Source organism: Dietzia sp. 179-F 9C3 NHS, from assembly GCF_045369825.1.
Lineage (GTDB): Bacteria > Actinomycetota > Actinomycetes > Mycobacteriales > Mycobacteriaceae > Dietzia.
Genome location: NZ_JBIQES010000001.1, coordinates 338,544 through 391,868 on the forward strand (window position 1 = coordinate 338,544; position 53,325 = coordinate 391,868).

General features: G+C 72.6%; 66 protein-coding genes and 1 pseudogene (1 of these 67 cut by a window edge). 51 read left to right on the plus strand and 16 right to left on the minus strand.

The window, feature by feature from the left end; translation table 11 throughout:
* The 26 genes from rpsS to rplQ all read left to right on the plus strand — a co-directional run.
* Positions 1-60, plus strand: partial view of a 30S ribosomal protein S19 gene (rpsS, locus tag ACH0BZ_RS01605; RefSeq protein ID WP_017838195.1) — the final stretch only. It extends 222 nt beyond the left edge of the window; 60 of the gene's 282 nt are visible here — the last part of the coding sequence; its start codon lies off the left edge, out of view; the stop codon is at positions 58-60.
* Positions 57-488, plus strand: a complete 432-nt coding sequence (gene rplV / locus ACH0BZ_RS01610; RefSeq protein WP_406896132.1) for a 50S ribosomal protein L22 — start codon at positions 57-59, stop codon at positions 486-488. The genes rpsS and rplV overlap by 4 nt, the downstream gene beginning before the upstream one ends.
* Positions 489-1,304 carry a 30S ribosomal protein S3 gene (gene rpsC, locus ACH0BZ_RS01615; protein WP_406896133.1) on the plus strand — a complete coding sequence of 272 codons (816 nt, stop codon included), beginning with the start codon at positions 489-491 and terminating at the stop codon, positions 1,302-1,304. It abuts the gene before it with no gap.
* Between the two features lie 2 nt (positions 1,305-1,306).
* The gene (gene rplP / locus ACH0BZ_RS01620; RefSeq protein ID WP_406896134.1) at positions 1,307-1,723 is read left to right on the plus strand and encodes a 50S ribosomal protein L16; all 417 of its coding nucleotides are present in this window, start codon (positions 1,307-1,309) and stop codon (positions 1,721-1,723) included.
* Positions 1,723-1,953 carry a 50S ribosomal protein L29 gene (gene rpmC, locus ACH0BZ_RS01625; protein ID WP_406896136.1) on the plus strand — a complete coding sequence of 77 codons (231 nt, stop codon included), beginning with the start codon at positions 1,723-1,725 and terminating at the stop codon, positions 1,951-1,953. Before rplP ends, rpmC begins: the two co-directional genes overlap by 1 nt.
* Positions 1,954-1,970: 17 nt before the next feature.
* A complete protein-coding gene (rpsQ, locus tag ACH0BZ_RS01630; RefSeq protein ID WP_406896138.1) occupies positions 1,971-2,246 on the plus strand; it encodes a 30S ribosomal protein S17 in 276 nt (91 codons plus the stop codon).
* A 219-nt stretch (positions 2,247-2,465) separates the two neighbouring features.
* Positions 2,466-3,884 carry an alpha/beta hydrolase-fold protein gene (locus tag ACH0BZ_RS01635; protein ID WP_406896139.1) on the plus strand — a complete coding sequence of 473 codons (1,419 nt, stop codon included), beginning with the start codon at positions 2,466-2,468 and terminating at the stop codon, positions 3,882-3,884.
* Between the two features lie 18 nt (positions 3,885-3,902).
* Positions 3,903-4,499, plus strand: coding sequence for a TetR/AcrR family transcriptional regulator (locus tag ACH0BZ_RS01640; RefSeq protein ID WP_406896140.1), 597 nt, complete (start codon positions 3,903-3,905; stop codon positions 4,497-4,499).
* A gap of 147 nt (positions 4,500-4,646) precedes the next feature.
* Positions 4,647-5,015 carry a 50S ribosomal protein L14 gene (gene rplN, locus ACH0BZ_RS01645; protein WP_406896141.1) on the plus strand — a complete coding sequence of 123 codons (369 nt, stop codon included), beginning with the start codon at positions 4,647-4,649 and terminating at the stop codon, positions 5,013-5,015.
* Between the two features lies 1 nt (position 5,016).
* Entirely contained in the window at positions 5,017-5,331 is a 315-nt protein-coding gene (rplX, locus tag ACH0BZ_RS01650) for a 50S ribosomal protein L24 (protein ID WP_406896142.1), read from the plus strand.
* 3 nt (positions 5,332-5,334) lie between these two features.
* Positions 5,335-5,907 carry a 50S ribosomal protein L5 gene (gene rplE / locus ACH0BZ_RS01655; RefSeq protein ID WP_406896143.1) on the plus strand — a complete coding sequence of 191 codons (573 nt, stop codon included), beginning with the start codon at positions 5,335-5,337 and terminating at the stop codon, positions 5,905-5,907.
* Between the two features lie 270 nt (positions 5,908-6,177).
* Positions 6,178-6,576, plus strand: a complete 399-nt coding sequence (rpsH, locus tag ACH0BZ_RS01660) for a 30S ribosomal protein S8 (RefSeq protein WP_406896144.1) — start codon at positions 6,178-6,180, stop codon at positions 6,574-6,576.
* A gap of 11 nt (positions 6,577-6,587) precedes the next feature.
* Positions 6,588-7,124, plus strand: a complete 537-nt coding sequence (gene rplF, locus ACH0BZ_RS01665) for a 50S ribosomal protein L6 (protein WP_406896146.1) — start codon at positions 6,588-6,590, stop codon at positions 7,122-7,124.
* 2 nt (positions 7,125-7,126) lie between these two features.
* The gene (gene rplR / locus ACH0BZ_RS01670) at positions 7,127-7,522 is read left to right on the plus strand and encodes a 50S ribosomal protein L18 (protein ID WP_406896147.1); all 396 of its coding nucleotides are present in this window, start codon (positions 7,127-7,129) and stop codon (positions 7,520-7,522) included.
* 43 nt (positions 7,523-7,565) lie between these two features.
* Entirely contained in the window at positions 7,566-8,225 is a 660-nt protein-coding gene (gene rpsE, locus ACH0BZ_RS01675) for a 30S ribosomal protein S5 (RefSeq protein WP_406896148.1), read from the plus strand.
* Positions 8,226-8,228: 3 nt separating this feature from the next.
* Positions 8,229-8,411 (plus strand): 50S ribosomal protein L30, encoded by a 183-nt coding sequence (rpmD, locus tag ACH0BZ_RS01680; protein ID WP_406896149.1) that lies wholly within the window; start codon positions 8,229-8,231, stop codon positions 8,409-8,411.
* 4 nt (positions 8,412-8,415) lie between these two features.
* Complete coding sequence (gene rplO, locus ACH0BZ_RS01685; protein ID WP_406896150.1) at positions 8,416-8,865, plus strand: 50S ribosomal protein L15; 450 nt, start codon at positions 8,416-8,418, stop codon at positions 8,863-8,865.
* A 194-nt stretch (positions 8,866-9,059) separates the two neighbouring features.
* Positions 9,060-10,382, plus strand: coding sequence for a preprotein translocase subunit SecY (gene secY, locus ACH0BZ_RS01690; RefSeq protein ID WP_406896151.1), 1,323 nt, complete (start codon positions 9,060-9,062; stop codon positions 10,380-10,382).
* Positions 10,383-10,402: 20 nt separating this feature from the next.
* A complete protein-coding gene (locus ACH0BZ_RS01695) occupies positions 10,403-10,948 on the plus strand; it encodes an adenylate kinase (RefSeq protein WP_406896152.1) in 546 nt (181 codons plus the stop codon).
* A gap of 11 nt (positions 10,949-10,959) precedes the next feature.
* Entirely contained in the window at positions 10,960-11,757 is a 798-nt protein-coding gene (gene map, locus ACH0BZ_RS01700) for a type I methionyl aminopeptidase (protein WP_406896154.1), read from the plus strand.
* Between the two features lie 148 nt (positions 11,758-11,905).
* The gene (gene infA, locus ACH0BZ_RS01705; protein WP_005140011.1) at positions 11,906-12,127 is read left to right on the plus strand and encodes a translation initiation factor IF-1; all 222 of its coding nucleotides are present in this window, start codon (positions 11,906-11,908) and stop codon (positions 12,125-12,127) included.
* Between the two features lie 166 nt (positions 12,128-12,293).
* Positions 12,294-12,662 (plus strand): 30S ribosomal protein S13, encoded by a 369-nt coding sequence (rpsM, locus tag ACH0BZ_RS01710; RefSeq protein ID WP_406896156.1) that lies wholly within the window; start codon positions 12,294-12,296, stop codon positions 12,660-12,662.
* Positions 12,662-13,069: a 30S ribosomal protein S11 gene (rpsK, locus tag ACH0BZ_RS01715; protein WP_406896157.1), complete on the plus strand. Its 408-nt coding sequence runs from the start codon at positions 12,662-12,664 to the stop codon at positions 13,067-13,069. The genes rpsM and rpsK overlap by 1 nt, the downstream gene beginning before the upstream one ends.
* A gap of 21 nt (positions 13,070-13,090) precedes the next feature.
* Complete coding sequence (rpsD, locus tag ACH0BZ_RS01720; protein WP_406896159.1) at positions 13,091-13,696, plus strand: 30S ribosomal protein S4; 606 nt, start codon at positions 13,091-13,093, stop codon at positions 13,694-13,696.
* Between the two features lie 106 nt (positions 13,697-13,802).
* Positions 13,803-14,840, plus strand: a complete 1,038-nt coding sequence (locus ACH0BZ_RS01725) for a DNA-directed RNA polymerase subunit alpha (protein ID WP_406896161.1) — start codon at positions 13,803-13,805, stop codon at positions 14,838-14,840.
* A 34-nt stretch (positions 14,841-14,874) separates the two neighbouring features.
* A complete protein-coding gene (gene rplQ, locus ACH0BZ_RS01730) occupies positions 14,875-15,489 on the plus strand; it encodes a 50S ribosomal protein L17 (RefSeq protein ID WP_406896162.1) in 615 nt (204 codons plus the stop codon).
* 243 nt (positions 15,490-15,732) lie between these two features.
* On the opposite strand, the gene ACH0BZ_RS01735 is transcribed toward rplQ, so the two are convergent.
* The gene (locus ACH0BZ_RS01735; protein ID WP_406896163.1) at positions 15,733-16,668 is read right to left on the minus strand and encodes an SGNH/GDSL hydrolase family protein; all 936 of its coding nucleotides are present in this window, start codon (positions 16,666-16,668) and stop codon (positions 15,733-15,735) included.
* Between the two features lie 72 nt (positions 16,669-16,740).
* Here ACH0BZ_RS01735 and truA point away from each other — a divergent pair, with 72 nt between their 5' ends.
* Positions 16,741-17,628, plus strand: a complete 888-nt coding sequence (gene truA / locus ACH0BZ_RS01740; protein ID WP_406896164.1) for a tRNA pseudouridine(38-40) synthase TruA — start codon at positions 16,741-16,743, stop codon at positions 17,626-17,628.
* Positions 17,629-17,638: 10 nt separating this feature from the next.
* Here the strand turns inward: truA and ACH0BZ_RS01745 are convergent, their stop codons facing one another.
* From ACH0BZ_RS01745 to ACH0BZ_RS01770, 6 genes and pseudogenes are all read right to left on the minus strand, one after another.
* Complete coding sequence (locus ACH0BZ_RS01745; protein WP_406896165.1) at positions 17,639-18,352, minus strand: type II CAAX prenyl endopeptidase Rce1 family protein; 714 nt, start codon at positions 18,350-18,352, stop codon at positions 17,639-17,641.
* A complete protein-coding gene (locus ACH0BZ_RS01750) occupies positions 18,349-18,681 on the minus strand; it encodes a hypothetical protein (protein ID WP_406896345.1) in 333 nt (110 codons plus the stop codon). The genes ACH0BZ_RS01745 and ACH0BZ_RS01750 overlap by 4 nt, the downstream gene beginning before the upstream one ends.
* 55 nt (positions 18,682-18,736) lie before the next feature.
* A pseudogene (locus tag ACH0BZ_RS01755) lies at positions 18,737-19,108 on the minus strand (NAD(P)H-binding protein); the annotation flags it as partial.
* Entirely contained in the window at positions 18,997-20,043 is a 1,047-nt protein-coding gene (locus ACH0BZ_RS01760; protein WP_406896166.1) for an NAD(P)H-binding protein, read from the minus strand. The gene ACH0BZ_RS01760 and the pseudogene ACH0BZ_RS01755, both read right to left, overlap by 112 nt.
* Before the next feature lie 4 nt (positions 20,044-20,047).
* Positions 20,048-20,536 (minus strand): pyridoxamine 5'-phosphate oxidase family protein, encoded by a 489-nt coding sequence (locus ACH0BZ_RS01765; RefSeq protein ID WP_406896167.1) that lies wholly within the window; start codon positions 20,534-20,536, stop codon positions 20,048-20,050.
* 36 nt (positions 20,537-20,572) lie between these two features.
* On the minus strand, positions 20,573-20,740 hold the full coding sequence (locus ACH0BZ_RS01770) for a hypothetical protein (RefSeq protein ID WP_406896168.1): 168 nt from the start codon (positions 20,738-20,740) through the stop codon (positions 20,573-20,575).
* 270 nt (positions 20,741-21,010) lie between these two features.
* Between ACH0BZ_RS01770 and ACH0BZ_RS01775 the strand changes: the two genes are divergently transcribed.
* Both ACH0BZ_RS01775 and ACH0BZ_RS01780 read left to right on the plus strand, forming a co-directional pair.
* The gene (locus tag ACH0BZ_RS01775) at positions 21,011-21,181 is read left to right on the plus strand and encodes a hypothetical protein (RefSeq protein WP_406896332.1); all 171 of its coding nucleotides are present in this window, start codon (positions 21,011-21,013) and stop codon (positions 21,179-21,181) included.
* A 71-nt stretch (positions 21,182-21,252) separates the two neighbouring features.
* Positions 21,253-22,338: a DUF695 domain-containing protein gene (locus ACH0BZ_RS01780; protein WP_406896170.1), complete on the plus strand. Its 1,086-nt coding sequence runs from the start codon at positions 21,253-21,255 to the stop codon at positions 22,336-22,338.
* On the opposite strand, the gene ACH0BZ_RS01785 is transcribed toward ACH0BZ_RS01780, so the two are convergent.
* Positions 22,292-23,890 carry a type VII secretion protein EccE gene (locus ACH0BZ_RS01785; protein WP_406896171.1) on the minus strand — a complete coding sequence of 533 codons (1,599 nt, stop codon included), beginning with the start codon at positions 23,888-23,890 and terminating at the stop codon, positions 22,292-22,294. The genes ACH0BZ_RS01780 and ACH0BZ_RS01785 overlap by 47 nt on opposite strands.
* Positions 23,891-24,026: 136 nt before the next feature.
* Between ACH0BZ_RS01785 and eccB the strand changes: the two genes are divergently transcribed.
* Positions 24,027-25,472 carry a type VII secretion protein EccB gene (gene eccB / locus ACH0BZ_RS01790; RefSeq protein ID WP_406896174.1) on the plus strand — a complete coding sequence of 482 codons (1,446 nt, stop codon included), beginning with the start codon at positions 24,027-24,029 and terminating at the stop codon, positions 25,470-25,472.
* On the opposite strand, the gene mycP is transcribed toward eccB, so the two are convergent.
* Positions 25,417-26,814 carry a type VII secretion-associated serine protease mycosin gene (gene mycP / locus ACH0BZ_RS01795; RefSeq protein ID WP_406896175.1) on the minus strand — a complete coding sequence of 466 codons (1,398 nt, stop codon included), beginning with the start codon at positions 26,812-26,814 and terminating at the stop codon, positions 25,417-25,419. The genes eccB and mycP overlap by 56 nt on opposite strands.
* Complete coding sequence (gene eccD / locus ACH0BZ_RS01800; RefSeq protein WP_406896177.1) at positions 26,811-28,388, minus strand: type VII secretion integral membrane protein EccD; 1,578 nt, start codon at positions 28,386-28,388, stop codon at positions 26,811-26,813. The genes mycP and eccD overlap by 4 nt, the downstream gene beginning before the upstream one ends.
* A gap of 151 nt (positions 28,389-28,539) precedes the next feature.
* Between eccD and eccCa the strand changes: the two genes are divergently transcribed.
* The 4 genes from eccCa to ACH0BZ_RS01820 all read left to right on the plus strand — a co-directional run bounded on the left by eccCa (position 28,540) and on the right by ACH0BZ_RS01820 (position 34,190).
* The gene (gene eccCa / locus ACH0BZ_RS01805) at positions 28,540-32,532 is read left to right on the plus strand and encodes a type VII secretion protein EccCa (protein WP_406896179.1); all 3,993 of its coding nucleotides are present in this window, start codon (positions 28,540-28,542) and stop codon (positions 32,530-32,532) included.
* Positions 32,529-33,362: a hypothetical protein gene (locus ACH0BZ_RS01810; RefSeq protein WP_406896181.1), complete on the plus strand. Its 834-nt coding sequence runs from the start codon at positions 32,529-32,531 to the stop codon at positions 33,360-33,362. Before eccCa ends, ACH0BZ_RS01810 begins: the two co-directional genes overlap by 4 nt.
* Positions 33,363-33,514: 152 nt before the next feature.
* Positions 33,515-33,859 carry a WXG100 family type VII secretion target gene (locus tag ACH0BZ_RS01815; RefSeq protein ID WP_406896183.1) on the plus strand — a complete coding sequence of 115 codons (345 nt, stop codon included), beginning with the start codon at positions 33,515-33,517 and terminating at the stop codon, positions 33,857-33,859.
* 40 nt (positions 33,860-33,899) lie between these two features.
* Positions 33,900-34,190 carry a WXG100 family type VII secretion target gene (locus ACH0BZ_RS01820; protein ID WP_406896185.1) on the plus strand — a complete coding sequence of 97 codons (291 nt, stop codon included), beginning with the start codon at positions 33,900-33,902 and terminating at the stop codon, positions 34,188-34,190.
* A 64-nt stretch (positions 34,191-34,254) separates the two neighbouring features.
* Here the strand turns inward: ACH0BZ_RS01820 and ACH0BZ_RS01825 are convergent, their stop codons facing one another.
* Positions 34,255-35,076 carry an HpcH/HpaI aldolase/citrate lyase family protein gene (locus tag ACH0BZ_RS01825; RefSeq protein WP_406896333.1) on the minus strand — a complete coding sequence of 274 codons (822 nt, stop codon included), beginning with the start codon at positions 35,074-35,076 and terminating at the stop codon, positions 34,255-34,257.
* A gap of 32 nt (positions 35,077-35,108) precedes the next feature.
* Positions 35,109-35,306, minus strand: coding sequence for a VOC family protein (locus ACH0BZ_RS01830; RefSeq protein WP_406896186.1), 198 nt, complete (start codon positions 35,304-35,306; stop codon positions 35,109-35,111).
* 38 nt (positions 35,307-35,344) lie between these two features.
* On the opposite strand from ACH0BZ_RS01830, the gene cobF reads away from it, so the two are divergent.
* The 5 genes from cobF (at position 35,345) to ACH0BZ_RS01855 (ending at position 38,912) form a co-directional block, all read left to right on the plus strand.
* Entirely contained in the window at positions 35,345-36,124 is a 780-nt protein-coding gene (gene cobF, locus ACH0BZ_RS01835; RefSeq protein ID WP_406896187.1) for a precorrin-6A synthase (deacetylating), read from the plus strand.
* 82 nt (positions 36,125-36,206) lie between these two features.
* Positions 36,207-37,190: an ATP-binding cassette domain-containing protein gene (locus ACH0BZ_RS01840; RefSeq protein ID WP_406896188.1), complete on the plus strand. Its 984-nt coding sequence runs from the start codon at positions 36,207-36,209 to the stop codon at positions 37,188-37,190.
* Positions 37,187-38,044: an ABC transporter permease gene (locus tag ACH0BZ_RS01845; protein ID WP_406896189.1), complete on the plus strand. Its 858-nt coding sequence runs from the start codon at positions 37,187-37,189 to the stop codon at positions 38,042-38,044. Before ACH0BZ_RS01840 ends, ACH0BZ_RS01845 begins: the two co-directional genes overlap by 4 nt.
* A 105-nt stretch (positions 38,045-38,149) precedes the next feature.
* Positions 38,150-38,668: a flavin reductase family protein gene (locus ACH0BZ_RS01850; RefSeq protein WP_406896190.1), complete on the plus strand. Its 519-nt coding sequence runs from the start codon at positions 38,150-38,152 to the stop codon at positions 38,666-38,668.
* 109 nt (positions 38,669-38,777) lie between these two features.
* Positions 38,778-38,912 carry an SHOCT domain-containing protein gene (locus tag ACH0BZ_RS01855; RefSeq protein WP_406896192.1) on the plus strand — a complete coding sequence of 45 codons (135 nt, stop codon included), beginning with the start codon at positions 38,778-38,780 and terminating at the stop codon, positions 38,910-38,912.
* A 40-nt stretch (positions 38,913-38,952) separates the two neighbouring features.
* On the opposite strand, the gene ACH0BZ_RS01860 is transcribed toward ACH0BZ_RS01855, so the two are convergent.
* Together ACH0BZ_RS01860 and ACH0BZ_RS01865 are read right to left on the minus strand one after the other, a co-directional pair.
* The gene (locus ACH0BZ_RS01860) at positions 38,953-39,453 is read right to left on the minus strand and encodes a hotdog fold domain-containing protein (protein ID WP_406896193.1); all 501 of its coding nucleotides are present in this window, start codon (positions 39,451-39,453) and stop codon (positions 38,953-38,955) included.
* Between the two features lie 56 nt (positions 39,454-39,509).
* Positions 39,510-40,673, minus strand: coding sequence for an acyl-CoA dehydrogenase family protein (locus ACH0BZ_RS01865; protein ID WP_406896194.1), 1,164 nt, complete (start codon positions 40,671-40,673; stop codon positions 39,510-39,512).
* A 105-nt stretch (positions 40,674-40,778) separates the two neighbouring features.
* On the opposite strand from ACH0BZ_RS01865, the gene ACH0BZ_RS01870 reads away from it, so the two are divergent.
* Positions 40,779-41,297: a DUF1992 domain-containing protein gene (locus ACH0BZ_RS01870; protein ID WP_406896195.1), complete on the plus strand. Its 519-nt coding sequence runs from the start codon at positions 40,779-40,781 to the stop codon at positions 41,295-41,297.
* A 10-nt stretch (positions 41,298-41,307) separates the two neighbouring features.
* Here ACH0BZ_RS01870 and mftR read toward each other — a convergent pair whose 3' ends face one another.
* Complete coding sequence (gene mftR, locus ACH0BZ_RS01875) at positions 41,308-41,904, minus strand: mycofactocin system transcriptional regulator (RefSeq protein WP_406896196.1); 597 nt, start codon at positions 41,902-41,904, stop codon at positions 41,308-41,310.
* Between the two features lie 76 nt (positions 41,905-41,980).
* On the opposite strand from mftR, the gene mftA reads away from it, so the two are divergent.
* The 11 genes from mftA (at position 41,981) to ACH0BZ_RS01930 (ending at position 52,395) form a co-directional block, all read left to right on the plus strand.
* Positions 41,981-42,106: a mycofactocin precursor MftA gene (gene mftA / locus ACH0BZ_RS01880; RefSeq protein WP_406896198.1), complete on the plus strand. Its 126-nt coding sequence runs from the start codon at positions 41,981-41,983 to the stop codon at positions 42,104-42,106.
* 1 nt (position 42,107) lies between these two features.
* Positions 42,108-42,470 (plus strand): mycofactocin biosynthesis chaperone MftB, encoded by a 363-nt coding sequence (gene mftB, locus ACH0BZ_RS01885; protein WP_406896200.1) that lies wholly within the window; start codon positions 42,108-42,110, stop codon positions 42,468-42,470.
* The gene (mftC, locus tag ACH0BZ_RS01890) at positions 42,467-43,699 is read left to right on the plus strand and encodes a mycofactocin radical SAM maturase (RefSeq protein ID WP_406896201.1); all 1,233 of its coding nucleotides are present in this window, start codon (positions 42,467-42,469) and stop codon (positions 43,697-43,699) included. Before mftB ends, mftC begins: the two co-directional genes overlap by 4 nt.
* 17 nt (positions 43,700-43,716) lie before the next feature.
* On the plus strand, positions 43,717-44,940 hold the full coding sequence (gene mftD, locus ACH0BZ_RS01895; RefSeq protein WP_406896202.1) for a pre-mycofactocin synthase MftD: 1,224 nt from the start codon (positions 43,717-43,719) through the stop codon (positions 44,938-44,940).
* Between the two features lie 35 nt (positions 44,941-44,975).
* Complete coding sequence (locus ACH0BZ_RS01900) at positions 44,976-45,791, plus strand: mycofactocin-coupled SDR family oxidoreductase (protein ID WP_406896204.1); 816 nt, start codon at positions 44,976-44,978, stop codon at positions 45,789-45,791.
* Positions 45,752-46,486, plus strand: coding sequence for a mycofactocin biosynthesis peptidyl-dipeptidase MftE (mftE, locus tag ACH0BZ_RS01905; RefSeq protein ID WP_406896334.1), 735 nt, complete (start codon positions 45,752-45,754; stop codon positions 46,484-46,486). Before ACH0BZ_RS01900 ends, mftE begins: the two co-directional genes overlap by 40 nt.
* Complete coding sequence (mftF, locus tag ACH0BZ_RS01910) at positions 46,483-47,943, plus strand: mycofactocin biosynthesis glycosyltransferase MftF (protein WP_406896205.1); 1,461 nt, start codon at positions 46,483-46,485, stop codon at positions 47,941-47,943. Before mftE ends, mftF begins: the two co-directional genes overlap by 4 nt.
* Positions 47,940-49,256: a mycofactocin system GMC family oxidoreductase MftG gene (gene mftG, locus ACH0BZ_RS01915; RefSeq protein WP_406896207.1), complete on the plus strand. Its 1,317-nt coding sequence runs from the start codon at positions 47,940-47,942 to the stop codon at positions 49,254-49,256. Before mftF ends, mftG begins: the two co-directional genes overlap by 4 nt.
* Before the next feature lie 60 nt (positions 49,257-49,316).
* A complete protein-coding gene (locus ACH0BZ_RS01920) occupies positions 49,317-50,234 on the plus strand; it encodes an alpha/beta fold hydrolase (protein WP_406896209.1) in 918 nt (305 codons plus the stop codon).
* 111 nt (positions 50,235-50,345) lie between these two features.
* Positions 50,346-50,729 (plus strand): thioredoxin, encoded by a 384-nt coding sequence (trxA, locus tag ACH0BZ_RS01925; protein ID WP_406896211.1) that lies wholly within the window; start codon positions 50,346-50,348, stop codon positions 50,727-50,729.
* Between the two features lie 49 nt (positions 50,730-50,778).
* Entirely contained in the window at positions 50,779-52,395 is a 1,617-nt protein-coding gene (locus ACH0BZ_RS01930; RefSeq protein ID WP_406896213.1) for an FAD-dependent oxidoreductase, read from the plus strand.
* Positions 52,396-52,417: 22 nt separating this feature from the next.
* Here the strand turns inward: ACH0BZ_RS01930 and ACH0BZ_RS01935 are convergent, their stop codons facing one another.
* The gene (locus ACH0BZ_RS01935; protein ID WP_406896215.1) at positions 52,418-53,305 is read right to left on the minus strand and encodes a mycofactocin-coupled SDR family oxidoreductase; all 888 of its coding nucleotides are present in this window, start codon (positions 53,303-53,305) and stop codon (positions 52,418-52,420) included.
* Positions 53,306-53,325: the final 20 nt, after the last annotated feature.

Below are 53,325 nucleotides of genomic sequence, written 5' to 3' on the forward strand. Positions count from 1 at the left end.
GCGCCGACGCGCACGTTCAAGGGTCACATCAAGGACGACCGGAAGAGTAAGCGTCGATGAGCACTGATACCCAGAAGAACGCATCGCAGGCCGAGCAGCAGCTCAGCGCCCGCGCCACCGCCAAGTTCGTCCGTGTCACGCCCATGAAGGCGCGGCGCGTGATCGACCTCATCCGCGGCAAGGACGCCGCGGCCGCGCTGGACATCCTGCGGTTCGCCCCGCAGTCCGCCAGCGAGCCGGTCGCCAAGGTCCTGGCCTCCGCGATGGCCAACGCCGAGAACAACCTCGACCTGGATCCGCGGACCCTCGTCGTGTCGGCGGCCTACGCGGACGAGGGCCCGACCCTCAAGCGGTTCCGTCCGCGTGCGCAGGGCCGCGCCTTCCGCGTGCGCAAGCGCACCAGCCACATCACCGTCGAGGTCACCAGCGTGCCCGAGAAGGCCGGGAACGCCGGCCGGGGCCGTCGCAACCAGGGAGGTGCCCGCTAAATGGGACAGAAGATCCAGCCGCACGGCTTCCGTCTCGGCATCACCTCGGACTGGACGTCCAAGTGGTACGCCGACAAGCAGTACGCGGACTACGTCGCCGAGGACATCAAGATCCGTGAGCTCCTGTCCACGGGCATGGAGCGCGCCGGGATCTCCGGCGTGGACATCTCGCGGACTCGGGACCGGGTCCACGTGGACATCCACACCGCCCGTCCCGGCATCGTGATCGGTCGCCGGGGTGCTGAGGCCGACCGCCTGCGCCTCGAGCTCGAGAAGCTCACCGGTAAGCAGGTCCACCTCAACATCCTCGAGATCAAGAACACCGAGGCCGACGCCCAGCTTGTGGCCCAGGGCATCGCGGAGCAGCTCAGCAACCGCGTGGCATTCCGCCGCGCGATGCGCAAGGGCATCCAGTCCGCTATGCGCCAGCCGCAGGTCAAGGGCATCAAGGTGGTCTGCTCGGGCCGTCTCGGCGGTGCCGAGATGTCCCGCTCGGAGCGCTACCACGAGGGTCGCGTCCCGCTCCACACGCTGCGTGCCGAGATCGACTACGGCACCTACGAGGCCAAGACGACCTTCGGTCGCATCGGCGTCAAGGTGTGGATCTACAAGGGCGACGTCGTCGGCGGCCGTCGCGAGTCCGACCAGTACGCCCAGTCCAGCAACCGCGGTGGCGGGGACCGTGGCCCGCGCCGCGAGCGTGGCGCCGGCCGTCCGCGCCGCTCCGGCGCGCAGGGCACCACGGCCACCAGCACCGAGACCGGTCGCGCCGGCTCGGGTACGGCCGAGGCGCCCGCAGAGAACAAGGAGGCCTGACGATGCTGATCCCCAAGCGCGTCAAGCACCGCAAGCAGCACCACCCCAGCCGCAAGGGCGGCGCCAAGGGTGGCACCAAGGTGACCTTCGGTGACTACGGCATCCAGGCCCTCGAGCCCGCCTACGTCACCAACCGGCAGATCGAGTCCGCGCGTATCGCCATCAACCGCCATATCAAGCGTGGTGGCAAGGTGTGGATCAACATCTACCCGGACCGTCCCCTCACCAAGAAGCCGGCCGAGGTCCGCATGGGCTCCGGTAAGGGCTCCGTCGAGTGGTGGGTCGCCAACGTCAAGCCGGGTCGCATCCTCTTCGAGATGTCGTACCCCAACGAGGAGACCGCACGTGAGGCCCTACGCCGCGCGCAGCACAAGCTCCCGTGCAAGACCCGCATCGTCACCCGGGAGGAGCAGTTCTGATGGCCAGTGGAACCACCGCCCCCGAGCTGCGTGAGCTCGATGCCGAGGCTCTGACCTCGCGCCTGCGTGAGGCCAAGGAGGAGCTGTTCAACCTGCGCTTCCAGATGGCCACGGGTCAGCTGACCAACAACCGTCGCCTGCGGGTCGTGCGTCACGACATCGCGCGCATTTACACCGTCATGCGCGAGCGCGAGCTCGGGCTGTCGGTCGCGCCGGGTGATGCCAAGTGAGTGAGAAGGATGTCGCAGTGACCGAGGCTGCCGAGAACACCGAGCGCAACAGCCGCAAGGTGCGGATCGGGTACGTCGTGTCCGACAAGATGGAGAAGACCATCGTCGTCGAGCTCGAGGACCGCGTGAAGCACCCGCTGTACGGCAAGATCATGCGTCGTACCGAGCGCGTCAAGGCGCACGACGAGACCAACACCGCCGGTGTCGGCGACCGCGTGCGGATCATGGAGACCCGCCCGCTGTCCGCCACCAAGCGGTACCGCCTCGTCGAGGTCCTGGAGAAGGCCAAGTAAGGCCCTCCCCGCCCCCCGCCCGGCCCGGCCCCGTCCCACGGGGCCGGGCCGACGGTGTCTTCCGCGAGCTCGACGGGTGTGGTTTCTGGGGCAGGTGTGAGTATGCTTAACCCGCCCCGGTCGTCCTGCTCCCGAGATGGCCTACTCTCATCCGGGGTCGGCACGGCCCTACCCCTGCAGGTGCGACACCGGATTTCCTCAGCCCCCACGAAGGACATCATGAACTCTGAGCCCGCCGCCCCCGCCCGTACCGCCGTGTCCAAGGCCGTGCGCCCGTACCAGCGTGCGGCTGTCGTCGTGGCCACCTCGCTGGGCGTCGTCCTGGCAGGCTCGGTGCCGGCCAGCGCCCAGGGCTCCGGCCCGGGGTCGGCCGACCCCGGCTCGATCGCGGAGGCCCCGCGCGCGGCCGTGGCGGGCCTGCCCTCTGCCAGTGTCGCCGGTCTCGCGTACCTCGGCGGCTCCGTCCCGCTCGCCGGCGTGCTCGGTTCACTCGACGCCGCGGGGTCGGGGGAGTTCGACCGCCCCGGCAGTTCCGCCCCGCCGAGCGAACCCGTCGCCACCCGCGACACCTCCATCAAGACCACGGAGGTCCGCGGGGTCGAGCCGCTGTACCCGGACAACAACGACCCGGAGTTCGCCCGGGCCGAGGTGTGGACAGTGGCGTCCGCGACGATGCAGCGCGAGGTGCGCGTCGAGGTCTACCGCGCGCCCGGCCGGTACTCGGCCGCGCCCATCGTCTACTTTCTCGACGGCGTGGGCTCCGAGAAGCCTTCGGGATGGTCCGGGGGGATGGGTTTCGGTTCGCCGAACCTGCGTGACAAGGCCATGACGGTCGTCGCCCCGACCGGTGCGCCCGCCTCGATGTGGGCCGACTGGAACGAGGACGACCCCGTCCTGGGGCCCAACCAGTGGGAGACCTTCCTCACCAAGGAGCTGCCCCCGCTCCTCGAGAAGGGGCAGGAAGAGACAGCCGGTGTCGAGGCCGTGGAGCCCGTGCCGTTCTCGAAGGCACTCCGCTACGGCGTCGTGGGCATCTCCATGGGCGGCGGTCCGGCCCTGCGCCTGGCCAACAAGCACCCGGATATGTTCGGCGGGGCGGGCGCGGTGAGCGGCTGCTTCTCGACCATGGACGACCTCGGATACCAGAACACCCGGCTCACGGTGGAGTCGCGGGGCGGGGATGTCGAGAACCTGTGGGGCCCGCGCGGCTCGGAACAGTGGCGGGAGAACGACACGGTGCTCGACCCGAGCGGGCTCGATGGGCAGCGAGTGTACATGTCCGCGGCCACCGGGCTCATCGGGAGCACCGACCTCCTCCACTTCGGGCCCAACCCGACCGTCATGGCCGACGGCCACCTGCTGGAGAAGGGCTCCTACGAGTGCACCCGTGCACTCGAGAACTCGCTGACGGAGGCGGGCATTGAGCACCGGGTGGACTACGACCCCACCGGTATCCACAACTGGCCCGTGTTCATCCCCCGGATCACCAATGCCACCGAGTACATCCTCCCCGGCCTCGGTGAGCCGGTCCTGGCCCCTGTTCGGGCGGCAGCCGGCGCCGGTGGCGCCGGCCCGCTCGGGTCCGCGGGCTCGCTCGGGTCGCTCGGATCGACCGGCGGCAGCGGTTCCGGCAGCTGACGACCCTGCGCCGCGCAGATGACCCAGGCGACGACGGGCCCCGGCGGGACCGACGAGGCCTCGCCTCGGCCCGGCCGGCTCTCCGCGGACGACTGGGCCCGCGCGGGTCTGCACCTGCTCATGACCGAGGGTCGGCAGGCCGTCAAGATCAGCCGGCTGTGCTCCGACTTCGGGGTCACCAAGGGCAGCTTCTACTGGCACTTCGCCGACTTCGATGCGTTGATGAGCGCGATCGCGCGGCTCTACTTCTCCCGGGAGCTCGACGCGGCCCGCGGCCTCGTCGCCGTCGAGGCCATGCCGGTCGAGGAGCGGCTCGAGACCATGGCCGCGATGCTCGTGGACTCCCGCGCCTTCGAGGGGGAGGCCGCGGTCCGCGAGTGGGCCCGGGCCGACGAGTCGGTGGCGGCCGCGGTGCGAGACCTCGACCAGCGGATCCTCCGGGTGGTGCATGAGGCGTTCGTCGAACTCGGCTTCTCCGAGCCGGAGGCGCGGGTGCGCGCCGGACTGCTCGTCTACGCGGGGATCGGGTTCGTCTACGGACGCTCGGCGCTTCCCGTCCCGAAGGTCGACGAGATCCACGAGATCCTCGCCCTGCTCATGCGCCGCGACGGCTGAGCCGTCGATTTGGGTCGCGCCGCCCGCTCGCCCTACACTGGACCAGTTGCCCGAGCAGGCGTGTCCCATGACCGTGCCCGGGCGGCGTGACCGCGTGCGTCGGGTCGGAATCCGGCGCACATCAGTTTCAGCCTGGTCAGGAGAACCATGATCCAGCAGGAGTCGCGACTCAAGGTCGCCGACAACACGGGTGCCAAGGAGATCCTCTGCATCCGTGTCCTCGGTGGCTCGAAGCGTCGTTACGCGGGCGTCGGCGACATCGTCGTCGCCACCGTCAAGGACGCCATCCCCGGCGGCAACGTCAAGAAGGGCGAGATCGTCAAGGCCGTCATCGTGCGCACCGCCAAGGAGCGCCGCCGGCCGGACGGCTCGTACATCAAGTTCGACGAGAACGCCGCCGTCATCATCAAGAACGACAACGACCCGCGTGGCACGCGCATCTTCGGCCCCGTCGGCCGCGAGCTGCGCGACAAGAAGTTCATGCGCATCGTCTCGCTGGCTCCGGAGGTGCTCTGACATGAAGGTCCACAAGGGCGACACGGTGCTCGTCATCTCGGGCAAGGACAAGGGCGCCAAGGGCAAGGTCATCCAGGCCTTCCCGGCGCAGGAGAAGGTCCTCGTCGAGGGCGTGAACCGCATCAAGAAGCACACCGCCGACTCCGCGGCCGAGCGTGGCGCCTCCTCGGGCGGCATCGTCACGCAGGAGGCCCCCATCCACGTGTCCAACGTGATGGTCGTCGACGCCGACGGCACCCCGACGCGCGTCGGCATCCGCACCGACGAGAACGGTAAGCGCGTCCGGGTCTCGCGTAAGACCGGGAAGGACCTGTAAGCCATGACCGACACCGCTCTTCCCGCCGACTACCAGCCGCGGCTCAAGGCCAGGTACCGCTCGGAGATCAAGAAGGCTCTGAACGACGAGTTCTCGTACGAGAACGTCATGCAGATCCCGGGCGTCGTCAAGGTCGTCGTCAACATGGGCGTCGGCGACGCCGCCCGCGACGCCAAGCTGATCAACGGCGCCATCAACGACCTCACGCTGATCACCGGCCAGAAGCCGGAGGTCCGCCGGGCCCGCAAGTCCATCGCGCAGTTCAAGCTGCGTGAGGGCATGCCGATCGGCGCGCGCGTCACGCTGCGCGGCGACCGCATGTGGGAGTTCCTCGACCGCCTCACGACCGTCGCGCTCCCGCGCATCCGCGACTTCCGCGGCCTCTCGGGCAGGCAGTTCGACGGCCACGGCAACTACACGTTCGGCCTCAACGAGCAGACCATGTTCTACGAGATCGACGTGGACAAGGTCGACCGCCCGCGGGGCATGGACATCACGGTGGTCACCACGGCCACCAACGACGACGAGGGTCGGGCGCTGCTCAAGCACCTCGGGTTCCCCTTCAAGGAGAACTGACCCGGGCGTCTTCGGCCGGACCGGCCGTCCGCGCCGGGAACCCCCGGGTTCCCGGCGCCGGGCAGACGGCCCAGCCGTCTGGTCGTGCGCAAAGGACGAACACAGCGCGCGGCGGGACGCCGGCCTCCCGATCACGGGAGGTCGAAGACCCACACAAGAGAACACACGACACTCTTCGCGATAGGCCCACGACGGTGATGGGCGGCCCAGAAGGCCGACCGTCCGCCGTGTTGCATGGGAACCGTTGCGAGAAAGGAACATGGTCCATCCATGTCGATGACCGACCCCATCGCGGACATGCTGACGCGTGTGCGTAACGCCAACTCGGCGTACCACGACACCGTCTCCATGCCGCACTCCAAGCTCAAGGGCAACATCGCGGCGATCCTCAAGCAGGAGGGTTACATCTCCGATTTCGCGATCGAGGACGCCGAGGTGGGCAAGAAGCTCGCCATCGATCTCAAGTACGGCCCGTCGCGCCAGCGCAGCATCCAGGGCATCCGCCGCGTCTCGAAGCCCGGTCTGCGCGTGTACGCCAAGTCCACCAACCTGCCGAAGGTCCTCGGCGGCCTGGGCGTCGCGATCATCTCGACGTCCCAGGGTCTGCTCACGGACCGCCAGGCCACCAACAAGAAGGTGGGCGGGGAAGTCCTCGCCTACGTCTGGTAAGGGGGCGAAGAATGTCTCGTATCGGCAAGGCTCCGATCACCGTCCCGTCCGGCGTCGACGTCAAGGTCGACGGCCAGACCGTCACCGTCAAGGGCCCCAAGGGTGAGCTCACCCAGGACATGCCCTCGCCCATCACCGTCGCGGTGTCCGACGGCACCATCTCGGTGACCCGTCCCGACGACCACCGCGAGAACCGTGGCCTGCACGGCCTCACCCGCTCGCTGGTCAACAACATGGTCGTGGGCGTGACCGAGGGCTACAAGCAGGACATGGAGATCTTCGGCGTCGGTTACCGCGTCGTGGCCAAGGGTAAGGACCTCGAGTTCTCGCTGGGCTACTCGCACACGGTCCCCGTCGAGGCCCCCGAGGGCATCACGTTCGCCGTCGACGGCGCCACGAAGTTCTCGATCTCCGGAATCGACAAGCAGCAGGTGGGCCAGATCGCCGCCAACATCAAGCGTCTGCGGAAGCACGATCCCTACAAGGGCAAGGGCATCCGATACGCGGGCGAGCAGGTCCGTCGCAAGGTCGGAAAGACGGGTAAGTGATCATGAGCAGCACCAAGAAGCGTTCCCCGCTGGGCACCGACGCCTCGACCGCGCGCCGCATCGGCCGCACCCGGCGTCATTCCCGGCTCCGCAAGAAGGTCTCCGGTACCCCGGAGCGGCCGCGGCTGGTGGTCAACCGGTCCTCGCGGCACATCCACGCCCAGATCGTCGACGACCTCGCCGGCCGCACCCTGGCCTCGGCCTCGACCCTCGAGGCCGACGTGCGCACCGTCGAGGGCGACAAGAAGGCCCGCAGCGCGAAGGTCGGCCAGCTCCTGGCCGAGCGCGCCAAGGCGGCCGGGATCGATGCCGTCGTGTTCGACCGTGGCGGCAACCGCTACCACGGCCGGATCGCGTCGCTCGCCGACGCCGCCCGCGAGGGTGGGCTGGAGTTCTGATGATCAACATCACTGCACTGACCGCTAATGGAAGGACCGTCTGATGCCGGGACGTCAGCGTCGTGACGGCGGAAGCAACGGGCCCGCCGGCGACAACACCAACCCCCGTAACGACAACCGTGGCGGCGGCGACCGCGGCCGCGGTGGTCGCGACAACCGCGGCCGCGGCCGCCACGACGACGCCGAGAAGTCGCAGTACATCGAGCGCGTCGTCACCATCAACCGTGTCTCCAAGGTCGTCAAGGGTGGTCGGCGCTTCAGCTTTACCGCCCTCGTGATCCTCGGTGACGGCAACGGTATGGTCGGCGTCGGCTACGGCAAGGCCAAGGAGGTGCCGGCCGCGATCCAGAAGGGCGCGGAGGAGGCCCGGAAGAACTTCTTCCGCGTCCCGCTCATCGGCTCCACCATCCCGCACCCGATCCAGGGCGAGGACGCCGCCGGCGTCGTGCTCCTGCGCCCGGCCTCGCCGGGTACCGGTGTGATCGCCGGTGGCGCCGCGCGCGCCGTGCTCGAGTGCGCCGGCGTCAACGACATCCTGTGCAAGTCGCTGGGGTCGGACAACGCGATCAACGTGGTCCACGCGACCGTGGCCGCGCTCAAGGGTCTGCACCGTCCGGAGGAGGTCGCGGCCCGCCGTGGCCTGCCCATCGAGGACGTGGCGCCCGCGGGGATGCTGCGCGCGCGTGCCGGACAGGGGGCGTAGATCATGGCGAACCTCAAGATCACCCAGGTCCGCGGCGTCGTCGGGGCCAAGCAGAACCAGAAGGACTCCCTGCGCACCCTCGGCCTCAAGGGCATCCGTAAGTCGGTCGTCCGCGAGGACAACGCGCAGACCCGGGGTCTGATCAACGTCGTGAACCACCTCGTCGTGGTCGAAGAGACGGAGTGATTCCATGACCATCAAGTTGCACCACCTGCGCCCAGCGCCCGGTGCCCACACCGACAAGACCCGCGTGGGTCGCGGTGAGGGCGGCAAGGGCGGCAAGACCGCCGGCCGCGGTACCAAGGGCACCAAGGCCCGCAAGAACGTCCCCGCGGCGTTCGAGGGCGGCCAGATGCCGATCCACATGCGGCTGCCGAAGCTCAAGGGCTTCACCAACCGCAACAAGGTCGTCTTCCAGGTCGTCAACGTCTCCGACATCGAGCGGCTGTTCCCGAACGGTGGCGAGGTCGGCAAGGCCGAGCTCGTCGCCGCGGGCGCAGTCCGCAAGAACCAGCCGGTCAAGGTGCTGGGCGACGGGGAGATCTCCGTGGCTGTCACCGTGACCGTCGACAAGGTGTCCGCGTCGGCCAAGAGCAAGATCGAGGCCGCCGGCGGAAGCGTGACGGAGGCCGGGGCCTGATCCCCGCCCGACCCGCGTGCGGGTCGTCGTCGGGAGGCAGGGGCCGGGTCCGAGTGTCTCGGATCCGGCCCCTGCACCCGTCTTGGTAGAGTTTTTCCTGTTGTGCGCTCGGGGCTGACGGTCCCTCTTCGCGGCGCGCGCCAGCTTCGACGACGGAGCGGCCCGGACCGGGCCGTCCATGACCAGGAGGACATGTGCTCTCCGCACTCGCGTCCGCGTTCAAGGACCGGGACCTGAGGAAGAAGATCCTGTTCACGCTCGGGATCATCATCCTGTACCGGATCGGCGCGCAGATCCCGTCGCCGGGCGTCCACTACCCCATGGTCCGCAGCGCGCTCGACGCTGCCGAGGGCGGCGACCAAGCGCAGCTGTACTCGCTGGTCAACTTGTTCTCCGGTGGTGCGCTCCTCCAGCTGTCGGTGTTCGCGATCGGCATCATGCCGTACATCACGGCGAGCATCATCGTGCAGTTGCTCACCGTGGTGATCCCGTACTTCGAGCAGCTCAAGAAGGAGGGGCAGTCGGGTCAGGCCAAGATGACCCAGTACACGCGCTACCTCACCATCGCGCTCGCGCTCCTCCAGTCGGCGGGCATCGTCGCCCTTGCCGACCGCGGCCAGCTCCTGGGCAACGGCCAGTCCGTGCTCGTAGACAGCGAGATCTTCACGCTCATCACCATCGTCGTGGTGATGACCGCGGGCGCCGCGCTCGTCATGTGGTTCGGCGAGCTCATCACCGACCGCGGCATCGGCAACGGCATGTCGCTGCTCATTTTTGCCGGCATCGCCGCGCGCATCCCGGCCGAGGGCGTGAACATCTACCAGAACTCGTCGATGCTCAAGTTCATCGCGGTGATGGCCGCGGTCGTGCTCATCGTCGTCGCCGTCGTCTTCGTGGAGCAGGGCCAGCGCCGCATCCCGGTGCAGTACGCCAAGCGCATGGTGGGTCGTCGCCAGTACGGCGGCACCTCCACCTACCTGCCGCTCAAGGTCAACCAGGCCGGCGTCATCCCGGTGATCTTCGCGTCCTCGCTCATGTACGTGCCGATCCTCATCAGCCAGCTGGTGCAGGGGCCGGAGCCGTCCGGCGACGGGTTCTGGCAGCGCTACGTCATGCAGTATCTGCAGAACCCGTCGAGCGCGGTGTACATCATCGTCTACTTCGCGCTGATCCTGTTCTTCGCCTACTTCTACGTGGCCATCCAGTTTGATCCGATGGAGCAGGCCGAGAACATGAAGAAGTACGGCGGCTTCATCCCCGGCATCCGCCCGGGCCGCCCGACCGCCGAGTACCTGGGCTACGTGCTCAACCGCATCCTGCTCTTCGGCTCGCTGTACCTCGGCCTCATCGCCGTCCTCCCGAACATCTTCCTGGACATGGGCTCCGGGGGTGGGGACATGCAGAACATGCCCTTCGGCGGCACCGCGGTGCTCATCATGGTCTCCGTGGGGCTCGACACGGTCAAGCAGATCGAGGCCCAGCTCATGCAGCGCAACTACGAGGGATTCCTCAAATAAGAAAGGCTGGTCACCACACCATGCGTCTCGTCCTCCTCGGCCCTCCCGGCGCCGGCAAGGGAACCCAGGCCGCCCTGCTCTCCGAGAAGCTCGGTGTGCCGCACATCTCGACCGGCGACCTGTTCCGCGCGAACATTTCGCAGGGCACCGATCTGGGCAAGGAGGCGAAGAGCTACATCGACGCCGGCAACCTCGTCCCAGCCGACGTCACCAACCGCATGGTCGAGGCCCGCATCGGCGAGCCGGACGCCACCGAGGGCTTCCTCCTCGACGGCTACCCGCGCAGCGTCGAGCAGGCGGACGCTCTCAAGGGGATGCTCGCCGACGCCGGTGCCTCCCTCGACGGCGTGCTCGAGTTCAAGGTGGACGAGGAGACCGTGGTCCAGCGTATGCTCGCGCGCGGCCGGGAGGACGACACGGAAGACGTCATCCGCAACCGGATGTCGGTGTACAAGTCCGAGACGGCCCCGCTGCTCGAGTACTACGGCTCCGAGGTCACGACGATCGACGCGGTCGGCGAGGTCGAGGAGATCAACGCTCGCGCCCTCACGGCCCTCGGTCGCTGAGTCCCGCCGCGGTGTTCGGCAGGTCCCGTAAGGGCGTCGTCCCGGCCCGGACGCCGGGCGAACTCGACGCGATGGAGGCCGCGGGGCGGATCGTCGGCCGGGCGCTCGTCGCCGTGCGCGACGCCGCGACGCCCGGCGCCACCACGGCTGACCTCGATGCCCTCGCCGAGCAGGTGATCCGCGACGCCGGGGCAGTGCCCTCCTTCAAGGGGTACGAGGGCTTCCCCGCGTCCATATGCTCGTCGGTCAACGAGGTCGTGGTGCACGGGATCCCCGGCGTCGGCACGGTCCTCGCCGAGGGGGACCTCGTCTCGGTGGACTGCGGGGCGATCCTCGACGGCTGGCACGGCGACTCCGCGTGGACCTTCGGTGTCGGCAGGCTCGACCCCCGCGTGGACACCTTCAACGAGGCGACCCGTGAGGTCCTCGAGGAGGGGATCCTCGCGATGCGCCCCGGAAACCGGCTCACCGACGTCTCCCACGCCCTCGAGGTGGCCACGCGCCGCGCCGAGGAGCGCCACGGGCTGGCCCTCGGGATCGTCGACGGCTACGGGGGCCACGGCATCGGTCGCGAGATGCACGAGTGGCCCTTCCTCGCCAACGAGGGCAGGGCCGGCAAGGGGCCGCGCCTGCAGGTGGGTTCAGTCCTGGCCGTCGAGCCGATGCTGGTCCTGGGAGGCGGGACCGCGACCCACGTCCTCGGGGACGACTGGACCGTCGTCACCGCTGACGGCGCGCCGGCGTCGCACTGGGAGCACACCGTCGCCGTCACCCCCGACGGGCCGCGGATCCTCACTCCTCGCCCCTGACCCGCACCGGGCGGACGGCATCGCGCGCGATTGGCGAACCGTGCATCCCTGCCGTAGTCTGATACGCCGGTGTGCCCACCAGTGCACCACCTACCGGTAGACGATCACCTGGGAGAACACCCGGGCGAGATGGAGGACCGTAACCAGCATGGCAAAGAAGGACGGAGCCATCGAGGTCGAGGGCCGCGTCGTCGAGCCGTTGCCGAACGCTATGTTCCGCATCGAGCTGGAGAACGGCCACAAGGTCCTCGCCCACATCAGCGGCAAGATGCGGCAGCACTACATCCGCATCCTGCCGGAGGACCGCGTGGTCGTGGAGCTCTCGCCCTACGACCTCACCCGCGGTCGCATCGTCTACCGCTACAAGTAAGACGCTCAACTCCCCGTATCAGCCGTCCCGCCCCTCCGGGCGGGACGGAGACACACCCCCGGACGCGGAGGCCGGGGCCCCGGGCCGGGTGCTCATCGTGAGATGACCGCACGGACCGAGGACGGTCGGGGAGCAGACCTACCGCACGACGAAAGAGAATCGCCACATGGCACGTCTTGCCGGCGTCGATCTCCCTCGCGACAAGCGCATGGAGATCGCGCTCACCTACATTTTCGGCATCGGTCGCACTCGGTCGCTGGAGATCCTGGAGCGGACGGGCATCAGCCCTGACCTGCGCACCAAGGATCTCACCGACGAGCAGCTGTCGACCCTTCGTGACGACATCGAGGGCAACTACAAGGTGGAGGGCGACCTCCGCCGTGAGGTGCAGGCCGACATCCGTCGCAAGATCGAGATCGGCTGCTACCAGGGTCTGCGTCACCGCCGGGGTCTCCCCGTCCACGGACAGCGGACCAAGACCAACGCCCGTACCCGTAAGGGACCGAAGAAGACCGTCGCCGGAAAGAAGAAGTAATGCCCCCCAAGTCACGCGCTGCGGGCCCCAAGAAGTCGGGTCGCCGCAGGGATAAGAAGAACGTCGCTCACGGCCAGGCCCACATCAAGAGCACGTTCAACAACACCATCGTCTCGATCACCGACCCCTCGGGCGCCGTCATCTCCTGGGCGTCGTCCGGTCACGTCGGCTTCAAGGGGTCTCGTAAGTCGACGCCCTTCGCCGCCCAGCTCGCCGCCGAGAACGCGGCCCGCAAGGCGCAGGAGCACGGCATGAAGAAGGTCGACGTGTTTGTCAAGGGCCCCGGTTCGGGTCGTGAGACCGCGATCCGCTCGCTGCAGGCCGCCGGCCTCGAGGTGGGCACGATCTCCGATGTCACCCCCCAGCCGCACAACGGCTGCCGTCCGCCCAAGCGGCGTCGAGTCTGAGGCCGAAGGAGCTAGAGAACAATGGCACGTTACACCGGCCCTGCCACCCGCAAGTCGCGCCGTCTCGGCGTGGACCTCGTGGGTGGGGACACCGCCTTCGAGCGTCGGCCCTTCCCGCCCGGCCACCACGGCCGCGCGCGGATCAAGGAGTCCGAGTACCGCCTCCAGCTGCAGGAGAAGCAGAAGGCCCGCTTCACCTACGGCGTCATGGAGAAGCAGTTCCGTCGTTACTACGAGGAGGCCAACCGCCGCGCCGGCAAGACCGGTGAGAACCTCCTCCAGATCCTCGAGTCGCGTCTGGACAACGTCGTGTACCGCGCGGGTCTGGCGCGCACGCGACGCCAGGCCCGTCAGCTCGTGAGCCACGGTCACTTCCTGGTCAACGACCAGAAGGTCACCATCCCGAGCTACCGAGTCTCGCAGTACGACATCATCGACGTCCGTCCCAAGTCCACCAAGATGGACTGGTACGAGATCGCCGCCGAGACGCTCGGCGAGCGTCCCGTGCCGGCGTGGCTGCAGGTCGTCCCCACGACGCTCCGCATTCTCGTCCACCAGCTCCCCGAGCGCGCCCAGATCGAGGTGCCGCTCCAGGAGCAGCTGATCGTCGAGCTCTACTCGAAGTGATCTGTCCTCCCCCGTCGCCGGGCGGGCCGCACACCGCGGTCCGCCCGGCGACGGTGGGTTCCTACGGCGTCAAATAGCGGACGCCGAGAATCGAAAGAGGTAGCACATGCTCATCTCCCAGCGGCCCACCCTCACCGAGGAGGTCGTGTCCGAGAACCGCTCGCGGTTCGTGCTCGAGCCCCTCGAGCCCGGATTCGGCTACACCATCGGAAACTCTCTGCGGCGCACGCTGCTCTCGTCCATCCCGGGCGCGGCGGTCACGAGCATCCGCATCGAGGGCGTCCTCCACGAGTTCACCACCGTGCCGGGCGTCAAGGAGGATGTCACCGACATCATCCTCAACCTCAAGGGCCTGGTCGTCTCCTCCGTGGAGGACGAGCCCGTCACCATGTACCTCAAGAAGCAGGGCCCGGGCGCCGTCACCGCCGGCGACATCGTGCCGCCGGCCGGCGTGGAGGTCCACAACCCGGACCTGCACATCGCGACTATCAACGAGAAGGGCCGCCTGGAGATCGAGCTCGTCGTGGAGCGTGGCCGCGGCTACGTTCCCGCCGGCCTCAACAAGGACGCGGGTCACGAGATCGGCCGCATCCCGGTCGACTCGATCTACTCGCCCGTCCTCAAGGTGAGCTACAAGGTCGAGGCCACGCGTGTGCACCAGCGCACCGACTTCGACCGTCTGGTCCTGGACGTGGAGACGAAGAACTCCATGACGGCCCGTGACGCGCTGGCCTCGGCCGGCAAGACGCTGGTCGAGCTCTTCGGCCTGGCCCGTGAGCTCAACGAGGAGGCCGAGGGTATCGAGATTGGCCCCAGCCCCGCCGAGGCCGACCACATCGCGGCGTACGGCATGCCGATCGACGACCTGGAGCTCTCGGTCCGGTCCTACAACTGCCTCAAGCGCGAGGGTGTCCACACGGTGGGCGAGCTCGTGGCCCGGAGCGAGTCGGACCTGCTCGACATCCGCAACTTCGGCCAGAAGTCGATCGACGAGGTCAAGGTCAAGCTCGTGGAGCTGGGCCTCTCGCTCAAGGATGCGCCCCCCGGGTTCGACCCCGCCTCGGTGGCCGGCTACGACGCCGAGACCGGCACGTGGTCGAACGACGACGGTGGCGACGCCTACCTCGAGACCGAGCAGCTCTGACGAGCGCTCAGCACATTATTCCTAGGAGAATCTGATGCCCAAGCCCAAGAAGGGCGCCCGCCTCGGCGGTTCCGCTTCCCACCAGCGGCTCATCCTCGCGAACATGGCCACCCAGCTGTTCGAGCACGACGCCATCCGCACCACGGAGACCAAGGCGAAGCTGCTGCGTCCGTATGCCGAGAAGCTCATCACCAAGGCGCGCCGTGGCACGCTGGCCGACCGTCGTGAGGCCGCCAAGGTCATCCGCGACAAGGACGTCCTGCACAAGTTGTTCGCGGAGATCGGCCCCCGTGCCGCGAACCGCGACGGCGGCTACACCCGGATCGTCAAGCTCGAGAACCGCAAGGGCGACAACGCGCCCATGGCGATGATCGCGCTCGTCACCGAGGAGCTCGCCTCCTCCGAGGCCTCGCGCGCCACGCGCGCCGCCGCCTCGAGGAAGGCCGCCGAGAAGCCGGCCGCGGCGGAGGAGCCCGCCGAGGACACCGGGTCCGACGCCACTGCCGAGGCCGAGGCCAACAGCCCGGTCGCGGACCAGGTCGAGGCCGCCGACGACGCCGAGGTCGCCAAGGCCGAGGAGACCGCCGAGGTCGTCTCCGAGGACTCGACCCACGCCGACGACACCGAGCAGAAGGCCGACGACGCCTGATCCGTCCCGGGCCGATCCGCTCGGATAGCGCTCACGAGGGCCCCGTCCCCGCCACGTGTGGGGGTGGGGCCCTCGTCGCGCCGGCCGCCCCACGTCTCCACCACGCAACCCCGGCGCGCAGCCACCCCGGCCAGCGGATTGCACAACACCACGGCGGCAACGCGCGAGAGACTCCCGAGCTGGCGTTGTGCAATCACGCGGCCGTGGTGTGCAGAACCGGCGGCGGCGTCGCGGCGGCCTCGGCTACAGCACCGCGCCGACGGCGTCCGCCATCGCGCGGTGCCCCGCGGCGGTGGGATGCATGGGGTGCGAGCCGGTCTCGACGCCGGTGAAGTCGGTGTAGCGCACGTCCGGGGCGGCGCAGGCGCTGCGCTCCCGGGCGTCCTCCGGCAGGACCGCCTCCGCCCCGGCCCGTCCGGCGGCGTCGGTGACGATGCGGTTGATCCGCTCGGTGACGGCGCGGGTCCAGGTGATGTCGCCGGGGCTCATGCGGGAGACGAAGTCGCAGCCGCCGTCGGCGGGCACGAGCGGCAGGTACGCGGTGGTGACGACCCGGGCGTCGGGGGAGCGCTCGCGGATGCCGGCGTACACGGTGTCGAGTCGATCCCCGAGGCCGTCGAGCGCGCCGGTGACCGGCAGCTCCAGGCGGTCGCGGCACGGGGACCCGGCGGCCGCCCGCGGGGTCTGCACGATGCACTCGACCATTGCGCCGAACCCGATGTCGTTGCCGCCGATCGACAGGGTCACGAGGTCGGTGTCGTGGGTGAGGGCGTCGAACTGCGGCGGGGTCTCGACGATCTGGGGGGCCGTCATGTCCGGCGTCTCGGCGCCGCCACAGGTCACGTCCACGAGTTCACCCACGTCCGGCCGCTCGGCGAGCAGCGACGCGTAATTCCGCGACGAGCGGTGGCAGGCCTGCGGGCCGCTCGTGGGGGCGGCGGTGGGGCCGAGCGCGGCGAACGAGTCGCCCAGGGCCACGTAGCGGGCGTACCGCGGTGCGGCGTTCGCACCGGACTTGGACGCGTCGGCCGCCGTGCCCCCGGTCGGCGTGCCCGGGCCGTCCCGGCCGGCCTCGTCGTCACCACCCCCGCAGGCCCCCAGGGCCAGTACGGCGGCGAGGGCCGTGGGCGCGAGCAGGGCGGTGCGGGGGCGCGGGCGGGGGAGATGTGACGACGACATGGGTCCATGGTGCCGGAGGGGCGGTGTGCCGAGTTTTCCGACGTCCGCCGCCGTGGACTAGCGTCGAGCGACGTGAGCACCCGCCGGATCCGCCTGGACGTCGCCTACGACGGCACCGACTTCTCGGGCTGGGCGCGCCAGCCCGGCCGGCGCACCGTGTGCGGGGTGCTCGAGGAGGAGCTGGGCCGGGTGCTGCGCCATCCCGTGCAGCTCACGGTGGCCGGGCGAACCGACGCCGGGGTGCACGCCCGCGCGCAGGTGTGCCACCTGGACGTGGACCCGGCGTGGCTGGACCAGCGGTCGGTCGGCGGAGACCCTGCGGCGCTCGTGCGGCGGCTGGCGCGGCTGCTGCCGGGGGATGTGGCGGTGATGCACGCCGCCTGGGCGCCGGCGGAGTTCGACGCGCGCTTCTCGGCGCTGCGCCGGCACTACGAGTACCGGCTCACCACCGCGCCGTGGGGTGCCGAGCCGACCCGCGCCCGGGACACGGCCGCCTGGCCGCGCACCGCGCAGCTCGAGCTGGTGCGGGAGGCCTCGCGGCGGTTGCTGGGCCTGCACGACTTCGCGGCCTTCTGCCGCCGCCGCGAGGGCGCCACCACGATCCGCGAGCTGCAGCGCTTCGACTGGCGCGCCGAGCCCGATCCGCGCGGTGCCGACGCCCCGGGCGCGGCCGAGGTGTGGACCGCGAGCGTGAGCGCGGACGCATTCTGCTGGTCGATGGTGCGCAGCCTCGTGGGCGCGGTGATGGCCGCGGGGGAGGGGCGGCGCTCCCTCGAGTGGATCACCGGCCTGCTCGCCGAGACCGAGCGGTCCTCGGCCGTGCCGGTGGCCCCGGCGTGTGGGCTGAGCCTGGTGGGGGTCGACTATCCGGCGGACGACGAGCTGGCGGCCCGTAACCTCGCCACCCGGGAGTCACGCACCGCGCCGTTCGACGGCGGTGAGGCCTGTTGCGGCGGATGAGCACGTGCGGTCAGGGCGCCGCGGCCTCGAGGATCGGGCCGAGAGCCAGCAGCATGACCATCGACCACGCGACGTGCGTGACGACGGGGCCGAGCACTCCGCCCGTGATCCGTCGCTGCACGGCGGTGACGAGTCCGAGGAGTACCGCGGCCACCACGAGCAGGGGGATCCCCGACGTGGCGGTGACGGCCGCGTAGACGCCGGTGCTCACGAGCACCGGGTGGAACCGGCCCGCCGCGGAGTACACGGCGCCCCGGTGGAAGCACTCCTCGGCGACGCCGTTGACCGCGGTGAGCGCCCCGACCAGGGCCAGGCTGCCGACCGTGGCGTGGTCGAGCAGCGCCTGGACCGGGTCGCGCAGCGGCGCGATCCGGGCCACGATGAGCGCTCCCAGACAGAACACGACCGCCAGGACCGTGGCCGTGAGAACGGAGGAGAGGACCGGCCGGTGCCCTTCGTGGTCCGGTTCGGTGCCCAGGTGGATCGGCCCCGAGGCGAACGCGCCGGTCAACCACACCAGCGCGAGCGCGGCCGTGGCCGGGTAGAACAGCGTGTCACCGGCGGGGATCCGCAGTGCCCAGGCGTTGACGGCGATCCCGGCGACGAGCGTCACCGCCACGACTGTCAGGCGCCGGCGGCGCAGCCCCTGCGGGTCCCGGTTCTCGCGGTCCCCGTTGCGCCACGCGCGGAGATAGCGGTCCGCGACCGCCCGGGTTCCGGTCATCGTCCCCTCCTCGCCGTCGGTGGCGGGGCGACCGGTTCCAGTGCCGCTCGTATGGCCTCCCCCGGGCCCGTCCAGCGGCCCCCGGCGGGCACGAGCCCGGCCGCCGCCGAGAGGTCCTCACACACCATGTCGTGGCGCAGGCTCTCTACGAGGGCGGCCACGGTGGTGGGATCCTGTGGCACCATCCGCGCGAGCCCGTTCGCGACGAGGTTCCAGGGTACCGGCGGGGCGGGGATCCGCACGGTGGGCGTCGCGTAGATCCGGAGCAGATCCGGGTAGGTGGGCTGCGCCGCACCCGAGGTCGGCGTGGCGGGTGCGCGGCCGCACACAGCGCTCCGTGCCGACGGCCTGCATCGCGGAACGCATGGTGCGGGCCCCGGTGGCGTCCTCGTCGCGGAAATCGGGGCCGCCCGCCATGCGGTGGACGAGGTAGACCACCGCGTCCACGTCAGCGACGGCGTCGGCGACCGATCCGGGGTCGAGGACGTCGCACCTGGCCGTCTCGACGCGCCGGGCCCACGGGGTGCGTGCGCCTCGCCGCGGATCGGTGTATCCAGCCCGGACCGTGTACCCGCGGTCGAGCAGCAGGGGAATCAGCCGGGAGCCGACGTATCCGCCGGCGCCCGTCACCAGGACGCGCACGTTCACCGCTCCGGGCGCGCGGCACGCCACAGGGTCGGGGGCCTGACCCCGGACCAGTCGGCGTCCGACGGGATCTGGGTGGCCGGATCCTCCAGCGGGTCGGCGCCGTCCCACGAGGCCGGGCGTGCGGGGCCGATCGGCACGCGCAGCGCCTCGCGGACGGCCTGCCGGTACCCGGTGCGTCCGCCGGGCGGGGCGCCGAGTACCTCGTCGGCGTCCTCGCGCAGCACGATTGCCTCGCAGCGCAGCGATTCCACGAGTGGGCCGGCGAGCCCGAGCGGCAGGGGTGTGACCAGTCCGGTCCACAGCGAGGACAACCGGGGTGTGAGGAGGGGCACCGGGACCATGATCCGTCGGTGCAGTCCGGCCTCCTCGGCGTACTGCTGCATCATCTCGCCGTACTCCAGGACGTCGGGCCCGCCGATATCGACGGTGCGTCCGGCGTCGAGCGGGCAGGTGGTGGCGGCGGCGAGATAGTGCACGACGTCCCGCACGGCGATGGGCTGGATGCGGTTGTGCACCCAGCTCGGAGTGACCATGGCGGGCAGCCGGGTGGTGAGGTGACGGATCATCTCGAAGGAGGCCGAGCCGGAGCCGATGACGACGCCGGCCTGGAGAACGAGCGCCGGGACGCGGGAGCCGAGGAGGATCCGGCCTACCTCGACGCGAGACCGCAGGTGCGGGGACAGGTCCTCGTCGCCGTCGGGGTGCAGTCCCGACAGGTGGACGATCCGGCGGACGCCCGCGGCCTCGACGGCGTCGACGAAGCTGCGGGCGGTCTCGCGCTCCTCGCGCTCGAAGTCCTCCGACGTGCCCATCGAGTGCACGAGGTGGCAGGCCACGTCGACGCCGCGCAGAGCCCGCGAGAGAGACGCGTCGTCGTCGAGTCCGCCCTCGTGGACGGTGACCCGGTCCCGCCAGGGCACGTCGGCGAGCTTGTCGGGTGAGCGGGCCAGCACCGAGACGTGGGTGCCGTCGGCGAGCAGGCGGGGTACGAGGCGGGATCCGACGTAGCCGGTGGCGCCGATGACGAGGACGGAGGCGGCCACCGGTCTACAGCTCGACCGTGCCGCGCGTGCCCATGTCCGGCGTGCGGTCGTCCGAGGAGAGCGCTGCGCGGACGAACGAGGCCACGTGGGCGACGGTCGACCCGCTGGAATCCCAGTACTCGGCCGATTCGGCGTCCACGTAGATCGCGACGGCGGAGTCGGGACCCTCGGGGAGCCAGGCGTCCGTCGCGGCCGACCAGTTCTCGGAGACCGTCGCGCGGCTCTCGTCGACCACCGCCCGTCCGGCCACGGAGACGAAGCCGTCCCGGGACTGGACGGACACGTTGACTCGGTTGTCGGCCGCGATCTCCGCGAGCAGGTGGCCGTCCTTCGGCGCGAGGAAGCGGAAGCGGCCGCTGAAGTCCGAGTCCTGGCGGGTCATCGGGCGGGCCATCAGGCGGCCGTCGGGGCCGATCGAGGTGACCATGCAGATCGGCGACTTCTCGACGAGGTCGGTGACGATCTGCTCAGGGTTGCGGGTGTCGTCGCTCATGCGGGCGTCCTTCTCGTCGTGCGGGGGTGGGGGAGGTCAGGCTTCGGCGGCGTCGCCCTCGGCGAGGCCTTCGGCGTCTGGGGCGTCGGCCGAGTCGGCGGTCTCGTCCTCGTAGCCCTCGATCACCTCGTCGGCGTGGGCCAGCTGGTCCTCGGTGGCGTCGTCGAGTTGCTCGCCGACGGGGTTGTTCGGGTCGGTGCTCACAGGGATCCTCTCGGTGCGGCGGGGACGCGGCCCCGGGTCGTCCCTATTCACTCACCCGAGGCGCCACGGCGACACCGGTCGCCGGCGTCGTCGCCTCCGGGGCCGCTCAGCGCGCCCAGTCGTGGGCGGTCCAGAACTGCTCGAGCGCCTGCCCGAGGCGGGTGCGTTCCTGCATGGGCAGGGAGTGGGCGCTCCCCGGCCACACCTCGACGTCCGCGTCGGGCCGGAGCGCGCGGGCGCGGTCGGCGGCCTCGGCGCCCCGGCGAGTGACTGCCCCCGGAGACGTCGAGGCGGAGGGGGGTCGCGGACCCCGTCGTCGCCGCGCGGATCCTCGTGGCCGCCGCGGACGGCCTGATCCTCCGGGTGTTGGTGGGCGACCTCACCGCCCGGCAGGCGGAGGAAGCGCTGCGCGGCGCCGTCGACGGCACGATCGGCCTCTGATCCGGATACTGGGGGCAGGAACGCGCGCCGACCGTCGGCGCGCCGGGCGACACGGGACGGAAGGTGAACGGATGGCGATCGGTGCGGCACGGCCCCGGGAGTTGTCCCGGTCACTGGACCTGACCGGCGTCCGCATTGAGACCGCCCGCCTCCGCTCGGACCGGGCGATCACCGCCTTCTGGCGGTGGTGGGCCGACGGCGGGGCGCGCCGGTCGGCCGCCGCGTGCGCGTCCGGCGACGTCCGCCGCGTGGTGCCGGAGATCACTTCGCTCATCGAGGCCGTGGACCCAGGGCTGTCCTGGGAGTTCGTACCCGGCCACGGGGGCGCGCGGCACCGGCTCACGGTGACGGCCGCGGGCGTGCCCGAGCTGCGTGGGGTGGCCCGCCGCTGGCTCGCGGCGGCGCCACCGGCCGACGAGACGTGGTGCTTCGACGACCTGCGCGAGCCGGTGGCCGGCTGTGCGATGTATTTCCGCGACCACCGCCTGGGCTTCGACGAGGCCGAGGTCGTGGTGGACGTGGGCCTGTCGCAGGCCGACGTGACCGTGCACCACCCGGCGTTCGCGGGCCTGTCCGGCCCGGATCGGGGCGTGGCCGCCTACCTGCTGCTCGACGCCATCTGCGGCGAGGCGGCGGTGGAACTGTGGGTGGGGTGTATCCGCGCCAACGCCACGGCGCCGGGTGACGACGCGGTGCGACTGTCCGACCTGCCGGGGATCCTGCGCGACCTGGCCGAGGATAACCGGGACGAGTGGGGCGGCCCGGCGTGGCAGATCCTCCACGGCGACACCCCGGGCGGGCCGCTCGTCGCGGTGGTGCGGGTGCCGCTCGTGGCGCTGTCGGCCCCGGAGTTCGACCGGCACGTGGCGGTCAGCGTCCCCTATGCGGATGTCGAGGAATGCGGACTGCCGGGCCCGCTCTCCCTGCCGGGCCTGCGGGACCTCGAGGACCATCTGGTGGACCGGATCGCCGGAAACGGCGAGTGCGTGGGGGCGGAGAGCTGCGACGGCCGGCGCCTGCTGCACTTCTACGTGGACTCCACCACCCCGGCCGACGAGCAGCTCCGTGTGTCGGCCGCGGGCTGGGACCAGGGCGAGGTGACCGTCCGGGTCACCGACGATCCGGGCTGGCGGAAGGTGCAGCACCTGCGGGTGTGACCTCGGCGGGTCCGTTCACATAGCGTTCCTCGCCGGGTCCGGACACGACCGACACCCGGTACGGCTCCCCGCCCCGCGGTTCCACGGAGATCCAGCCGTCGATCCGGCCGTCCAGGACCAGGTCCGGGGGTGCGCCGGCCGCGGTGTCGTGGGGCAGCCCCACACCCCAGTCGGCGTCCACCCGGATCACGGTGGGCGCGGTGACGTCGGGGCCGCCCGGCCCGGCGAACGCGTCGATGCGGGCCTCGCTGAGCTTGCCGGCGACGTCCCACACGACCGCGTCGACGGGGGCTCCTGCGTCGGAAGCGTCGGGGTCGACGATCCGGTAGCGCGTTTCGTCGGCAATCGCGAGCAGAGGACGCCAGCGGTCGGGGACGTCGGTCACCACCGCCACCCGGTAGCCGGAGGCCACGGCGCGGAGGACGACCTGCCGGCACACCGTCGGACGCGCCGCGAGGAGGACCGAGCGCAGGTGCGGGCCGGCGAGCTGCAGCGCCGAGGCGCCGCCTGCGCGCGTTGCCCCGAGGATCTGGCCCGCGCCGTGGGCGGGCGGGGCGAGGAGATCAAGGTCGGCGATGCGGTGCCGTGCCGCCGCCCCGGCCAACTCCTCGGTCAGGGGTTCGCCCGGTACCGGCAGCATTCCACCGTCGAGGAGAGGCCGACAGGCCCCGGTGGCCGGGGTGGGCAGCGCGCCCGGGTCGGCGCCCGTGAGGCCCGCGACCGTCACCACGTCGACCCGGTCCGGGCGGCCGGGCACCGGCCGGAGCCGCAGGACCTCCGTGACCTCCGCCGCCGGGACCGCGCCCAGCGCGTCGACCACCGTGCGCGCGTCGGCCCCGGCGCGCACGATGAGCCCTATCCGGTCGCCCGACCGGGCATCCTCCTCCGCCTCGAGATAGCGCTCGGCGAGCTCGGCGGCGTCGAGAACGCGGCAGGGTACCCCGTGGTGGACGAGCGCGCGGCGCACTCGCTCGGTGGCCACGGCGACTCGGCGCTCGAGGTCGCCGCGGTCGGTCGTCCCAGGGCAGGCGGCCAGGCGCTCGAGGTCGAAGCGGAGCAGCAGGTGCACCCGCCGTCGCGAGATCAGGGCGAGCGGCCCCACGAGGGCGGCGTAGACCGCTCCGTCCGGACCGGTGGAGGTTCGCCGGCCCCGGACCACGACGTCGATCCCCTCGAGGGCAGGCCCGCCGCGGTCGAGCTGTCGCCCCACGGCGCTGAGCGGGAGCCGCACGCCGGGGAAGTCGGCGGGGTCGTCGCGGCCGACCTCGGTGGGGGCGGTCGAACCGCCCGAGATCTCTACGGCCGTGGTGACGATCCGGTGGCCCTCCACGCAGCCGACGTGGGACCGGTCCGGCGCGACGAGGTCCACGACATCGACCGGGGGGCGCCGCGCACCGGGGCGGGTCCCGAGGAACGGGCGGCCGCCACGGCGAGCCGTCACCGCTGCGGCGACCAGCGCGGCGGCGGCGAACTGGACCCACGGCTGCCACGCCGGCGGGCACGCCACGGTGAGCGCCAGACAGAGGACGACGAGGACGGGTACCGACGTCACCGCCACCCCCTCCCCGGTCCCCGGGCCCGGTGCCGGAGCCGGGAGGGGAGACCGGCCACCGCGGCCGGATGCTGGCGTATCCTACCCCCGGTGCACCCGCCGAAGGGGTGCCACGTCGGCGGAGGGGAGCCGGGTCGTGCCGCTGAAGCCCACCACAAAGGCGCAGGTGGACGGCCATCGTTTCCTCGGTCGGCGGGCCCGGCACGCGGTGGTGTCCCGGGACGTGCGGATGCTGCACGATCCGCTGCGCCGCCAATCGCTCGGGCTGACCGTCGGGGCCGTCGCGGCGGTCCTCGTGTGCGCCGGGGCCGCGATCCTCTCGTTGCTCGACCCCGCGCCGGATGTCGGCCGGTCCACGATCATGGTGTCGCGCGAGTCCGGCGAGATGTACGTCCGCGTCGGCGACGCGGTCCACCCGGTCCTCAACCTCGCCTCCGCGCGGCTCGTCGTGGGCGAGCCCGCCCAGCCGGTGATCGTCCGCGAGCGCGACCTCGTGAGCACGAGCCGCGGCGGACTGGTCGGTATCCCCGGTGCGCCCTCGGCCCTCCCTGCGGAGCGGGATCCGGCCGCCGCCGCGCGGATCTCCTGGACCGTGTGCGACACGGTGGCGGACGCGGACCGCGGCCAGCCGCGGGTGTCCGCGACGACTGTGGTGGCGCGCGAGGACACGGCCGCCCCGGGCAGGGTGACCGCCGACGACGAGGTGGTCGTCGCGAGCCAGGAGGGCCAGGGGTGGCTGCTGCGCGCGGGCACCCGCGCCCGCATCGACCTCGCCGACGAGGCGCTGCTGGCGGTCCTCGGCCTCGACGGGGTAGCCCCGCGGCCGGTGTCCGCCGCGCTGCTCGACCCGTTCCGCGAGGTGACTCCGGTGGCGCGCCCGGAGATCGACCTCGTGGGCGAGCCGGTGGACTACGGGCTCGATGGGCTCCTGATCGGACAGGTGTTCACCGTCGCCTCCGCGACGGGGCCGCGCACCCACGTGGCGCTGGCAGACGGCGTCCAGGAGGTCGGGCCGGTGGTGGGGGACCTCGTCCGCGCAACTGTCACGGTGGGGGAGGTGGTGAGCGTGGCGCCCGACCGCATGGACGTGCCGCGCTCGGTGGCCCTCGACGTCTCGGCGTTCCCCGGGGACCGTCCCCGGGTCCTCGCCAACGGCGACTCCCCGGTCCTGTGTGCCCGGGACGGCGCGGACGAGGCCGCCGCGACGCGCCGGGTGACGATGGTGGCCGGTGCCGGGGAGCCCGGCCCGGGGGAGGTCCGTACGCTGGCGGGGGCGGACGGCGGCGGTCCCGCGATCGACGCCGTGGGCGTCCCGGGCGGCGGGGTGCTCGTCGCGGCCGCCGGCCGGGGGAGCGCCACGCGCAGCGCGGTGACGACCGTGATCACGGACACCGGGGTGCGCTTCGACGTCCCCGACGCGGAAACGGCCGCCGCGCTCGGCGTGGGCGGCACCCCGGTCCCGATCGATCCCGGCACCCTCGACCGTCTGCCCGCGGGCCCGCGCCTGGACCGGGGGTCGGCCCTGGTCACCCGGGACGGGACGGACCTCGCCCCGGCCGTGGACGACGCGCCAGGGCGGTGACGACGAGCACGGCCGTCCCCAGGACGAGGGCCGCCGCAGCGACCACGCCCCCGGGTCCCGCGCCGGGCGGGTCGTGCGGGGGGCCGGGCGCGGGCTGAGCGGCCGCGACCGGCTCCGGGCGGGCCGACTGACGGATCCCGGTGACGGCGGACACCGGGTCCACCACACCGTGTCCCACCGCGAAGTCGCGCCCGCCGGCCGCGGGGAGCGCGGTGTCGCGGATGCGGTCGATGACCTGCCGGGCGGAGAGTTCGGGGTGCGCCTGTCTCACGAGCGCGGCCACACCGGCCACGAAGGGGGCGGCGAAGCTCGTGCCGGTGATGGGCACACGGGAGCCGTCGGCGGCGACCACCACGTCGGACACGCCGTCGCCGTCGGCGCCCACCGACCGCAGGTCCACGGCGGGCGCGGCCACGTCGACCCACGGTCCCCGGAGCGAGAAGTCGGCGGGCGCACCGGCCGCGTCGACGGCGCCCACTGTGAGGACGAACTCGTCGTACCAGGCGGGGGAGGCGACGGTGACCACGTCCCCCCAGCCGTCGTCGTGCGGGTCGGTGGGGTCGGGCCCGCCCGGGTTCTGGTCGGCGCAGTCCCGGCCCACGTTGCCGGCGGCGGCGACGATCACGACGTCGTGTTCGGTGACGGCGTGGCGCACCGCGCCGCCGAGGGGCCCGTCGGCGAGCCGGGTGCCCGCGGGGACGCAGGCAACCTCGGAGATGTTGACGATCCCCGCCCCCGCGTCGACCGCCGCCCGCAGCGCGGCGGCCAGCGTGGACAGGGTCCCGACGCCCGGGCCGACGGACGCGTCGTCGCCGTCCGGGGCCCCGGCCCGCAGCACCCCGGAGGACTGCCGGATCGAGACGATCTCGACGCCCGGGGCCACCCCGGTGTGGCCGGAGTCGTCCTCCTGCGCGGCCAGGACCCCGGCGACGAGCGTGCCGTGCGCGTCGCAGTCCTCGGTGCCGTCGCCGCCCGGGGCGAGGTCACCGCCACCGCGGACCCGGGGCAGTCGTGGGCCGGGGTTGACCCCGGTGTCGATGACGGCGACGACCTGGCCCTCCCCGCGCCCGTGGATCCATGCGGGGCGAAGGTCGGCGGCGGTCGTGGCGGCGGGCGGCGCGGCGGGGTCGAGGACCGCCGCCGTGGTCCGGCACGGTCCGTCGAGGCGGAGTTCACCCGGGGGCGCGAGGTTCGCGGCGGGGACGGGGCCGTCGATCGACGGGCGCTCGACCGCGGTGGCCGCCGGCACTCCCGCTTGCGGGCCGAGGAGCCCGGCCACCACGAGGACGCCCGCCCCGCGCAGTGCCCCGCCGGGCAGGCCGCGGCTCCGCGTGACCGTCATTGCTGGCGGACGAGGGAGTACACGCCCGTGGCCCCGACGGCGAGGGGGACCACGCTGCACAGGAGAACGGCCTCGACCGTGCCCACCGCGCGGAGCGCCCCGGGGGAGAGCTCGATCCGGGGCAGCAGCGTCGCGGCCACCACGACCGCTGCCGCGACCGCGGCCGCCGCGGGGACCACCACCGCGACAGGCTCCGACAGAGTCGCCAGCGCGCCGAGGAGGATGCCCGCCGTGAGGGCGAGCGCCGATACGAGGAGGACGGTGGTGTGCACGCGGTCGGCGTATGCGAGGCCGCGCAGGACCAGGAGGATCACCAGCACGAACGCCGTCGGCGCGGCCCAGCGCGTGGCGTCCGGGTCCCCGAGCGCCACCAGCGCCCCGGCCGCGGCGGCCGCCCCGGAGGCGGCGAGCAACCCGGTCAGCCAGGAGCGGGAGGTGAGGAAGCGGTGCCGCAGTGCGGCCGGGGTGGGCAGCGCCGGGGCCTCCGCCCCGGACCCGGCACCGTCGCCCTCGCGGGCGCGGAGGTCGTGGTCGAGGTCCTCGAGGTCCCCGGCGTCGACGTCCTCGCCCGGCGTGGGCACCGGCGGGACGGGGATGCGGGCGGCGGCGACGGCGAGGCGGGGCGCGGAGGTGAGGACGAGAAGTCCCGCAAGGAGCGTCCCCGCGCCCGCCGCGGCGGGCGGGGCGCCGGTGGTGGCGGCGACCCCCGCGGCCACCGCCCCGATCGCCAGGGCGACGGTGAGCGCGAGGTAGCCGGCGGCCAGGGCGTACGTCGTCCGGACAGTCGCGTCCGCCGCGTCGCCGTCGCGCGGCGGGGTCGGCCGGAAGACGGTGGCGCGCAGCACCCCGGCGAGCACGGCCCCGGCCGTGAGGGCGCCGAGCAGAGCGCCGGGTCCGCCGGGCGGCTGCCCGACCGTGCCCGCGGCCAGGACCGTGAAGCCGACGGCGGCCCCGCCGGCCGCGGCATGCGCGTGCCCGGGCGCCGCGGTGCCCCGCAGGGCGAGGACGGCCGCCAGGCCGACCACCGCGAGGAGGGCCGCCGCGAGCGGCACGACCGGCGAGCCGCCGGTCCACCACTGGCGGAGGAGGGCCGCGCCCGCCAGGGCAGCCGTCACGGACGCGGTCCGGGCGGCCACCCGGGCGGCGTCGTGGCGGTCCCAGGCGGGGGTCCGCGCGACATCGGCCTCGGTGAGGCCCTGCAGCACGTCGTCGAAGAGCGGGGCGGGCGTCGGGACGGGCCGGTGATCGAGGACGAGGATCTCGCCGTCGTGGACCCGCTGTTGGGCCAGGGTCTCGGAGACGGCGAGCGGCCCGCCGGCCAGGCGGGAGAGCTGCCACGACCCGCCCGCGCCACCGCCCATGCGCGCGTCGACGTCGACCGTCACGGCAGGGCCGGCCGCGGCGCGGACGTGCTCGCGGACGAGGTCCACCACCTCGGGGATCACCGCCACCAACTCGAGATGGGCGGGCAGGCTCAGATCGACCCGCGTGGTCCGGCAGACCACCGAGACCCGCCGCTGGTCCAGGGGCTCGACCCCGGCCGCCACGGGCCGCGACCCGTTCAGCTCCGTCACCGCTGTCTCCTCTCCGGGGCGAGCACGGTGACGTCCCCGTGCGGGCCCGTGCTGCCCTACCATCCCGTTCGGCGCGACGACCATTGTCGATGCCGAGGAGCGTTCGTGGGGGATCCACCCCGCGGCGGTGCGGCCAGGCGGGAGGGGACCTATGGGGGACGTGGTCTTCCCGCGCGCGGAGCGGCCCGAGGCGCCACCCGTCCCGACCGGGGAGGTCGCCCTGCAGGCGCCGCCGGGCCTGCCGCGTCCCACCCCGCGTCCGCTCCTGCAGACCGTGCTGCCGATCGTCCTGCTCGTGGCCGTGGTCGGCGCGGTGGTGGTGATGATGCGCGGCGGCATGATGCGTAACCCGCTGGCCATGATGTTCCCGGCGATGATGGCGGTCTCGGCGGTGGGCATGCTGGCGACCACCTTCTCCGGCGGCACGCGGACCGCCGAGACGGACGAGCTTCGCAAGGACTACCTGCGGTACCTGGGCCAGACCCGGGAGACGGTGCGGGAGACGGCGGCCGCCCAGCGCGCTGCCGCCCTGTGGCGCCACCCGGACCCGACCGAGCTGCCCGCGCTCGTGGGCACCCCGCGCATGTGGGAGCGTGATCCCACCGACGCCGAGTACCTCACCGTTCGCCTGGGCCCGGGCCGCCAGGCCCTCGCGACGCGGCTCGACGCGCCGGACACCGGGCCGGTGGACGACCTCGAGCCGGTGTCGGTGGTGAGCATGCGGCGCTTCGTCCGCGCGCACTCGGTGGTCGACGAGCTGCCCGTCGCACTGGACCTGCGGGCCTTTGCCGCGCTCTCACTGGACGGCGACGTGGACGTGGTCCGCTCGGCCGTGCGGGCGATGCTCGCGGGCCTGGCCGTCTCGCATGGACCGGACCGGGTGCGTGTGGCGGTGGCGGCGAGCGAGGGCGACGCGCGGCGCGCCTGGGAGTGGCTCAAGTGGCTGCCCCACCACGAACACCCCGTCTACACCGACGGCGGCGGCCGGGTGCGCCTCACCGAGTTCTCCCTCGGCGGCGTCGAGTCGATGCTCGCCTCGGACGTCGTGGAGCGGCCGGCCTTCGCGCCCAGCTCCCCGGCGCGGCCCGGCGTCCCCCACCTCGTCGTGGTGGTGGACGGCGTGGGTGTGTCGGGCGCCGAGCGGATCCTCGCCGAGGACGGACTCGATGGGGTCACCGTGATCGAGGTCTCGGGCAGCCGCGCCGGCCAGCTGCGCGACCTGGCCCTGCGGCGCGGCCTGTGCATCCGGGTCGTCGACGGCCGGGCCCGGCTGTGGACCCGGGGCGGTGAGGAGGAGGTCGCGCGGCTGGACGCCCTGAGCCCGCCCGAGGCCGAGCGGCTGGCCATGGCGATGGCCCGCTACCGCCTCCCGGACACGGTGACCAACGCCGACGGCTCCACTTCCACCCGGCGTGCCCCGGGGCTGCCCGACCTGTTGGGGATCGGCGTGGCGTCGCAGGTCGACCCGGCGGTGGCGTGGCGACGACGAGGGGAGCGGGACCGGCTCCGTGTGCCCGTCGGGGTGAGCCCCGACGGCGCGCCCGTCGAGTTGGACCTCAAGGAGGCGGCGCACGGCGGCATGGGACCCCACGGCCTGTGCATCGGCGCCACGGGCTCCGGCAAGTCGGAGTTCCTGCGCACCCTCGTGCTCGGCCTGGTCGCCACCCACGACCCGGACACGCTCAATCTCGTGCTGGTGGACTTCAAGGGCGGTGCCACATTCCTCGGGCTTGAGCCCCTCGCGCACGTCTCGGCGGTGATCACCAACCTGCAGGCCGAGATCACCATGGTCGACCGGATGCGGGACGCGCTCGAGGGCGAGCTCACGCGGCGCCAGGAGCTGCTCCGTGCCGCCGGCAACTACGCCAACGTCGGAGAGTACGAGGCTGCCCGGGCCAAGGGCGTCCCGCTCGACCCGCTGCCCACGCTGCTCGTCGTGGTCGACGAGTTCTCCGAGTTGCTCAGCGCCAAGCCCGAGTTCGCCGAGCTGTTCCTCACCATCGGGCGCCTGGGCCGCAGCCTGCACATCCACCTGCTGCTGGCCTCGCAGCGGCTGGAGGAGGGCCGCCTGCGGGGGCTGGACAGCCACCTGTCGTACCGGATCGCGCTCAAGACCTTCTCGGCCACCGAGTCCCGCAGCGTGCTCGGCGTGACCGACGCCTACCACCTGCCGGCCACCCCGGGGGCCGGCTACCTCAAGGTGGACTCCGGCGACCCGGTGCGCTTCGACGCGGCCTACGTCTCCGGACCGTACGTGGCGGACCGGCGGGTGGACGGCTCGTCCTCGGTCGTCGTCCCGGTCGCCCGCGCCACCCCGCGGGCGTTCACGTCCTGGTACATGCCGGTGCCGACGCCGCCGCCGGCCACGGTCCCCGCGGAGGAGCCGGTCACCGTCGAGGACACCTCGGCCAGCCTGCTCGACGTCCTCGTGGGCCGGCTCGCCGGGCACGGCAGGCCGGCGCACGAGGTGTGGCTGCCGCCGCTCGGGCAGGGCGCCCCGCTCGACGCCGCGGTGGGCACGGAGCCCTCCGGCGACGAGCCGGGATGTCCGCCCGCGCTGCGCTTCCCCCTCGCGGAGGTGGACCTGCCGTACGAGCAGCGGCGCGACACCTGGGAGGTGGACCTGTCCGGGGGCGACGGCAACGCGGCCGTCGTCGGCGGTACCCGCGCCGGCAAGTCCACCGCCCTGTGCACCCTCGTGCTCTCGGCGGCCGCGACCACCGGGCCCGACCGGCTCTGGATGTACGTCGTGGACCTCGGCGGCGGCCTGCTGCACGCGGTGGCCGCGCTGCCGCACGTGGGTGGCGTGGCCCGCCGTGGCGAGGAGGAGCGGCTCCGGCGCACCGTCGCCGAGGTGGAGTCGGAGTTCCGCCGCCGGGAGTCGGCGTTTCGAGAGGCCGGCGTGACCTCGGTGGAGCAGGCGCGACGCCGGGTCGTCGAGCGCGACGGGCGGCAGGTCGCCGAGTTCCCCGACGTCCTGCTGGTGATCGACGGGTGGCAGGCCTTCCGCGCCGAGTTCGACGACCTCGAGCAGACGGTCCTCGGCCTCGCCGCCGACGGCCTCGCCTACGGCGTCCATGTGGTCCTCTCCGCGGGCCGCTGGGCCGACCTCCGCCCCGCGCTGCGCGACGCCCTCGGCACCCGGGTCGAGCTGCGTCTCGGTGACCCCACCGACTCCATGATCGACCGGCGGGCGGCCATGACGGTGCCCACCGCGCCCGGGCGCGGACTCACCCGCGACCGCCACCATATGCTCGTCTACCAGCCCCGTCTCGACGGCGGGTTCGACGCGGAGGGCATCGATGACGCGGCGGCCGCCGCCGCCCGCCACCTCGCGGATCGATGGCGGGCCCGGGTGGGCGGGCTGGGCGCGGCCCCGGTGCGCATGCTCCCCGCGGTACTACCGTATGCGCAGCTCGCGAGCCTGGCGCGGCCCGGGCCGGACGGCACGCGGACCCGCGTGCCGCTGGGGGTGGACGAGGCCGACCTGCAGGTGGCGTACGCCGACCTCGGGGCCGACCCGCTGATGCTCGTCCTGGGCGACTCCGAGTCCGGCAAGACCTCCGTGTTGCGGTCGATCACCCGAGGGCTCGTCGCCGGGAACACCCACGAGGCCGCGAAGATCGTCGTGGTGGACTACCGGCGCACCATGCTCGGCGAGGTCACCGGTGACCACCTCGGCGGGTACGCCGCCACCGAATCGGCCCTGATACCGATGGTCGAGCACCTCGTGCGCATCCTCTCCGCCCGCATGCCCGGCCCGGACGTCACACCAGAGGAACTGCGGGCGCGGTCGTGGTGGAGCGGGCCCCGGATCCACCTCGTGGTGGACGACCTCGACCTGGTGGTCACAGGCTCCGGCAACCCGCTCCTGCCGCTGGTGGAGTTCCTCCCGCACGCCCGCGACATCGGGCTGTCCGTGGTCCTGGCCCGCCGGGCCGCCGGCGCGTCCCGTGCCCTGTACGACCCGGTCGTCGGACGCATCCGCGACCTCGGCGGCGCCGGACTGATCCTGTCCGGCAGCCGCGAGGAGGGGCCGCTCCTCGGCGGCGTCCGCCCGGGCCCGCTGCCCGCCGGACGCGGTCGGCTCGTCACCCGCGATGGCGGGGTCCGACTCGTGCAGACCGCGTGGTCCGAGCCGTGACGGGGCCGGGCTCGCGGGTAGCCGTGGACCTCACCTGCTCGGGGCTGGCGGTGGCCACCGCGTCGTCGTCGGCGGTCCTCGCCCCGACGGTCGCGCCCGCCTCGGTCCTCGCCGCCGCGGACGGCTCGGCGCTGCCGCCCGGGGGCGACCGCATCGAGTGCTCCGCGCGCGTGGACGCGGTGGCCGGCCGACACCCGGACCGGTGCCTGGCGGACCCGGTGGCCGCCGCGCACCGGGACCGCGTGGACGTGGCCGGGCTGTCCGTTCCCGTGCCCGAGCTGCTCGCGGCCCCCGTGGCCCGGGCCCTGCGCTGGGCCGGGGCGACCGACGGCGCCGGGGTGGCCCGCGAGGTCGTGCTGGTGGCCCCGAGCCACTGGGGGGCTGCCCGGACGGCGCGACTGGTGTCCGCCGCACGCGGGCTCGGGGTCGGGGCGCACGCCGTACGGGGCGCGCTGGTGACGGCCGAGGCGTTGCCGTCGTCGTCGGCGCGGTGGGCGGTGTGCGTCGAGGCGTGGACGGCGGGCACCACCGTGAGCCTCGTGGAACGCACCCGGGCCGGACTCACCCTGGTGGACCGGGCCGTGATCCACCGGTGGGACCCGTGTCGGGACGCGGTGCGCGACGACGAGGTGGCACGCGTGCTCGACGCCGTCGTGGGGATGCGGCAGGGGCGGCGCGCGCCGGGGAGCGGCTCGACCGAGGTGCTCGCCCGCGGCCGCAATGCCGAGCGGGTGGTCGACGCCTGCGACGCCGGGCGCCTGCTGTCCTTTCTCGTGCCCGATCCGGCGCCGGTCGAGGCGGCGCTGAGGATTCCCGGCACCGCCGCCTGACGCACGGTGCGGCCCCCGGGGCCGCGCAGAACTTCCTGCCGGAGGGGAACCGGACGAGGCCCCGCGCCCGTCGAACCCTGTGACGGACCCGGAGGGGGTACCGACGAGACGAGCGGCGGCACGGGTCGGCGCGAGGAGAAGGGGAGATCGAGATGACGGGACCTGTCGGAAAAGGACTCGCCGTCGATCCGGCCATGTTGGACCAGTTGGCCGGTCGCGTGGACACGGTGAAGGACGACGTCGACGGCATCCTCAAGCGGGTGCAGGGCATCGCCGACCAGCTGGCCAACCCGGCCGTCTGGTCCGGCCAGGGCCAGGTGCGGTTCGCCCAGGTGAGCACGGAGTGGCAGCAGAACAGCGCCAAGCTCAACGCGGCCCTGCTCGGGATCTCCCAGGGCCTGCGCTCCAACCGGTCCGGCCTCGAGACCGCGGATCAGGACGCCGGGGCGCGACTGGGCCGGGTGGACACCGGCGGCTCGCTCAACATCCCGGGCTGATCCGGACCGACTACACCCCGATTCGCAGGAGGAGAAGACCATGACCGGAACCATCCGCTACGACCACGGCGAGATCGCCGCCCTCACCGGCGAGATCTCCCGTGCCTCGACCTACTTCGAGACCGTGCTCGACCAGCTCAAGGCCGACGTCGACCGGCTCGGCTCGGACTGGGCCGGCGAGGCCGCCCCGGCCTACCGGATGCACCAGGACCAGTGGAACCAGGCGGCGTTCGCGCTCAAGCAGCTGCTCGCCGAGATCTCGGCCGCCACGATGGCCGGCAACCAGGGCATGCAGGACGCCGACCGGTTGGCCGCCCGCGCCTGGGGCTGACACCCGGCCCCACGGACTCCCCGCGCCCTCATGGAGAGAGGAGCGGGGAGTTTCGTGTGTCGCCTCAGTTCGCCGTGGCGAACGCCTGCGCCAGGCGGGCGATCTTCTGCGCGCGGGCCAGTCGCGGCAGGTCCGCGCCGTCGCGGCAACGCTCGCCGCCGGCGCCCAGCTCGTCGATCACGGACTCGGCCCACGAGACGTCCGCGGCCGAGGGGGAGAGGACCTCGTTGATGTACGGGGCCTGGTCGACGCGCAGACACAGCTTGCCCGTCATGCCCATCTCCACCGCGTGCTCGGCGGCGTCCATGAGTACCTGCGTGTCGTTGGAGATCGTGGGGCCGTCGATCGGCGGCGCCACGCGCGCCACCCGGCTGGACACCACGAACTGCGAGCGCGTGTAGGCGAGCGCGATCTGGGAGGCGCCGATGCCGGTGTCGCGGCGGTAGTCGCCGATGCCGAACGCCAGGCGGACCACCGAGTCGGTCCTGGCGATCTCCGTGGCCTGGGCCAGCCCCTCGGCCGACTCGACCAGAGCAACGATCGGCGTCTCGGGGGCCAGACGCGCGGCGGTGAGCGAGACGTGCTCGGGGTTCTCGGTCTTGGCCAGCATCACACCGTCCAGGCCAGGGCAGTGGCCGAGCGCCATGAGGTCCTTCTCCCACTCGGGGGAGCGGACGTCGTTGATCCGGATCCACGCGTGGTTGCCGGCCTCGAGCCACTGCCGCACCTCGCGGCGGGCGCGCTCCTTCTCCGACTGACGGCAGCCGTCCTCCACGTCCAGCACCACCACGTCCATCTCCGAGTTGGCCGCCGCGTCGAAGCGCTCCGACTTGTCGGCGGGCAGGAGCAGCCACGACCGGGCGATGGTCGGCGGGATGGTGGACATGGGACTCATGGGTACCGGGCTTCCTGTGCTGGTCACGTCAGGCGACGCAGGGTCGCGTGGCAACCTCCCCACGATACGTCGGAGCCGCGGCGGACTCCCAAACGAGAACCGGTTCCCACCTCTCGGGAGAGGTGGCCGCCGACGGGCACGTCGTGCCCGGGCACGAACCCCAGCACGTCGGTGTAGAAGGCCAGCGCCCTGGCCTGGTCGTCGACGACGACGGAGGTCACGGTGATCCGGAATCCAGGCCCGGGGATAGGCTCCGCCCATGCGCACCGTCCTCGTGATCGGCATCGGCACCGGCGACCCCCGCCACCTCACCCTGGCGGCCGTGGACGCGCTGCGCCGCGCCGACGTCCTGCTGCTGCTGGACAAGGGCGAGGCCACCGAGGACATGCGGGAGCTGCGTCGCCGGATCGTCGCGGAGCACCGCCCCGACGGCGGCCCCCGGGAGGTGGTGGTGGCGGACCCGCGGCGCGACGACGAGGTGGCGGCCTTCGACTACGACCGCGCCGTCGCCGACTGGCACGCCGAGCGTGCCCGCCGGATCCGTGTCGCCCTGGAGGCCGAGACGACCGACGACGGGGTGGCCGCGTTCCTCGTGTGGGGCGACCCGTCGCTGTACGACTCGACGCTGCGGATCCTGGACCGCGCGCGGGCCGCGGGTGCCGACTTCGCCGTCGAGGTGGTCCCCGGCGTCACCGCCCCGGCGGCCCTCACCGCCGCCTTCGGGATCTGCGCCAACCGGGTCGGCGAGCCCGTGCACATCACCACCGGCCGGCGCCTCGCCGGCACCCCTCCCGAAGTGCTGGCCAACGTCGTCGTCATGCTCGACGCCCACTGCGCGTTCCGGGATGTGGCCGGCCCCGACACCCACATCTGGTGGGGCGCCTACCTCGGCTCCCCGGAGCAGATCCTCGTCTCCGGGCCCGCGCTGGAGGTGGCCGAAGAGATCGTGCGCGTGCGCGCCGAGGCCCGCGAGCGGCACGGGTGGATCATGGACACCTATCTGCTCCGCAGCGGCGAGAGCGCGGCCGCCGGCGTGTGAGGCGCGCCCTGCGGACAGCGGCGGCCCGCACGTGCCGCCGCTCACGTTGACGCGTCATGGCCGCAGGCGGCACCCTTTTGTGGTGAGTACACGGTCGGCGTCCGACGCCCCCGCCATCGAAGCTGATCACCTCGTCAAGAAGTTCGGCGACTTCACCGCCGTCGACGACATCTCGTTCACCGTCCCCGCCGGCACCGTCCTGGGCCTTCTCGGGCCCAACGGCGCGGGCAAGACCACCACGGTCCGCATGATGACCACCCTGAGCCCACCCACCTCCGGCACCGCCAGAGTGGCCGGGCACGACGTGGTGCGCGAGCCCGCCGCTGTGCGCCGCGCGATGGGCCTGACCGCGCAGTCGGCCACCGTCGACGAGCTGCTCACCGGCCGCGAGAACCTCCAGCTGATCGGCGATCTCTACGGGCTGCCGCGCAAGCGGGTCCGTGCCCGTGCCGACGAGTTGCTGGAGAAGTTCTCGCTCGCCGACGCCGCCACCCGCATCGCCAAGAGCTACTCCGGCGGCATGCGCCGCCGGCTCGACCTGGCCGCGAGCCTCGTCGCCGCCCCGCCCGTCCTGTTCCTCGACGAGCCCACCACCGGGCTCGACCCCCGCGCCCGGATCGAGCTGTGGGAGGTGCTGCGCGACCTCGTCCGCGAGGGCACCACGCTGCTGCTCACCACCCAGTATCTCGACGAGGCCGACCACCTGGCCGACCGGATCATCGTGGTGGACCACGGCCGGGTGATCGCCGACGGCACCCCGCTCGAGCTCAAGGACGCCTCCGGCGCCGCGAGCCTCGTGGTGACCGTCGCCCGGCCCACCGACATGCCGGCCGCCGAGCAGATCCTCGCGAAGCACGTCACCGACCTGCGCGTGGACCGCGACGCCCGCCGGCTCACCGCGCCCTCCGAGGGGGTCTCGGCGCTGGCCGGGATCGCCGCCGCCTTCGCCGACGCCGGCATCGAGCTCGACGACATCGGCCTGCAACGTCCGAGCCTCGATGACGTCTTCCTCTCCCTCACCGGCCACGCCGCCGAGGACTCCGGCAACGAGGAGCAGCCCGCATGAGCACCGTCCAGACTTCCCCGGCCGCCGACGCCCCCGTCGCCCCGGACCGCGAGCGGCCCGCCGGCCCCGGCTTCGGCCGCCAGGTGGCCACCCACGTCCGCCGCAACCTCGCCCACATCAAGCGCCAGCCGGAGATGCTCACCGACGTCACCATCCAGCCGGTGATGTTCGTCCTGCTCTTCGGGTTCATCTTCGGCGGCGCCATCGCAGTGGGCGGCGGCAACTACCGCGAGTTCCTCCTGCCCGGGATCATGGCGCAGACCATGGCGTTCTCCTCGTTCGTCGTGGCTTCGGGCCTGTGCACGGACCTCAACAAGGGGATCATCGACCGCTTCCGCACCCTGCCCACCCAGCGCGCGTCGATCCTCGTCGGCCGCAGCGTCTCGAGCCTCATCCACTCCTCGCTCGGCGTGCTCGTCATGTCGGTCACCGGCCTGTTCATCGGCTGGCGGATCCGCGGCGGGATCGTGGACGCGCTGCTCGGCTATCTGGTGCTGCTCGGGTTCGGGTTCGCCATGATCTGGATCGGGATCCTCGTGGGCTCACGGATCAAGACCATCGAGGCCGTCAACGGCGTCATGTTCACCACGATCTTCCCCATCACCTTTGTCGCCAACACCTTCGTGCCGCCGGAAACCATGCCGGACTGGCTGCGGGTCGTGGCCGAGTGGAACCCGCTCTCCGCGGTGGTCCAGGCCATGCGCGAACTGTGGGGCAACGCGCCCGCGATGGGCCCGGACGCCGCCTGGGCCCTCCAGCACCCGGTGCTCATGTCGTTCGTGTGGATCGTTGTGCTCACGGTGGTGATCGCGCCGTTGGCGCTCAAGGCCTTCGACGCCCGCACGCGGGACTGATCCCCGGCCGGCCGGTCTCCGGTTGTCGGGCCCCCCGCGCCGTGATGCCGTGGGGAGGACACCGACGGCCGGGGCGTACCGGCCACGACGACAGGGGGTCGACCGATGACCACGCCGGGGACCGACGAGGCCTACGACCGGATCAACGCGCTCCTCGACGGGGCGGCCGTGGTCGTGACCGCCGCCGACCACGCGGAGACGGCCGGCTGCCTGGTGGGCTTCCACTCCCAGTGCTCGATCGACCCGCGCCGGCACGCCGTGTGGCTCTCCAAGGCCAACCGGACGTACCGCGTGGCGCTGCGCTCGACCCACCTCGCCGTCCACCTGCTCCGCGCCGGGGACCGCGAGCTGGCGGCGTGGTTCGGCGGCACGACCGGTGACGAGGTGGACACCTTCGGCGGCCTCGAGCTGGACCGCGGGCCCGGCGGCGTCCCGATGGTCCGCGCCCTGCCGGTGCGGTTCGTCGGCCGGCGCGTGGCCCTGCTCGACACGGAGGGGGACCACGCCTGCTTCGTGCTCGAGGTGGAATCGGCGGAGGTCGACGACGAGGCGGGCCCGCTGCGGCTGTCCGACCTCGGCGAGGTCGAGCCGGGGCACGCCTCCGAGGAGGGCGCGGAGGAGTAGACCGTCGCGTCTCCGCAGGGGTTGTGCATCCTTTCAGTTGCGGTGCCGCCGGGTTGCGCCCCCGTTGTGTCGCAGAGATGAAGCGCAACCGGGCGCTGCGCGGGCACTGATGAAGCGCAACCGGCGGGCCGGCGTGGACGACCCCTTCGAGACGATCCGTGGGCTCGCGGGACTCCGTGACGCCGGAATCCTCACCGAGGAGGGGTTCACGGCGAAGAAGCAGGACATCCTGAAGCGGCTGTGAGCGGGGCGCCTCACGCATCCGACCGGCGCGCCACCGGGCCCTACTTCTTGGGGGAGACCCGGATCGTGATGGTGCCGGTGATCGGCTCGTTGCCCGCGGCGTCCACGAAGGTCAGCGGGATCGGGATGTCGGTGCCGCTGGTGATCTGGGAGAAGTCCGGGATCTCTGCGAGTTCGGCCGTCACGGTGAGCCCGCCGGTCGCCTTGGCCGGGTAGGCGGTCTGCATGCCCACCGGGATCCAGCGATGGGTGGTGGGCACGGTGGCCTCGGCGACCATGCCCATCGCGAACTCGGCGAGGTTGCACGCGGCGATCACGTGGAAGGTCCCGATGTGGTTCTTGTTGCCCCACCACAGCGGTCCGCGCACCACGCATCGGCCCGGCCGCATCTCCACGACGTGGGGCAGTGCCGTGCGGAAGTACGGCGCCTTGAGGCTCACGACGGCGGTGAACAGTCGCGAGCCGAAGGGCAGGGCCGTGGCCTTCTTCCAGAGCCGGAGGGTCGGGGTGTCGGCGAGCGGGGAGGGAGTGTCCGGGGTCATGACGGCGAGGTTACCCGCCGGTAAGGGCGGCGTCCGCCGGGGTGTGCCGACCCGCCCTACAGAGTCCGCCCGACGAGCTCCTTCATGATCTCGTTGGTCCCGCCGTAGATCCGCTGGACGCGGGCCGCGGCGTACGCCTTGGCGATGGGATACTCCATCATGTAGCCGTAGCCGCCGAAGATCTGCAGGCACTTGTCCACGACCTCGCCCTGCTTGTCGGTGGCCCACATCTTGGCCATCGAGGCGGTGGCGGCGTCGAGCTTGTCGTCCTTGGCCAACTGCACGCAGTAGTCCATGAACGCCTTGCCGGCCAGCACCTCGGCCTTGCACTCGGCCAGGACGAAGCGCGTGTTCTGGAACTTCAGGATCGGCTTACCGAACGCTTCGCGCTCCCTGGCATAGGCCAGCGCCTCGATCACGGCGGCCTCGGCGGCGGCCACGCCCGTCACGCCGATGATGAGTCGCTCGCGGCCGAGCTGGTTCATGAGCTGGTAGAAGCCCTGACCCTCCTCGGTGCCGAGGAGGTTCTCGGCGGGCACGCGCATGTCGTTGAAGAACAGCTCGCGCGTGTCCTGCCCGTGCATGCCGATCTTCTCCAGCACGCGCCCGCGCTCGAAGCCCGGCAGCTCGTTGACCTCGGCCACGATGAGCGACATCCCCGCGTGCCCGCCCTCGGGGTCGGTCTTGCACACGATGATCACCAGGTCGGCCAGCGAGCCGTTGGTGATGAAGGTCTTGGAGCCGTTGATCACGTACTCGTCGCCCTCGCGCCGGGCGGTGGTCGTGATGTTCTGCAGGTCCGACCCGGTGCCGGGCTCGGTCATCGCGATGGCTCCCACCATCTCGCCGCTCGCCAGCTTGGGCAGCCACCTCTGCTTCTGCTCGTCGGTCCCGTAGTGGGCGATGTACGGCGGCACGATGGTCGAGGCCACGCCGTAGCCCACGCAGAAGTCGTTGGCCAGGCACAGCTCCTCCTGCACCACGGCCTCGTAACCGAAGTGCTGGCCCAGACCGCCGAGCTCCTCGGGGATCTCGGTGCACAGCAGTCCGGCCGCACCCATCTTGGTCCACAGTTCGCGGTCCACCTGCTTGTTCTGCGCCCACCGTTCCTGGTGCGGCGTGACCTCTCTGGCCATGAACTCGCGGGCGTGCATGCGGAAGTCGTGGACCTGGTCGTCCTCCCAGGCCGCGCGGTATTCGGGAAACAAGCTACTCGGCATGTTTGTGATACTAGGGACCCCTTGGGGAGGAGGTGGGGAATGGGGTGACGACGACCACGTCCGGCGGCTGCGCGCCGCGGGGTAGACCCGCCTACGCTGGTGGCCGTGACCGAGCGCAAGCCCGCGGGCGTGCCGTTCGAGACGTGGGTCGAGCGGCAGATCCGGCTCGCCCAGGAGGCCGGCGCGTTCGACGACCTGCCCGGCTACGGCAAGCCGATCCCCGATCACGGCGATGACCCGGACTGGTGGCTGCGCTCCTACCTCGATCGCGAGGGACTCTCGGCCGAGGCGCTGCTGCCCGAGTCGTTGCAGTTGCGGCGCGAGATCGAGCGCCTGCCCGCCGCGGTGGACGCCGCGCACGGTGAGGCCGAGGTGCGCGAGCTCGTCCGCGCGCTCAACGTGCGGATCGCCGAGTGGATCCGGCTGCCGAGCGGGCCGATGCTCCCGATCCACACCGTTGACGTCGGGGAGATGGTCGAGCGGTGGCGCGCGGGACGGCCTGCGGTGCCCGGCGGCGACGGCACGCCCTCGCCGTCGTCGCTCGCCACCCCGCCCCGGGCCCCACGCCGGAGCCGTCCACGCACCCGGCTCGGGGCCTACCTCCGGCGGGCCCTGTCGCGCTGACCGGGGCCGGTCACGCCAGGATTTCGGTTCCCTCCCGCAGCAGCTCGTGCAGGCGCGTCTGCGAGGCTCCGGGCTCGTCCACCCAGATCCGGTACGCGGCCAGCGCGATGCCGAGCGCGGCATGGGCCACGGCGTCCGGGACGAGATCGCGCTCGCTCTCGCCGCGGCGGCGGGCCACGAACTCGGCGACCGCGCCGCGCCAGTCCGCGTACATCAGCGTGGAGTGCGCCTGCAGTTCGTCCACGCTGAGCAGCAGGCGCATGCGGCCGCGGTGCACCTCGGTCTCCGAGTCGGGGAAGGTGTTGAAGGCGACGAGCGCGTCGGCCAGCCCCTCGCGCAGCGGTGTCGCGGCCGGGATCGCGGCGAGGTACCGGCGCATGCCGTCGATCTGGTCGTCGAACTCGCCCCACGCGATCGCGGCCTTGCCGGGGAAGTAGCGGAACAGCGTGCGCCGCGAGATCCGGGCCGCCGCGGCGATCTGGTCGACGCTCGTGTCCTCGTACCCGTGCTCGGAGAACAGCGCGAGCGCCACGGAGACGATCGAGGTCCGCGACGTGGCCGGGCGACGGCCCGGTACCCCGCCCCCGGCGATCTGCGCGACACCCATGGACCCCAGCGTAAGGCAGGGGTAGGGTGCACATGGCACCAAGTGCCAATATGATGCAGGTCTCACCGCGACAGCGGTGGGGCACTCCCCATGGGCGCCGACGAGAGGAATCGCTATGGAGAACACGCACAACACCGAGGTCGTGCTGGAGGAGGCTCTCATCGAAGAGGTCTCCATCGACGGCATGTGCGGGGTCTACTGAGATGACCTCCGCAGCAGCGCCGGCCGGAGCCGGAGACGAGCGTGCGGACACCGGGGCGACCGGGTCCGCTACCTTCGACCTCGACTCCGGCTGGCGCCTGCACCCCGGAGTGGCCCTGCGCCCCGAGCCGTTCGGGGCGCTGCTCTACCACTTCCACACCCGCAAGCTCAGTTTTCTCAAGTCGCCGACCATCGTCGAGGTGGTCCGGACGCTCGCCGAGCACCCCACGGCCCGCGCCGCCTGCGCCGCGGCCGGGGTGTCGATCGACGACCCGCATACGGCGCGCCTGTACCTGCACGCCCTCGGCCAGCTGGCGGACAGCCAGATGATCGAGCCCCGCGAGGGAGAGGACCCCACCTCATGACCAGCACGCTCCAGCCCCCCACCACCCCGGCGCCCGTCGGCCGCCTCGTCGACCAGTTCGAGCGCGGGCTCGACGCGCCCATCTGCCTGACCTGGGAGCTCACCTACGCCTGCAACCTCGCCTGCGTGCACTGTCTGAGCTCGTCCGGCCGCCGCGACCCGCGCGAGCTGAGCACCGAGCAGTGCAAGGCGATCATCGACGAGCTGCAGAAGATGCAGGTCTTCTACGTGAACATCGGCGGTGGCGAGCCCACCGTGCGCCCGGACTTCTGGGAACTCGTGGACTACGCCACGAGCCACCAGGTGGGCGTCAAGTTCTCCACCAACGGCGTCCGGATCGACGAGCAGGTGGCGCAGCGCCTCGCCGCGAGCGACTACGTGGACGTACAGATCTCCCTCGACGGCGCGACGGCCGAGGTCAACGATGCCGTCCGCGGCCCGGGTTCGTTCGACATGGCCGTTCGCGCGCTCGAGAACCTCAAGAACGCGGGGTTCACCGACGCCAAGATCTCGGTCGTGGTGACCCGCGAGAACGTCTCGCAGCTCGACGAGTTCAAGGCCCTGGCCGACCGCTACGATGCCACCCTGCGGATCACCCGCCTGCGCCCCTCCGGCCGAGGCGCGGACGTGTGGGACGACCTGCACCCGCTGCCCGAGCAGCAGAAGGAGCTCTACGACTGGCTCGTGGCGCACGGCGAGAACGTGCTCACCGGCGACTCGTTCTTCCACCTGTCGGCCTTCGGCGAGGGGCAGGGCGCCCTGCCCGGCCTCAACCTCTGCGGGGCGGGCCGCGTGGTGTGCCTCATCGACCCGATCGGTGACGTGTACGCCTGCCCGTTCGCCATCCACGAGCAGTTCCTCGCCGGCAACGTCACCACCGATGGCGGCTTTGAGACCGTGTGGCAGACCTCTGAGCTGTTCCGCGAACTCCGCGAGCCACAGTCGGCCGGTGCCTGCGCCTCGTGCAACCACTACGACGCCTGTCGAGGCGGGTGCATGGCGGCCAAGTTCTTCACCGGCCTGCCCATGGACGGGCCCGACCCCGAGTGCGTCCAGGGGTACGGCGAGGGCCTGCTCGCTGCCGAGCGGAGCATCCCCTCGCCGTCACAGGACCATTCCCGCCCCAAGGGCCTCGCCGCCCGCAAGCAGCCCACCGGCCCCGTGCCGCTGACGCTCGTGACCTCCCCGCCGCGCCGGCCCACCAGCCTGTGCGACGAGTCCCCGATCTGACACCCCAGAGGAGACCCATGTCCCGCCTGTCCAAGCTCGCCGAGGCCAACCCCTGGCGGCAGAACCCGTGGTTCGAGTCCGTGGCCGAGGCCCAGCGCCGTGCGAAGAAGCGCCTGCCCAAGAGCGTCTACATGGCGCTCGTCGCCGGCAGCGAGGCCGGCGTGACGATCGACGACAACACGGCCGCGTTCTCCGAACTGCAGCCCAAGCCGCACGTCATCGGCGCCAAGGCCGACCGCACCATGGAGACCACCGTGATGGGCCAGCCCATCAGCATGCCGGTGATGATCTCGCCGACCGGCGTCCAGGCCGTGACCCCCGACGGCGAGGTGGACGTGGCCCGCGCGGCCGCCGCCCGTGGCACCGCCATGGGCCTGTCGAGCTTCGCTTCCAAGCCCATCGAGGAGGTCGTCGCGGCCAACCCGCAGACCTTCTTCCAGGTGTACTGGCTGGGCGGCAAGGAGAAGGTCCTCGAGCGGCTCGAGCGCGCCAAGGCCGCTGGCGCCTGCGGCGTCATCCTCACCACGGACTGGTCGTTCTCCATGGGGCGCGACTGGGGCAGCCCCGAGATCCCGGAGAAACTCGACGCCAGGTCCATGCTGAAACTCGCCCCGGAGATCGCGGTGCGGCCCGCGTGGGCGATGCAGTGGGCGAAGGACGTCGTGGAGAACAAGCGGTTCCCCGACCTCACCACCCCCAACCTCGTCGGCCAGGGCGAGATGGGGCCGACGTTCTTCGGCGCCTACGGCGAGTGGATGGGAACCCCGCCCGCGACGTGGGACGACATCGCCTGGGTGGTCCAGAACTACGACGGGCCGGTGATGCTCAAGGGCATCACACGGATCGACGACGCCAAGCGTGCTGTCGACGCCGGCGTCGCCGCCATCTCCGTGTCCAACCACGGCGGCAACAACCTCGACGCCACCCCGGCCTCGATCCGCTGCCTCGCGCCGATCGTCGACGCGGTGGGCGACCGGGTCGAGGTGCTCATGGACGGCGGCGTGCGCCGCGGCTCCGACGTGGCCAAGGCGCTCGCGCTGGGCGCCCGCGCCGTGATGATCGGCCGTGCCTACCTGTGGGGCCTGGGCGCCAACGGCCAGGCCGGCGTGGAGAACGTGCTCGACGTGCTGCGCTCGGGCCTGGACTCGAGTCTCATCGGCCTGAGCAAGTCGTCGATCACCGAGTTGAACCGAGACGACTACGTGATCCCCGACGACTTCATGCGCCACCTCGGCGCCTGACCTGTACACCAGTAGAGAAAGAGGATCCCCACATCATGGGAGATTTCGACGGCAAGGTCGTCTACATCACCGGCGTCGCCCGTGGCCAGGGCCGCAAGCACGCCATCCGGTTCGCCCGCGAGGGCGCCAGGATTATCGGCATGGACCTGTGCGCCGCGCCGTCGGAGTACGTCAAGTACCCCACGACCACCGAGGACGACCTCGCGCAGACCATCGAGAAGGTCGAGGCCGAGGGCGGCGAGATCCTCGCCGAGATCGGCGACGTGCGCGACCTGGCGTTCCAGCAGGACCTCGTGTCCCGCGGCGTCGAGCGCTTCGGCGGCCGGCTCGACGTGGTGGTCGCCAACGCCGGCATCTGCAACTGGGGCAAGGTCTGGGAGATCGACGAGCAGCAGTGGCAGGACACGCTCGACATCAACCTCACCGGCTACTGGAAGACCCTCAAGGCCACGATCCCGCACATGCTCGAGGCCGGTAACGGCGGATCGATCCTCCTCGTGAGTTCGGTGGCCGGGCTCAAGGCCATGCCGGTGCAGGCCCCGTACTCGGCGAGCAAGCACGGCGTGGTGGGCCTGGCGCAGACCGCGGCCAAGGAGCTCGGCGAGCACAACATCCGCGTCAACACCATCCACCCCTACGGCGTGCTCACGCCGATGGGCGGCGAGGACCCGGACGCGCTCGAGGTGTTCAACACCATGCCCCAGTTCCTGCCGCACTTCACGCCCATCCTCGGCATGGGCATGGCCAAGACGGACGACATCTCGGACTCGGTGCTCTTCCTGGCCTCGGACGCCGCGCGCACGATCACGGCATCGACGTTCCAGGTGGACATGGGCGCGATCCGCGTCTGACCGACCCGGGTACCCAGGGGGCAGCAGTGTCCGATGCCGGCCCGCTGGCCGTCCTGCCACTCGGGGCGACCGAGCAGCACGGCCCGCACCTGCCGACGGCGACCGACACCCTCCTCGCGGCGGCGGCCGCGCGCACCCTCACGGGGGAGCGTGCGGCCGCCGTCCTGCTCCCGGCCTGGGCGTACGGCGCCAGCGGCGAGCACCAGTCCTTCCCCGGCACCGTCTCGATCGGCACCGACGCCCTCGCCCGGGCGGTGCTCGAGCTCGGCCGGTCCGCGGGGGAGTGGGCGGGCCGACTGCTCGTGGTCAACGGCCACGGCGGCAACGTCGAGGCGCTGCGGCGGGCTGTCCCGCGGCTGCGGTACGAGGGGCGCGACGCCGCCTGGCTGCCGTGCCGCACGTCCGAGAATCCTGCCGACACCCACGCCGGGCACGCCGAGACCTCGCTCCTGCTGCACCTGCACCCCGAGTTGGTGCGCACTGACCTCGCCGAGCCCGGCTGCACGCGACCGCTTCCGGAGATCCTGCCCGGGATGCGTGCGGGCGGCGTGGCCGCGGTGAGCCCGAACGGGGTGCTGGGCGACCCCACCACCGCAACGGACGTAGAGGGTGCCCGGCTGTGGGGCGCGCTGCTCGCCGACGCCCGGGGCCGTCTCGACCGTTGGGCGCCTGGTGACGACGGGATGCTCCGGTGACGCCGCTCGGCACCCGGATCGTCCCCGACCCCCGCACCCGCATCCTGCGCCGCGCGGGCGTCGTCCGGGTCCTGGGCGGCGACCCCGTCAGCCTCATCACCCCCGCGCCCGCGCTGGCGCCGCTCCTCGGTGGCGCCGGTGGTGACGACGAGGGGTTCGCCGTGCGGGATCGGGCCTCCGCCGCGTTGGCCCGTGCGCTGACCGACCGCGGGATGGCCCACCCTGTCCCGGAGCAGGACCCGGGTCGCCGGCTCGACGACGTGGCGGTGGTGGTCCCCGTGCGCGACGACGCCGGAGGGGTGGCCGCGCTGCTGGAGGCCCTGGCGGACGAGCGTGTGCGGGGCCTGCGCGTTGTGGTGGTGGACGACGGATCCGCGACGCCGCTCGGGCCCGCCGCACCGGACGTACGGGTCCTGCGCCACGAGGCCTCCCGCGGCCCGGCGGCGGCCCGCAACGCCGGCACCGCGCGCGCCGTGGCGGACGGCGCGCGCGTGGTGGTCTACCTGGATGCGGACGTGATCCCGCTGCCCGGCTGGCTCGACCCGCTGCTCGGGCACCTCGACGACCCGGCCGTCGCCGCGGTCGCGCCCCGGATCGTGGCCGCCGAGCCCGGCCGCTGGTGGGTGCGCGGCCTCGAGACCGCACGCTCGGCGCTGGACATGGGGCCCCGCCCGGCCCGGGTCCGGCCACGCACGCGGGTGGCCTACGTGCCGAGCGCGGCGCTCGCGGTGAGGCCGGCGGCCTTGCCGCCCGTCCCCGACGGTGGGGGAGCGGGGCCGTTCGACGAGCGGATGCACGTGGCCGAGGACGTGGACCTGTGCTGGCGGGCCGACGAGGCGGGCGTCCGGCTCCGCTACGAGCCCGCCGCGCGGGTGGCCCACCGGCACCGAACCCGCACCGCCGCGCTACTCGCCCGGCGCGCCTTCTACGGCACCGGGGCGGCTCCCCTGGCCCGGCGGCACGGCGCCGACGTCGCCCCCGCGGTCGCGGCGCCGTGGTCGCTCGCGGTGGCGGCGGGGGTGTGGAGTGCGCACCCGGCGGGCGTGGCGGTGGCCGCCGTGGCGGCGGGCCGGGCGTGGTGGCGGACGCGCGCCCTGGTCGGTGACGGCCGGGCCGCCGCAGGGCTGGTCGCGCGCGGCATGGCGGCATCGGTGCGCCAACTGCCCGAGGCGCTGCTGCGTCCGTACTGGCCGGTCACGGCGGCGGCGCTGCTGGCGACCGCCGGCTCGCGCGCGCGCCCGGCGCGTGGGCTGCGGCGACGGGTCGCCGCCGCGGCGGTGCTCGAGGGCCTGTGGCACTGGTGGTCCTGCCGGGAGCCGGGCCGGTTGCCCGTGGACGAGCCGCTGGGTCACGTGCTGCTGCACCGCCTGGACGACGTGGCGTACGGCGTGGGGGTGTGGCGCTCGGCGTTCGTCGCGCGGTCGGCCGCGGCGCTGCGACCGGAGCTGACGCGATGACCGGCCGGGTCGACCTCCTGGTGGTGGGCGCCGGGGCCGCCGGCTGCGTGGTGGCCGCCCGCGCCGCGGAGGCGGGGTTGGACGTGGTGGTGCTCGAGGCGGGAGGGCGGCGCGCGTCCCGGCGGGCCTGCGTGCTCGACGTGGGGCCGGACTCGGAGGTGGTGGCGCGGTACCCGGCGGAGCTCGACGGCCGCACGGTTGTGCTGCCCCGCGGCCGTACCGTCGGCGGGTCGGGCGCCGTCAACGGCGGCTACTGCAGCGCAACACCGCCCGCGGACCTCGCCGGGTGGGGGCCGGACTGGCCGCGCCGGTACGCCGTGGGGCTGGCCCGCGCGGCCGAGCGGCTGCGCCCGCGCCTCGTGCCCGCCGATCCCGTGGCTCGGTGGGTATCTGCGGCGTTCCCGGGTCGCGGCGTGGACGTGGCCCAGGCCCGGCACGGTGACCGGCGGGTGACCGCCGCGGACGCGTGGGACCCGGCCGCCGCCGGCGCGCGCGTGCTCACCGGGGCCCCGGTGCGGGAGCTGCGCTGGGCGGGTGGCCACGCGGGCGGGACCTGCGACGGCGTGGTGCTCGCGGACGGTCGCGAGTTCGCCGCCCGCGAGGTGGTCCTGTGCGCGGGTGCCCTCGGCACCGCGGCACTGCTCCTGCGGTCGGGGATCGGCCCCGCGACCGGCCACCCGGTGGGCCGCCGCACCGAGGAGCACCCCGAGGTCCTGCTCGACCTGGACCCGGGCGTGGCCCCGGCGACCACGGTGAGGGAGTCCGCCCCCGACCCCGGGCAGGCGCCGCCGGCGCTGCTGTCGCGCGTGGTCCGGCTGCCGGTGCCGGTCGGCGGCGCGGTGGCCGAGGTGGAGGTGCGGCCGTACTCCGTACCCCTGCACCGGGCGATCCCCGGCCTCGCGCCACAGCCGCACCGCATCGGCATCGCGCTCATGACGCCGGCCGGCCGCGGCGAGCTCCGGCCCGACACCGACCCCGATCCCGGTCCCGACCCCGCGGCCGGCGGCGGGCTGCGGGTGGTCCTCGACGCGCACCCGGACCCCGCGGACGCCGCCGCGCTGGCCGCCGCCACGGGGATCGTGTGCGATCGGCTGGGGCTGGCCGGCGAGCCGGTGGCCTCCACCTCCCAGCACCTGTCCGGCTCGGCCCGGATGGGGGAGGTGGTGGACGACGCCGGCCGGGTCCTCGGGGTGGCCGGGCTGCGCGTGGCGGACGCCTCCGTGCTGCCCGCGCTGCCCCGCCGCGGGCCGTACTACACGGTGCTCGCGGTGGCCGAGGACCTCGCTGCACACGCCATTGCCGGGCGGGCGTGATAGAACCAAAAAAGAACATGTTCCACCCACGTGGTGGCCACGCCCGGCGGGAGACGACACATGACCAGCAGCGAGACCGGAACCGGCACGACCGTGCAGCCGCGGGAGTTCACCGTCGCGGGTCAGGCCGGAACCCTGGCGGGCGACGTGTGGGAGCCGGCCGACGGCGGCGAGCCGGTGGACGAGCTGCTCATGCTCCACGGCGGCGCGCAGACCCGGAACTCGTGGAACCGCGCCGCGCGTCGCCTCGCGGCCGAGGGCTACCGGGTCACCACGATGGATGCGCGCGGGCACGGCGACAGCGACTGGGCGCCCGACGGCGACTACGACATCCACCGCATGGTCGACGACCTCGAGCTGATCGTCGCCGACCGCTTCCCCGGCCGCAGGCCGGTCCTCGTGGGCGCCTCGCTCGGCGGCCTCACGGGGATGCTCGCCCTGGGCTCGGGCAAGGACGTGGCCCGCGCGCTCGTGCTGGTGGACGTGACCCCCAAGATCGAGGCCGAGGGGGTCCAGCGGATCGGCGAGTTCATGCGCTCCGGCCTCGAGGGCTTCGCGAGCCTCGAGGAGGCGGCGGACGCGGTCGCCGCCTACCAGCCGGGCCGCAAGCGTCCCCGGAACACCGACGGTCTGCGCAAGAATCTGCGACAGAAGGACGACGGCCGCTGGTACTGGCACTGGGACCCGCGATTCGTGGGTGGCGCGACCGCCCACAACGCCGAGATCGGCAACGCCTTCTTCGAGAAGATCGTGCCGAAGATCGACGAGCCCACGATGCTCGTGCGCGGCGGCAACTCGGACATCGTCAGCGACGAGTCCGTCCGGCACCTGCTCGAGCACCTGCCGCACGCGTACACCCACGAGGTGGCCGACGCCGGGCACATGGTGGCGGGCGACGACAACGCGGTGTTCCTCGACCAACTCGAATGGTTCCTCACGGAGGTCCTGGGCTCGCCCCCGCGTACCCCCGGGGAATAATGCCCAGGGGGGTATCGTTTTGTCAGGTGGTCGTCGTGAGCGCGCGCTGTCCGTAGGCTGACGACGACCGGACCGGGCGAGAGTCGCCCCGTTCGCCGAGGAGGTCATCACATGAGCACCGTCGACATCACCACCGCCGACTTCGAGAACACCGTCACCGGGAACGACATCGTCCTCGTGGACTTCTGGGCCGAGTGGTGTGGCCCGTGCAAGGCGTTCGGCCCGGTCTTCGAGAAGGTCTCCGAGAAGAACCCGGAGATCACCTTCGCCAAGGTCGACACCGACGCGGAGCAGCAGCTGGGCGCCATGCTCCAGATCCAGTCCATCCCGACCCTCATGGCGTTCCGCGAGGGCATCGCCGTGTTCCGCCACTCCGGCGCCATCCCGGAGCAGGCCCTCGACGACCTCATCGGTCAGATCAAGGACCTCGACATGGACGAGGTCCGCAAGGCCGTCGACGAGGCGCAGAAGCAGCAGGGCGGCGCCGACGCCTGACGCGTCGACTGCCCCGACCCCCGTTTCCCCACTCCGGAGACCAGTACAAATGAAGATCGTCATCGTCGGCGGCGTCGCCGGCGGCATGTCCGCGGCCACGCGGCTGCGTCGCCTGTCCGAGAACGCCGAGATCACCGTCGTCGAGCGCAGCGGCTACGTGTCGTTCGCCAACTGCGGGCTGCCGTACCACGTCGGCGGGGTGATCGAGGAGCGCTCGGCGCTGCTCCTGCAGACCCCCGAGTCGCTCGCCGCCCGCTTCGGCATCCGCGTCCTCGTGCGGCACGAGGTCACCGCGATCGACCGGGCCGGCCGGGTGGTCACCGTGTCCGGGCCCGACGGCGAGGTGGACATGCCGTACGACGCGCTCGTCCTCTCGCCGGGCGCCCGACCGGTCCGCCCCCCGATCCCCGGGATCGAACGCGCGCTGAGCCTGCGGGACATCGAGGACACCGACGCGATGGTGGCCGCGGTGTCCGGCGACGTCCGCACCGCCGTGGTGATCGGTGGCGGGTTCATCGGCGTCGAGGTGGCGGAGAACCTGCGCCACAAGGGCATGGACGTCACGATTGTGGAGGCCGCCGACCAGGCCATGGCCCCGCTCGACCCGGAGATGGCGGCCTTCGTCCACGAGCGCATCCGGGACCACGGCGTGGACCTGCGCCTCGGCGCGGCCGTCGAGGTGATCGGCGAGCGCGACGTGACGCTGGCGGACGGCTCGGTGGTGCCGGCCGACGTCGTGGTGGCGAGCATCGGGGTCCGCCCCGACTCCTCCCTGGCGGTCGACGCCGGCCTCGAGGTCGAGGAAAGCGGCGGGATCGTCGTGGACGAGGCGATGCGCACCTCGGACCCGGCGATCTACGCGGTGGGCGACGCCGTGGTCAAGCGCGACGCCCTCGACGGTTCGGCCGTCATGGTGCCGCTGGCCAACACCGCCAACCGGCAGGGGCGCATGGTGGCCGACGTCATCATGGGCCTCGACGCCGGGGACCGGCCGGTGCTCGGCACCGCGATCGTCGGGATCTTCGGCCTCCAGGTGGCCACCACCGGCTGGAATGCCAAGCGGCTGGCCGCGGCCGGCCGGGAGTTCCGCCAGATCCACACGCACCCGGTGAGCCACGCCGGCTACTACCCGGGCGCGGCGGGCCTGCACCTCAAGCTGCTCGTGGACCCCGAGACGGACGCGATCCTCGGCGCGCAGGCGCTCGGCGAGGAGGGGGCGGACAAGCGAGTTGACGTGATCGCCACGGCCATGGCCGGTGGGGTCACCGCCTCCCGGCTGGCCGACCTCGAGTTGGCGTACGCGCCGGCGTTCGGCTCGGCCAAGGACCCGGTCAACATGCTCGGCTACGTGGCCTCGAACCTCCGCGAGGGGACGGTAGAGACCGTCCAGTGGGACGAGGTTGCCGAGCGCGTGGCGGCCGGAGACGTGCTCCTGGACACCCGGACACCGGGCGAGGTCGCGGGCGGCGCGATCCCCGGCGCGCTCAATATCCCGGTGGACGACCTGCGCGAGCGGCTCGACGAGGTCCCCGAGGGGCGCGTCGTTGCCTACTGCGCGGTGGGAATCCGCGGCTACCTGGCCGCCCGGATCCTCTCGCAGGCCGGCCGCGAGGTGGCCAACCTCGACGGCGGCTACACCACCTGGCGCGCGGCGACGGCAGGGTGAGCCCCCGCCGCCCACCGATGGCTCACGCCTTGGTGGTGCACCCCGCGTCCACGGCGAGGGTCTGCCCGGTGATGTAGCGGGACTCGTCGGAGGCCAGGAAGACGACCGCGCGGGAGATCTCCTCCGGCGCGAGGGCCGGCACCCACTGGAAGTCCGCGGTGTCGGGGTTGTCGGCGAAGCTGGAGTCCAGGTCCGGCATCGTGTTGGTGACGGACTGGAGGAAGTCCGGGCGGGACTCGAACAGCGGGAAGATGTTCGGGTCCGACCCCATGCCGGGCGAGGCCACGCCGGTGGGGTGGACGGTGTTGACGCGGATGCCGTGGCGTGCCAGCTCGTTGGAGAACGAGCGCATGAGCCCCACCACCGCGTGCTTGGCGGCCACGTAGTGCGCGTAGGGGACGTGGCCGCGCAGGCCCGCTGCCGAGCTGGTCATGATGATCGAGCCCGGCCGGCGGGCTCCGATCATGTGCGGCGCCGTGGCGAGGACGGTGTTCCAGCAGCCCTTGGCGTTGGTGTCCATGACGACGTCGTACTCCTCCTCGGAGACGTCGAAGGGCGACGACGGGAAGGTGGCCAGCCCCGCGTTGGCGCACACCACGTCGATCCGCCCGAACGCCTCGAGGCCCACGGCGACGGCGGCGCGGAGCTCGTCGAGCCGGCGGACGTCGGCGACGGCCGTCACCATCTCGCCGCCGGCCTCCTCGACGAGCTGCCTGGTCTCCGCGAGCAGCTCGGCGTTCGCCGGCGCGTAGTTGACGCAGTCGGGGTAGGGGGTTTCGAGGTCGCACCCGATGATCCGCGCGCCCTCGGCGGCCAGGGCCAGCGCATGGGCGCGGCCCTGCCCCTGGCCTGCTCCGGTGATAAAGGCGACCTTGCCGGCCACGCGGCCGCTCTCGTTTCTGACGCTCATCCGACGCTCCTCGTTGTGTG

Bases quoted from the DNA above. Each gene is read 5' to 3' on its own strand.
- mftC (WP_406896201.1), top strand. From the start codon at position 42,467: ATGACCAGCACGCTCCAGCCCCCCACCACCCCGGCGCCCGTCGGCCGC.
- mycP (WP_406896175.1), bottom strand. From the start codon at position 26,814: ATGACGGTCACGCGGAGCCGCGGCCTGCCCGGCGGGGCACTGCGCGGG.
- rpsH (WP_406896144.1), top strand. From the start codon at position 6,178: ATGTCGATGACCGACCCCATCGCGGACATGCTGACGCGTGTGCGTAAC.
- rplN (WP_406896141.1), top strand. From the start codon at position 4,647: ATGATCCAGCAGGAGTCGCGACTCAAGGTCGCCGACAACACGGGTGCC.
- ACH0BZ_RS01725 (WP_406896161.1), top strand. From the start codon at position 13,803: ATGCTCATCTCCCAGCGGCCCACCCTCACCGAGGAGGTCGTGTCCGAG.
- ACH0BZ_RS01745 (WP_406896165.1), bottom strand. From the start codon at position 18,352: ATGACCGGAACCCGGGCGGTCGCGGACCGCTATCTCCGCGCGTGGCGC.
- ACH0BZ_RS01930 (WP_406896213.1), top strand. From the start codon at position 50,779: ATGAAGATCGTCATCGTCGGCGGCGTCGCCGGCGGCATGTCCGCGGCC.
- cobF (WP_406896187.1), top strand. From the start codon at position 35,345: ATGCGCACCGTCCTCGTGATCGGCATCGGCACCGGCGACCCCCGCCAC.
- ACH0BZ_RS01920 (WP_406896209.1), top strand. From the start codon at position 49,317: ATGACCAGCAGCGAGACCGGAACCGGCACGACCGTGCAGCCGCGGGAG.
- rplX (WP_406896142.1), top strand. From the start codon at position 5,017: ATGAAGGTCCACAAGGGCGACACGGTGCTCGTCATCTCGGGCAAGGAC.
- rpmD (WP_406896149.1), top strand. From the start codon at position 8,229: ATGGCGAACCTCAAGATCACCCAGGTCCGCGGCGTCGTCGGGGCCAAG.
- rplE (WP_406896143.1), top strand. From the start codon at position 5,335: ATGACCGACACCGCTCTTCCCGCCGACTACCAGCCGCGGCTCAAGGCC.
- infA (WP_005140011.1), top strand. From the start codon at position 11,906: ATGGCAAAGAAGGACGGAGCCATCGAGGTCGAGGGCCGCGTCGTCGAG.
- ACH0BZ_RS01815 (WP_406896183.1), top strand. From the start codon at position 33,515: ATGACGGGACCTGTCGGAAAAGGACTCGCCGTCGATCCGGCCATGTTG.
- eccCa (WP_406896179.1), top strand. From the start codon at position 28,540: ATGGGGGACGTGGTCTTCCCGCGCGCGGAGCGGCCCGAGGCGCCACCC.
- rpsK (WP_406896157.1), top strand. From the start codon at position 12,662: ATGCCCCCCAAGTCACGCGCTGCGGGCCCCAAGAAGTCGGGTCGCCGC.
- rplR (WP_406896147.1), top strand. From the start codon at position 7,127: ATGAGCAGCACCAAGAAGCGTTCCCCGCTGGGCACCGACGCCTCGACC.
- ACH0BZ_RS01640 (WP_406896140.1), top strand. From the start codon at position 3,903: ATGACCCAGGCGACGACGGGCCCCGGCGGGACCGACGAGGCCTCGCCT.
- mftB (WP_406896200.1), top strand. From the start codon at position 42,108: ATGACCTCCGCAGCAGCGCCGGCCGGAGCCGGAGACGAGCGTGCGGAC.
- ACH0BZ_RS01695 (WP_406896152.1), top strand. From the start codon at position 10,403: ATGCGTCTCGTCCTCCTCGGCCCTCCCGGCGCCGGCAAGGGAACCCAG.
- rplP (WP_406896134.1), top strand. From the start codon at position 1,307: ATGCTGATCCCCAAGCGCGTCAAGCACCGCAAGCAGCACCACCCCAGC.
- ACH0BZ_RS01865 (WP_406896194.1), bottom strand. From the start codon at position 40,673: ATGCCGAGTAGCTTGTTTCCCGAATACCGCGCGGCCTGGGAGGACGAC.
- rplF (WP_406896146.1), top strand. From the start codon at position 6,588: ATGTCTCGTATCGGCAAGGCTCCGATCACCGTCCCGTCCGGCGTCGAC.
- rpsM (WP_406896156.1), top strand. From the start codon at position 12,294: ATGGCACGTCTTGCCGGCGTCGATCTCCCTCGCGACAAGCGCATGGAG.
- trxA (WP_406896211.1), top strand. From the start codon at position 50,346: ATGAGCACCGTCGACATCACCACCGCCGACTTCGAGAACACCGTCACC.
- rpsE (WP_406896148.1), top strand. From the start codon at position 7,566: ATGCCGGGACGTCAGCGTCGTGACGGCGGAAGCAACGGGCCCGCCGGC.
- mftG (WP_406896207.1), top strand. From the start codon at position 47,940: ATGACCGGCCGGGTCGACCTCCTGGTGGTGGGCGCCGGGGCCGCCGGC.
- rpsD (WP_406896159.1), top strand. From the start codon at position 13,091: ATGGCACGTTACACCGGCCCTGCCACCCGCAAGTCGCGCCGTCTCGGC.
- rpmC (WP_406896136.1), top strand. From the start codon at position 1,723: ATGGCCAGTGGAACCACCGCCCCCGAGCTGCGTGAGCTCGATGCCGAG.
- ACH0BZ_RS01825 (WP_406896333.1), bottom strand. From the start codon at position 35,076: ATGTCCACCATCCCGCCGACCATCGCCCGGTCGTGGCTGCTCCTGCCC.
- mftD (WP_406896202.1), top strand. From the start codon at position 43,717: ATGTCCCGCCTGTCCAAGCTCGCCGAGGCCAACCCCTGGCGGCAGAAC.
- ACH0BZ_RS01900 (WP_406896204.1), top strand. From the start codon at position 44,976: ATGGGAGATTTCGACGGCAAGGTCGTCTACATCACCGGCGTCGCCCGT.
- ACH0BZ_RS01820 (WP_406896185.1), top strand. From the start codon at position 33,900: ATGACCGGAACCATCCGCTACGACCACGGCGAGATCGCCGCCCTCACC.
- rplO (WP_406896150.1), top strand. From the start codon at position 8,416: ATGACCATCAAGTTGCACCACCTGCGCCCAGCGCCCGGTGCCCACACC.
- mftR (WP_406896196.1), bottom strand. From the start codon at position 41,904: ATGGGTGTCGCGCAGATCGCCGGGGGCGGGGTACCGGGCCGTCGCCCG.
- ACH0BZ_RS01845 (WP_406896189.1), top strand. From the start codon at position 37,187: ATGAGCACCGTCCAGACTTCCCCGGCCGCCGACGCCCCCGTCGCCCCG.
- rplQ (WP_406896162.1), top strand. From the start codon at position 14,875: ATGCCCAAGCCCAAGAAGGGCGCCCGCCTCGGCGGTTCCGCTTCCCAC.
- ACH0BZ_RS01850 (WP_406896190.1), top strand. From the start codon at position 38,150: ATGACCACGCCGGGGACCGACGAGGCCTACGACCGGATCAACGCGCTC.
- ACH0BZ_RS01635 (WP_406896139.1), top strand. From the start codon at position 2,466: ATGAACTCTGAGCCCGCCGCCCCCGCCCGTACCGCCGTGTCCAAGGCC.
- ACH0BZ_RS01935 (WP_406896215.1), bottom strand. From the start codon at position 53,305: ATGAGCGTCAGAAACGAGAGCGGCCGCGTGGCCGGCAAGGTCGCCTTT.
- ACH0BZ_RS01860 (WP_406896193.1), bottom strand. From the start codon at position 39,453: ATGACCCCGGACACTCCCTCCCCGCTCGCCGACACCCCGACCCTCCGG.
- ACH0BZ_RS01765 (WP_406896167.1), bottom strand. From the start codon at position 20,536: ATGAGCGACGACACCCGCAACCCTGAGCAGATCGTCACCGACCTCGTC.
- rpsC (WP_406896133.1), top strand. From the start codon at position 489: ATGGGACAGAAGATCCAGCCGCACGGCTTCCGTCTCGGCATCACCTCG.
- ACH0BZ_RS01780 (WP_406896170.1), top strand. From the start codon at position 21,253: ATGGCGATCGGTGCGGCACGGCCCCGGGAGTTGTCCCGGTCACTGGAC.
- rplV (WP_406896132.1), top strand. From the start codon at position 57: ATGAGCACTGATACCCAGAAGAACGCATCGCAGGCCGAGCAGCAGCTC.
- ACH0BZ_RS01735 (WP_406896163.1), bottom strand. From the start codon at position 16,668: ATGTCGTCGTCACATCTCCCCCGCCCGCGCCCCCGCACCGCCCTGCTC.
- ACH0BZ_RS01855 (WP_406896192.1), top strand. From the start codon at position 38,778: ATGAAGCGCAACCGGCGGGCCGGCGTGGACGACCCCTTCGAGACGATC.